This window comes from Vibrio sp. R12-SW3-ISO1 (assembly GCF_059834005.1).
This window is the reverse complement of the sequence record NZ_JCBDGK010000042.1, coordinates 1-54,994: the sequence shown is the minus strand read 5'-3', so window position 1 is coordinate 54,994 and position 54,994 is coordinate 1. Positions and strand designations below refer to the sequence as shown.

General features: G+C 49.3%; 47 protein-coding genes. 20 read left to right on the top strand and 27 right to left on the bottom strand.

The window, feature by feature from the left end:
- Positions 1 to 1,525: BCCT family transporter (locus AC6R0R_RS12725; RefSeq protein ID WP_500626968.1), on the top strand; the 1,525-nt coding region annotated here is incomplete at its 5' end.
- 96 nt (positions 1,526 to 1,621) lie between these two features.
- Here the strand turns inward: AC6R0R_RS12725 and tdh are convergent.
- Both tdh and AC6R0R_RS12715 read right to left on the bottom strand, forming a co-directional pair.
- A complete protein-coding gene (gene tdh, locus AC6R0R_RS12720) occupies positions 1,622 to 2,653 on the bottom strand; it encodes an L-threonine 3-dehydrogenase (RefSeq protein WP_500626967.1) in 1,032 nt (343 codons plus the stop codon).
- Entirely contained in the window at positions 2,653 to 3,849 is a 1,197-nt protein-coding gene (locus tag AC6R0R_RS12715) for a glycine C-acetyltransferase (RefSeq protein ID WP_500626966.1), read from the bottom strand. The genes tdh and AC6R0R_RS12715 overlap by 1 nt, the downstream gene beginning before the upstream one ends.
- A 189-nt stretch (positions 3,850 to 4,038) precedes the next feature.
- On the opposite strand from AC6R0R_RS12715, the gene AC6R0R_RS12710 reads away from it, so the two are divergent.
- On the top strand, positions 4,039 to 4,962 hold the full coding sequence (locus AC6R0R_RS12710) for a LysR family transcriptional regulator (RefSeq protein ID WP_500626965.1): 924 nt from the start codon (positions 4,039 to 4,041) through the stop codon (positions 4,960 to 4,962).
- Here the strand turns inward: AC6R0R_RS12710 and AC6R0R_RS12705 are convergent.
- Positions 4,959 to 5,342 carry a cytochrome b562 gene (locus tag AC6R0R_RS12705; RefSeq protein WP_500626964.1) on the bottom strand — a complete coding sequence of 128 codons (384 nt, stop codon included), beginning with the start codon at positions 5,340 to 5,342 and terminating at the stop codon, positions 4,959 to 4,961. The two genes, AC6R0R_RS12710 and AC6R0R_RS12705, sit on opposite strands and share 4 nt — an antisense overlap.
- A gap of 159 nt (positions 5,343 to 5,501) precedes the next feature.
- Between AC6R0R_RS12705 and AC6R0R_RS12700 the strand changes: the two genes are divergently transcribed.
- Together AC6R0R_RS12700 and AC6R0R_RS12695 are read left to right on the top strand one after the other, a co-directional pair.
- A complete protein-coding gene (locus AC6R0R_RS12700; protein ID WP_500626963.1) occupies positions 5,502 to 8,393 on the top strand; it encodes an HD domain-containing phosphohydrolase in 2,892 nt (963 codons plus the stop codon).
- Between the two features lie 139 nt (positions 8,394 to 8,532).
- Positions 8,533 to 11,421 carry an HD domain-containing phosphohydrolase gene (locus tag AC6R0R_RS12695; protein WP_500626962.1) on the top strand — a complete coding sequence of 963 codons (2,889 nt, stop codon included), beginning with the start codon at positions 8,533 to 8,535 and terminating at the stop codon, positions 11,419 to 11,421.
- On the opposite strand, the gene AC6R0R_RS12690 is transcribed toward AC6R0R_RS12695, so the two are convergent.
- From AC6R0R_RS12690 to AC6R0R_RS12680, 3 genes are all read right to left on the bottom strand, one after another.
- Entirely contained in the window at positions 11,418 to 12,179 is a 762-nt protein-coding gene (locus AC6R0R_RS12690) for a siderophore ferric iron reductase (RefSeq protein ID WP_500626961.1), read from the bottom strand. The genes AC6R0R_RS12695 and AC6R0R_RS12690 overlap by 4 nt on opposite strands.
- A gap of 82 nt (positions 12,180 to 12,261) precedes the next feature.
- Entirely contained in the window at positions 12,262 to 14,418 is a 2,157-nt protein-coding gene (locus tag AC6R0R_RS12685) for a TonB-dependent siderophore receptor (RefSeq protein ID WP_500626960.1), read from the bottom strand.
- A 196-nt stretch (positions 14,419 to 14,614) separates the two neighbouring features.
- Positions 14,615 to 15,544: a GyrI-like domain-containing protein gene (locus AC6R0R_RS12680; protein WP_500626959.1), complete on the bottom strand. Its 930-nt coding sequence runs from the start codon at positions 15,542 to 15,544 to the stop codon at positions 14,615 to 14,617.
- Between the two features lie 424 nt (positions 15,545 to 15,968).
- On the opposite strand from AC6R0R_RS12680, the gene zwf reads away from it, so the two are divergent.
- The 4 genes from zwf (at position 15,969) to AC6R0R_RS12660 (ending at position 20,002) form a co-directional block, all read left to right on the top strand.
- Positions 15,969 to 17,471: a glucose-6-phosphate dehydrogenase gene (gene zwf / locus AC6R0R_RS12675; protein WP_334552192.1), complete on the top strand. Its 1,503-nt coding sequence runs from the start codon at positions 15,969 to 15,971 to the stop codon at positions 17,469 to 17,471.
- Positions 17,468 to 18,184, top strand: coding sequence for a 6-phosphogluconolactonase (gene pgl, locus AC6R0R_RS12670; RefSeq protein ID WP_500626958.1), 717 nt, complete (start codon positions 17,468 to 17,470; stop codon positions 18,182 to 18,184). Before zwf ends, pgl begins: the two co-directional genes overlap by 4 nt.
- Before the next feature lie 40 nt (positions 18,185 to 18,224).
- On the top strand, positions 18,225 to 19,673 hold the full coding sequence (gene gnd, locus AC6R0R_RS12665) for a decarboxylating NADP(+)-dependent phosphogluconate dehydrogenase (RefSeq protein ID WP_500626957.1): 1,449 nt from the start codon (positions 18,225 to 18,227) through the stop codon (positions 19,671 to 19,673).
- A gap of 185 nt (positions 19,674 to 19,858) precedes the next feature.
- Entirely contained in the window at positions 19,859 to 20,002 is a 144-nt protein-coding gene (locus AC6R0R_RS12660; protein ID WP_334551638.1) for a hypothetical protein, read from the top strand.
- A 30-nt stretch (positions 20,003 to 20,032) separates the two neighbouring features.
- Here the strand turns inward: AC6R0R_RS12660 and AC6R0R_RS12655 are convergent, their stop codons facing one another.
- Entirely contained in the window at positions 20,033 to 21,799 is a 1,767-nt protein-coding gene (locus AC6R0R_RS12655; RefSeq protein WP_500626956.1) for a sigma-54-dependent Fis family transcriptional regulator, read from the bottom strand.
- Between the two features lie 322 nt (positions 21,800 to 22,121).
- Between AC6R0R_RS12655 and exaC the strand changes: the two genes are divergently transcribed.
- Complete coding sequence (gene exaC / locus AC6R0R_RS12650) at positions 22,122 to 23,642, top strand: acetaldehyde dehydrogenase ExaC (protein ID WP_500626955.1); 1,521 nt, start codon at positions 22,122 to 22,124, stop codon at positions 23,640 to 23,642.
- Between the two features lie 69 nt (positions 23,643 to 23,711).
- On the opposite strand, the gene AC6R0R_RS12645 is transcribed toward exaC, so the two are convergent.
- The 3 genes from AC6R0R_RS12645 to AC6R0R_RS12635 form a co-directional block, all read right to left on the bottom strand.
- Positions 23,712 to 23,906 carry a hypothetical protein gene (locus AC6R0R_RS12645; RefSeq protein ID WP_500626954.1) on the bottom strand — a complete coding sequence of 65 codons (195 nt, stop codon included), beginning with the start codon at positions 23,904 to 23,906 and terminating at the stop codon, positions 23,712 to 23,714.
- 166 nt (positions 23,907 to 24,072) lie between these two features.
- The gene (locus tag AC6R0R_RS12640; protein WP_500626953.1) at positions 24,073 to 24,852 is read right to left on the bottom strand and encodes a sulfite exporter TauE/SafE family protein; all 780 of its coding nucleotides are present in this window, start codon (positions 24,850 to 24,852) and stop codon (positions 24,073 to 24,075) included.
- Between the two features lie 124 nt (positions 24,853 to 24,976).
- Positions 24,977 to 25,807, bottom strand: coding sequence for a DUF6279 family lipoprotein (locus tag AC6R0R_RS12635; RefSeq protein ID WP_500626952.1), 831 nt, complete (start codon positions 25,805 to 25,807; stop codon positions 24,977 to 24,979).
- Between the two features lie 336 nt (positions 25,808 to 26,143).
- Here AC6R0R_RS12635 and AC6R0R_RS12630 point away from each other — a divergent pair, with 336 nt between their 5' ends.
- On the top strand, positions 26,144 to 26,488 hold the full coding sequence (locus AC6R0R_RS12630) for a DUF3316 domain-containing protein (protein ID WP_500626951.1): 345 nt from the start codon (positions 26,144 to 26,146) through the stop codon (positions 26,486 to 26,488).
- Positions 26,489 to 26,631: 143 nt separating this feature from the next.
- Here the strand turns inward: AC6R0R_RS12630 and rplT are convergent, their stop codons facing one another.
- The 8 genes from rplT to AC6R0R_RS12590 form a co-directional block, all read right to left on the bottom strand.
- A complete protein-coding gene (gene rplT, locus AC6R0R_RS12625) occupies positions 26,632 to 26,985 on the bottom strand; it encodes a 50S ribosomal protein L20 (RefSeq protein WP_009841742.1) in 354 nt (117 codons plus the stop codon).
- A gap of 41 nt (positions 26,986 to 27,026) precedes the next feature.
- Positions 27,027 to 27,221, bottom strand: a complete 195-nt coding sequence (gene rpmI, locus AC6R0R_RS12620) for a 50S ribosomal protein L35 (RefSeq protein WP_005462620.1) — start codon at positions 27,219 to 27,221, stop codon at positions 27,027 to 27,029.
- Between the two features lie 112 nt (positions 27,222 to 27,333).
- On the bottom strand, positions 27,334 to 27,885 hold the full coding sequence (gene infC, locus AC6R0R_RS12615) for a translation initiation factor IF-3 (protein ID WP_334552191.1): 552 nt from the start codon (positions 27,883 to 27,885) through the stop codon (positions 27,334 to 27,336).
- 3 nt (positions 27,886 to 27,888) lie between these two features.
- Positions 27,889 to 29,817 (bottom strand): threonine--tRNA ligase, encoded by a 1,929-nt coding sequence (gene thrS / locus AC6R0R_RS12610; RefSeq protein WP_334551616.1) that lies wholly within the window; start codon positions 29,815 to 29,817, stop codon positions 27,889 to 27,891.
- 203 nt (positions 29,818 to 30,020) lie between these two features.
- Positions 30,021 to 31,559: an NAD(P)H-hydrate dehydratase gene (locus AC6R0R_RS12605; protein ID WP_500626950.1), complete on the bottom strand. Its 1,539-nt coding sequence runs from the start codon at positions 31,557 to 31,559 to the stop codon at positions 30,021 to 30,023.
- 69 nt (positions 31,560 to 31,628) lie between these two features.
- The gene (locus AC6R0R_RS12600; protein ID WP_334551613.1) at positions 31,629 to 32,063 is read right to left on the bottom strand and encodes a PAS domain-containing protein; all 435 of its coding nucleotides are present in this window, start codon (positions 32,061 to 32,063) and stop codon (positions 31,629 to 31,631) included.
- A complete protein-coding gene (locus AC6R0R_RS12595; protein ID WP_500626949.1) occupies positions 32,063 to 33,067 on the bottom strand; it encodes a response regulator in 1,005 nt (334 codons plus the stop codon). The genes AC6R0R_RS12600 and AC6R0R_RS12595 overlap by 1 nt, the downstream gene beginning before the upstream one ends.
- A 293-nt stretch (positions 33,068 to 33,360) precedes the next feature.
- Complete coding sequence (locus AC6R0R_RS12590; protein WP_334551601.1) at positions 33,361 to 33,822, bottom strand: TetR/AcrR family transcriptional regulator; 462 nt, start codon at positions 33,820 to 33,822, stop codon at positions 33,361 to 33,363.
- Between the two features lie 498 nt (positions 33,823 to 34,320).
- Between AC6R0R_RS12590 and AC6R0R_RS12585 the strand changes: the two genes are divergently transcribed.
- Positions 34,321 to 34,614 carry a YfcZ/YiiS family protein gene (locus AC6R0R_RS12585; RefSeq protein ID WP_500626948.1) on the top strand — a complete coding sequence of 98 codons (294 nt, stop codon included), beginning with the start codon at positions 34,321 to 34,323 and terminating at the stop codon, positions 34,612 to 34,614.
- 124 nt (positions 34,615 to 34,738) lie between these two features.
- The gene (locus AC6R0R_RS12580; RefSeq protein WP_500626947.1) at positions 34,739 to 35,344 is read left to right on the top strand and encodes a leucine-rich repeat domain-containing protein; all 606 of its coding nucleotides are present in this window, start codon (positions 34,739 to 34,741) and stop codon (positions 35,342 to 35,344) included.
- 77 nt (positions 35,345 to 35,421) lie between these two features.
- Here AC6R0R_RS12580 and AC6R0R_RS12575 read toward each other — a convergent pair whose 3' ends face one another.
- On the bottom strand, positions 35,422 to 36,519 hold the full coding sequence (locus AC6R0R_RS12575; RefSeq protein ID WP_500626946.1) for a 1-acyl-sn-glycerol-3-phosphate acyltransferase: 1,098 nt from the start codon (positions 36,517 to 36,519) through the stop codon (positions 35,422 to 35,424).
- A 230-nt stretch (positions 36,520 to 36,749) separates the two neighbouring features.
- On the opposite strand from AC6R0R_RS12575, the gene AC6R0R_RS12570 reads away from it, so the two are divergent.
- Positions 36,750 to 37,358 carry an AraC family transcriptional regulator gene (locus AC6R0R_RS12570; RefSeq protein WP_500626945.1) on the top strand — a complete coding sequence of 203 codons (609 nt, stop codon included), beginning with the start codon at positions 36,750 to 36,752 and terminating at the stop codon, positions 37,356 to 37,358.
- Between the two features lie 77 nt (positions 37,359 to 37,435).
- Here the strand turns inward: AC6R0R_RS12570 and AC6R0R_RS12565 are convergent, their stop codons facing one another.
- Entirely contained in the window at positions 37,436 to 38,797 is a 1,362-nt protein-coding gene (locus AC6R0R_RS12565; RefSeq protein WP_500626944.1) for an alpha-amylase family glycosyl hydrolase, read from the bottom strand.
- A gap of 424 nt (positions 38,798 to 39,221) precedes the next feature.
- Here AC6R0R_RS12565 and AC6R0R_RS12560 point away from each other — a divergent pair, with 424 nt between their 5' ends.
- A complete protein-coding gene (locus AC6R0R_RS12560; protein ID WP_500626943.1) occupies positions 39,222 to 40,145 on the top strand; it encodes a M14 family metallopeptidase in 924 nt (307 codons plus the stop codon).
- 84 nt (positions 40,146 to 40,229) lie between these two features.
- Here AC6R0R_RS12560 and AC6R0R_RS12555 read toward each other — a convergent pair whose 3' ends face one another.
- Both AC6R0R_RS12555 and AC6R0R_RS12550 read right to left on the bottom strand, forming a co-directional pair.
- Complete coding sequence (locus AC6R0R_RS12555; protein ID WP_334551586.1) at positions 40,230 to 40,424, bottom strand: hypothetical protein; 195 nt, start codon at positions 40,422 to 40,424, stop codon at positions 40,230 to 40,232.
- A 158-nt stretch (positions 40,425 to 40,582) separates the two neighbouring features.
- Entirely contained in the window at positions 40,583 to 42,163 is a 1,581-nt protein-coding gene (locus AC6R0R_RS12550; RefSeq protein WP_500626942.1) for a BCCT family transporter, read from the bottom strand.
- Positions 42,164 to 42,587: 424 nt separating this feature from the next.
- On the opposite strand from AC6R0R_RS12550, the gene AC6R0R_RS12545 reads away from it, so the two are divergent.
- The gene (locus AC6R0R_RS12545) at positions 42,588 to 44,366 is read left to right on the top strand and encodes an alpha-amylase family protein (protein ID WP_500626941.1); all 1,779 of its coding nucleotides are present in this window, start codon (positions 42,588 to 42,590) and stop codon (positions 44,364 to 44,366) included.
- Positions 44,363 to 46,207, top strand: coding sequence for a maltodextrin glucosidase (gene malZ, locus AC6R0R_RS12540; RefSeq protein WP_500626940.1), 1,845 nt, complete (start codon positions 44,363 to 44,365; stop codon positions 46,205 to 46,207). The genes AC6R0R_RS12545 and malZ overlap by 4 nt, the downstream gene beginning before the upstream one ends.
- Here the strand turns inward: malZ and AC6R0R_RS12535 are convergent.
- The 3 genes from AC6R0R_RS12535 to ygiD all read right to left on the bottom strand — a co-directional run bounded on the left by AC6R0R_RS12535 (position 46,167) and on the right by ygiD (position 48,907).
- On the bottom strand, positions 46,167 to 47,999 hold the full coding sequence (locus tag AC6R0R_RS12535; RefSeq protein ID WP_500626939.1) for an ABC transporter ATP-binding protein/permease: 1,833 nt from the start codon (positions 47,997 to 47,999) through the stop codon (positions 46,167 to 46,169). The genes malZ and AC6R0R_RS12535 overlap by 41 nt on opposite strands.
- 92 nt (positions 48,000 to 48,091) lie before the next feature.
- Positions 48,092 to 48,265 carry a hypothetical protein gene (locus tag AC6R0R_RS12530; protein ID WP_500626938.1) on the bottom strand — a complete coding sequence of 58 codons (174 nt, stop codon included), beginning with the start codon at positions 48,263 to 48,265 and terminating at the stop codon, positions 48,092 to 48,094.
- 18 nt (positions 48,266 to 48,283) lie between these two features.
- Complete coding sequence (ygiD, locus tag AC6R0R_RS12525) at positions 48,284 to 48,907, bottom strand: 4,5-DOPA-extradiol-dioxygenase (protein WP_500626937.1); 624 nt, start codon at positions 48,905 to 48,907, stop codon at positions 48,284 to 48,286.
- A 187-nt stretch (positions 48,908 to 49,094) separates the two neighbouring features.
- Between ygiD and AC6R0R_RS12520 the strand changes: the two genes are divergently transcribed.
- Positions 49,095 to 49,976: a LysR family transcriptional regulator gene (locus tag AC6R0R_RS12520; RefSeq protein WP_500626969.1), complete on the top strand. Its 882-nt coding sequence runs from the start codon at positions 49,095 to 49,097 to the stop codon at positions 49,974 to 49,976.
- Between the two features lie 93 nt (positions 49,977 to 50,069).
- Positions 50,070 to 50,993, top strand: coding sequence for a DMT family transporter (locus AC6R0R_RS12515; RefSeq protein ID WP_500626936.1), 924 nt, complete (start codon positions 50,070 to 50,072; stop codon positions 50,991 to 50,993).
- A gap of 62 nt (positions 50,994 to 51,055) precedes the next feature.
- Here AC6R0R_RS12515 and AC6R0R_RS12510 read toward each other — a convergent pair whose 3' ends face one another.
- A complete protein-coding gene (locus tag AC6R0R_RS12510) occupies positions 51,056 to 52,243 on the bottom strand; it encodes a sugar efflux transporter (protein ID WP_500626935.1) in 1,188 nt (395 codons plus the stop codon).
- 195 nt (positions 52,244 to 52,438) lie between these two features.
- Here AC6R0R_RS12510 and AC6R0R_RS12505 point away from each other — a divergent pair, with 195 nt between their 5' ends.
- Positions 52,439 to 53,353, top strand: coding sequence for a helix-turn-helix domain-containing protein (locus AC6R0R_RS12505; RefSeq protein WP_500626934.1), 915 nt, complete (start codon positions 52,439 to 52,441; stop codon positions 53,351 to 53,353).
- 182 nt (positions 53,354 to 53,535) lie between these two features.
- Positions 53,536 to 54,543 carry a transporter gene (locus tag AC6R0R_RS12500; RefSeq protein WP_500626933.1) on the top strand — a complete coding sequence of 336 codons (1,008 nt, stop codon included), beginning with the start codon at positions 53,536 to 53,538 and terminating at the stop codon, positions 54,541 to 54,543.
- Here AC6R0R_RS12500 and AC6R0R_RS12495 read toward each other — a convergent pair.
- Positions 54,540 to 54,994: hypothetical protein (locus AC6R0R_RS12495; RefSeq protein ID WP_500626932.1), on the bottom strand; the 455-nt coding region annotated here is incomplete at its 5' end. The two genes, AC6R0R_RS12500 and AC6R0R_RS12495, sit on opposite strands and share 4 nt — an antisense overlap.

Below are 54,994 nucleotides of genomic sequence, written 5' to 3'. Positions count from 1 at the left end.
AAACGGAGCACCGACGCTCTTTCAACAACTTCAACTGACGAATCCAACATTTCAAATGAGTAGCGCCTTTTTCATAGCCTTTGTGTTCTTAGCGCTAACGAATACCTCTTTACTCTCAAATTGGGTCAATCAAGGTTTTGCACTAGCGACCGAATACTTTGGAGCATTTTGGCAAGTTCTTCTGCTTGCAAACTTCATTGTTGGACTCTATTTGGCCGTATCTCGCAGCGGGAGTGTGCGATTGGGTGGACTGCTCACCCCAGAGATAAGCACATTTAAGTGGATCTCTATCATTTTATGTACACTACTGGCTGGTGGTGGCGTGTTCTGGGCTGCTGCTGAGCCAATCGCCCACTTCGTAACTGCCCCCCCTTTGTATGGCGAAGCGCCCCCTATCGAAGCCGCCATCAATGCTTTGTCTCAGTCGTTTCTGCATTGGGGCTTTTTGGCCTGGGCTATTCTTGGTTGCCTGTCTTCCGTTGTGTTGATGCACCTGCATTACGACAAAGGCCTACCACTCAAACCGCGAACCTTGCTCTACCCGATATTTGGACAACGAGCCATAACTGGTTCACTAGGAAACATCATTGATACTGCCTGCATCATTGCAGTGGCTGCTGGTACCATCGGCCCGATCGGTTTTTTAGGGCTGCAAATCAGTTACGCGTTGAATGCTTTGTTTGGTATCTCGGATGGATTTACGACTCAGACCATGGTGATCCTATTCGCCGTCGCTATGTACACGCTTTCTGCGCTTAGTGGCGTTAGTAAAGGCATTCAAATTGTGAGTCGATACAATATCATTCTCTCAGTAGTTTTGATCGGCTTCATTCTGCTGTTTGGCCCCACTCAATTTATTATTGATGGTTACTTACAAGGGGTAGGAGGTATGCTCGATAACTTTGTCGTGATGGCCCTCTATCGAGCAGACACAGACTGGCTTAGTTGGTGGACCGTTTTCTTTTGGGGTTGGTTTATCGGCTACGGGCCAATGATGGCCATATTTATCACTCGTATTTCACGTGGTCGAAGTATCCGACAACTCGTTCTCTCAGTCAGCATTGTCGCGCCGTTAGTGACGTGTTTTTGGTTTACCGCAATTGGCGGCAGTGGACTCGCATTTGAAATTGCCAACCCAGGCGTCATCTCACAAGCGTTTGAGGGCTTTAATTTACCTGCAGTACTGCTTGCTATCACAGATCAACTGCCGCTTTCGACACCGATTGCATTGCTATTTCTAATACTGACTACCACGTTTATTATCACCACCGGAGATTCCATGACGTACACCATCAGTATGGTCATCAGCGGAAAGAAAGAGCCCAACGCGATATTACGAGCATTCTGGGGCATCACTATGGGCTTAGTTGCAATCGCCCTAATCGCCATGGGTAAGGGCGGCATCAACGCACTGCAATCGTTTATCGTTGTGACTGCGGTACCCGTCTCTTTTGTTCTTCTCCCTAGCATCTGGTTCGGAAGAAAATACGCTCAAACCATGATGTATGAGCAAGGCATAAAATAAAACGCCTAAACGCTTTTATCCAGTGACACTAATCCGTTGTCATATAAAGATAAACTGAAAGCGCTCCAATCGGAGCGCTTTGTTTAATTGATGTATTTATTCCCAATCAAGGATAACCTTCCCAGAAGCCCCGCTACGCATTGCGTCAAAGCCTTTTTGGAAGTCATCGACCTTGAAGTGGTGAGTGATGATTGGCGTCAGATCTAGGCCTGATTGAATCAGGCTTGCCATCTTGTACCAAGTCTCAAACATTTCTCGGCCGTAGATGCCTTTGATGACAAGGCCCTTGAAGATCACTTGGTTCCAGTCGATGCCCATGTCCGATGGTGGAATACCGAGTAATGCGATACGTCCACCGTGGTTCATGGTTTTAAGCATTGAGTTGAAGGCGGATGGATTGCCAGACATCTCAAGACCGACGTCAAAACCTTCAGTCATGCCAAGCTCTGACATAACGTCTTCCAGTTTTTGTTCGGCAACGTTCACCGCGCGGGTAACGCCCATTTTGCGCGCCAGTTCTAAGCGGTATTCGTTAACATCTGTGATCACGACATGACGAGCACCAACGTGACGCGCGACGGCCGCCGCCATAATGCCAATTGGGCCAGCGCCGGTGATAAGCACATCTTCACCGACGAGATCAAAAGAGAGCGCCGTGTGAACCGCGTTACCAAACGGGTCAAAGATTGAAGCAAGATCATCAGAAATGCCTTCAGGGATCTTGAATGCATTGAACGCAGGGATCACTAGGTATTCAGCAAACGCACCTTCGCGGTTCACACCCACACCAATCGTGTTGCGGCACAGGTGCGTGCGGCCACCACGACAGTTGCGACAGTGACCACAGGTGATATGGCCTTCGCCCGACACGCGGTCACCAATTTCAAAGCCGCGAACTTCTTGGCCAATCGCCACCACTTCACCCACATACTCGTGACCAACGACCATAGGTACGGGAATGGTATTTTGTGACCACTCATCCCAGTTGTAGATATGGACATCAGTTCCGCAGATGGCGGTCTTTTTAATTTTGATCAAGATATCGTTGTGGCCAACCTCAGGTTTGTCCACTTCCGTCATCCAAATGCCTTCTTCAGGCTTAAGTTTAGAGAGTGCTTTGATTTTCATTATTGGATGATCTCCATCTCACGGCCCACTTCAATGAAGGCGTCGATCGCACGATCCAGTTGCTCACGAGAATGCCCCGCAGACATTTGCGTACGGATGCGAGCTTGACCTTTAGGTACCACAGGGAACGAGAAACCAATGACGTAAATGCCCTTCACCAAGGCGCGTTCAGCGAACTCTGCCGCTACTTTGGCATCGCCTAACATGATTGGGATGATCGCATGATCCGCGCCGCCCATCGTAAAGCCAGCCGCTTCCATACGCGCACGGAAATGTGCGGCGTTGTCCCACAAACGCTCGCGCAGATCACCGCTCTCTTTTAACAGGTCAAGCACACGAAGTGATGCACTGACAATCGCTGGTGCGACAGAGTTTGAGAACAAGTATGGGCGTGAGCGCTGACGCAGCCATTCAATCACTTCTTTCTTACCAGAGGTGTAACCACCTGACGCGCCGCCCATCGCTTTGCCCAGTGTACCTGTGATGATATCTATGCGATCCACAACGTCGTGATACTCATGAGTACCAGCGCCGGTTTTGCCCATAAAGCCAACGGCGTGAGAGTCGTCGACCATCGTCAATGCGCCGTATTTATCCGCCAGATCACAGATAGCCGGAAGGTTGGCGACCACGCCATCCATCGAGAACACACCGTCGGTCACGATCAAGATGTGGCGAGCGCCCGCTTCTTTTGCCGCAATCAGCTGCTCTTCAAGCTCTTGCATGTTGTTGTTGGAGTAACGGAAACGCATCGCTTTACACAAACGAACACCATCAATGATCGAGGCATGGTTCAGCGCGTCAGAGATGATCGCATCTTCTTTACCCAGAATGGTTTCAAACAGGCCCGCATTCGCATCAAAACATGAGGTGTACAGAATGGCGTCTTCTTTACCTAAAAACTGAGACAGTTTTTGCTCCAGTTGTTTGTGGGTGTCTTGCGTACCACAGATGAAGCGTACCGATGCCATACCAAAGCCGTGCTCATCCATACCGGCTTTGCCCGCCTCGATGAGATCTGGGTGGTTGGCGAGTCCTAAGTAGTTGTTTGCACAGAAGTTAAGCACTTCTTCGCCCGTTGAGATTTTAACGGCGGCTTGCTGCTGAGACGTAATGATTCGCTCCGCTTTGTAAAGGCCTTCCGCCTTTACTTCTTCGATTTGATCTTGAATTTGTTGATAGAATGCAGAAGACATTGCTGTTTCCTTTCGCGTTATGGTTAGCCTAAGTGTAATCCATCGTCTTCACTTCCATTATCCATAGGCACGGAAAAACATTTTTGCCTCTGGGGCACAGATAAGGCGGTTTTGTGAACTCTGTTGGTTTAGCGCCCAATCACGCTCTGATACACTAGTCGTCATCGCTGCTACACCGAGTTCTTGATCTTGTTTGATACCCGACTACTGACATTACTGCCCGATTTAGCCTCGTTTATTCTTGTTGTCGAGGAGGGCAGCTTCACCGCGGCCGCCAAGCAACTTGGCGTCACCCCTTCTGCGCTCAGTAAATTGGTGACTAGGCTAGAAAAATCACTCTCGACCAAGCTGTTTGAGAGAACCACACGCTCATTGATCATCACACCTACAGGGCAACAGGTTTATGACCAAGCGATTGTGATGGTCAATGCCGCTCGCCAGGCGGTGGACTTGTCGAGCTCTGATCACAGTGAGCCCACAGGGCCACTTGTGGTCGCGGCACCAGAGGCGTTTCTTAACTCGGTCTTACAACCCTTTGTGGCGCCCTTTTTAAAAGCCTACCCCGATATTCAGCTCAAACTGCGCGCCGCCGATGGCGAAATAGACCTATTGCGCGATCGCATTGACATCGCTTTCAAACTGACCGATAAACCGGATGAGAACTTAGTCCTCAAAGAGATGGGGAAAACACACCTGCAATTGTGCGCGAGCCCGGACTATCTCAGCGCACATGGCGTGCCGACGCACCCAACTGAGCTCGCGAACCACAGCTGTCTCTATTTGGCTGAAACCGACAAAGACCACGTTTGGGATTTCTTCAAAGAAGACGAATACCACTCCGTTGCCGTGAGCGGACGCTACGCCGTCAATCATTCACAAATGCGTTTAAATGGGGTCAAACAAGGAATTGGAATCGGGATTTTTCACGATTTCGTCATCGCGGATGCGATTGAATGTGGTGAGGTCATCGCGGTGCTGCCCGAGTGGACGATAAAGAGTAACTACCATGGCTCGGTGGCGATGCAATACCCGCAAACCAAGTATATGCCCGCGAGATTGCGGGCATTCATCGATTACGTCAGCGACGCACTGAAAGAGAAATTAGCGCGTTAGCCAAACAACTTACTCCAGATGCTTGGATTGCGTTTGTCGTGATATTCGATGCGAAGCTCGTCAACGCGTTTCAACTGCGTCTTAGCGCGGGCAAGATCGCCACCTTCCAATGACTGCTGTATCTCTCCAAGCGCTTGAGATAGCGCTTGAAAACCTTCTTGGTACACCTCCACTTTCTCGGGTGGGTACTCGCCTTGCTTAGCTTGCTCCACCAGCGAAGTGAGCGCCCCAACCGCAGTTTGCATCTCGACTACATCACTGGCTTGCGCCGCGTGACGAAACTCCACTTTCATCTGCTTCATCACGGCCTTAAGGTCGCCGCCCGAGGCCCAAACTTGGCACGCGACCAGCAAACTCATCGCTGCTATTAACTTTCTCATTTTATTCTACTTATTGGATTCAAAACGCCATTGTAAGCGATGGATTAAGGGGTGAAATAGGAAAAGTGTTGCGAGTTATAAATGAGTAAACTCACGACGTTTTTTTGCATGTTTCGCAGATTGGCTAATACTTAAGAGAATTCTTATAGAGGGAACTTCATGAGTCGACGCCGCTATTCACTGTCCATCCACATTACGAGTCTGTTTTTGGTGTTGACCACGCTCGTGGGCGCGGTACTTATCGGTATCAGCTACAAGCACTCTCAAGACTTGTTAACCGAGAGCGCCAAGGAGCTCAGCAGTGAAAATGGCGCCAAATTGGAAACCACCTTCCAAAATCGCGCAGGGCCTATCCTGACCACGTTAGATTTCATGTCGATGAGTGACGTAATTGAGTCGGCCGACGCACCGGTTGACCAAACCCGCTTCATCGCTTCCCTCGCGATCATCTTTCAGCGCAACCCAGAATTGGTCGCCTTGTATTACGCCAGCGAACAGGGAGATCTCAATGTCCTTCGTCCACTTCGCACCATCGCGGACCGTGAGCGTTTTGATGCCCCTGATAAAGCAACATTGATGATTAACTCGATGGCCGTTAGCGGTAAAAACGATGTCCATTTCTTAAACGGTCGCCATGTGCTACTCCAATCGATTGAAAACAATGACAACGATTTTGATCCTCGAGTGAGGCCCTGGTTTGTCAATGCAAGCTCAGATGGTGACATTCGCTTAACGGAGCCATATTTTTTTTACTTTCTTAAAACCAGCGGCGTGACGTTGTCACGAAGATCACCCGACGGCCAATTTGTTGTCGGCGCGGATTTCACTCTAGACTCCCTCTCCCAACAAGTCAGTACCATGGGGTATTCTGAACAAACACGCTTGCTGTTACTCGATAGCCAATTCAATGTCTTAGCGCACCATCAGTTAGAAGTGACGTTGCCTGAATTGAGTGACTCCGTCACTCAATCTGATATCAACGACGTACTGGAACAGAGTGTGTTTGCGCCAGTGCTAGGCCGAGTGTCATCGCAAATCATCTATGAGGCGCTCGAAAGTGACGGTATTGATTGGTCCGTGACCTTAACTCCCGTCGAGTTAAACAACCAGACACGACTGCTGCTTGCCGAAGCAATCCCACAACATGATATTCTGGCTTCGCTGCTTTCGATGCGAGACAGACAAGTACAAGTGGCGATCTTTATGCTGATTGTCAGTTTTGTGGTCATCTGGCTCGTGTCTAAACGCATTACCAATCCATTATTGACGCTGGTCACTCTGACTAGCAACATCGCACGCTTCGACTTTAAAAAGACCCGCTACCCTAAGAGTGTGATCAAAGAGGTATCCAATCTCACCAAATCCATTGAGCTGATGGAACATACTCTGCATGACTTACTTCGTCTACTGCGTGAAACGGCCAGTAACCGAGATTTTTCCTTGCTGGCAAAGACTATTACTCACCAAAGCTATATGGTCACCAAAGCGGAAACCATCGTGCTCTACACACTGGACAACAAGGACGCTTCCTTCTCGATTGCCGCCAATCACGCGATTATCCCGTTCAAAGTCGATATCAACGAGTTCCTCTCTAACACCCCGTGGATGCAGAAAGACTTAGAGAAAGGCGAAACTATCCATCTCACCCGTGGGGACAACGCCATCGCAAAGTACAGCGAATCACTGTTTAACACCGATATCTATTTCTTCCCAATGCACAACAAAAACAAGAAATTGGTCGGCATTTTGTTGTTGGGGTACGAACGCCCCATCCCCCCTGAACAGAGTGATAAACATGCGTTTTTAAAAGAGCTGTTAAGCTTTGCCGAAATTGCCAAAGAAAACATCACGCAGATGGAGCAACAAAAAGAGATGCTCAATGCGTTTGTCGCCCTGATTGCATCGGCTATCGATACAAAGTCGCCTTATACAGGCGGACACTGTCAGCGTATCCCGACACTGGCAAACTTGTTGACCAAAGTGGCAGACAAAGACAAACGCTATTTTGCCGATTTTTCAATGGGCAAAGATCAATGGGAAGCGCTTAATCTCGCCGCTTGGTTGCATGATTGTGGCAAAGTGACCACGCCAGAATATGTGGTCGATAAAGCCACCAAGCTCGAAACCATCTATGACCGTATCCATGAAGTGAGAATGCGTTTTGAGCTATTGAAAGTGCAGGCTAAAGTTGACTGCTTGCAATCGATTCTCGATGGTGAGGAGAAAGAAAAGGCAGAACAAATATTGGCTCAGCGCCACCAGCAGTTGGATGACGACTTCTACTTCGTCGCAGAGTGCAACTTAGGTGGAGAATCCATGACCGACGAAGCCATTGAACGCTTGGAGCAGATCGCGGAAATCGAATGGGTACGTACCTTAGATGATCAAGCCGGTACCTCCTGGATAGAACGCGAACGCGCGGGAGATCCTACGCCACTGCCCATCAAAGAGAAACTGCTCGCCGATAAGCCCGTACATGAGGTGGGCTGGGGGGTGGGTGTCAACCCGAAAGATCAGTGGGCACAAGCGTTCATTCTTGATCCCGGCGAGCTCAAATACAATCGTGGCGAGCTATTCAACTTATCCATTCGCCGAGGCACGCTCAACGATGAAGAGCGCTTCATCATCAACGATCACATCATACAAACCATCACTATGCTGAACCGTCTGCCCTACCCAGAACACTTGCAACAAGTGCCTGAAATTGCCGGTGGACACCATGAGCGAATGGACGGTAAAGGCTATCCACTTGGCTTGACGGGCGAGCAGCTCTCCGTGCCTGCTCGGGTGATGGCAATTGCCGATGTCTTCGAGGCGTTGACCTCATCAGACCGACCTTATAAAAAAGGCAAAACGCTGGACGAGTCGATCAATATCATGACCTCGATGGCCACCAGCGGTCATATCGATCCTAAGCTTTATCTGCTGTTTTTAGAGCACCAGATCGATCAAGAATACGCCAGCGCCTACCTACACCCTTCACAAATCAGTGAGTTTGATCGTGAGGCGCATATTCAGAAGGTGAAAGCCTACATCAAAGCGTCTCTCTGATAGGGCACGGCGTACTTCACTACAAAATGAGATCTGGCACGACGAATCATTACCTACAAAACGCAGTTTTGAAGCAGAAACTCCAATATAGGTCTACGCTAGAGCTATATAAGGTATTGTATTTAAGCGGATAAATTGAATGAAGAAACGCCGATATTCTCTGACCATTCACATCACCAGTCTCTTTTTGGCACTGACGTCAATCGCTGCGGTCATCCTGGTGTTCACCAGTTACCAACATTCACAAGGGCTGCTCAACAAGAGCGCCGAAGAGCTGTCCAACGAAAACAGCGCAAAGCTCGAAATCACATTTGAAAGTGCCACTGCACCGATTTTTACTTCGTTAGATTTTATTGCCAATGGCGATAGCCTCAATCGAGGTATGGCGTTGCACCAAAATCGCGGCTTGATTGCCTCTCTGGTGACGACGTTCGAGAAAAACCCTGAGATGGTGGGGATGTACTATGCCAGTCAAGAGGGTGATATGAACGTCATCCGCCTTTTTAAGGACGCAGCAGACGCAGAGCGCTTTGGCGCACCAAGCCATGCGAAAGTGATGGTTCATGAGATGGGTGTCGATGGAAAAAACAACCTCTACTTCCTTGATTCATCCCTCAAGATACTGACTGAGCGTCTTAAACAGGATAACCAATTTGATCCACGCGTTCGTCCTTGGTTTAAAAACACCCGCCAAGATGGCGCGATTCAGTTGACTGAGCCGTACTTTTTCTATGAACTCAAAACCAACGGTGTGACGCTTTCAAGGCGATCCGCTAATGGCCAGTTTGTCATCGGTGCCGACTTTACCCTAGATTCACTGTCGCGAAAGTTGCATTCAATGGCGCTCTCTGAACATACTAAACTCATACTATTTGATCGAAAGTTCAACGTGCTTGCTCATCACAATCTCGGTACCGTATTCCCAGAACAATCCAGCCGGTACGAGGAGGTTCACGACACTATCCGAGAAACCGTGTTTGACCCAATATTCAACCGCTTCTCCGATGGCGTGGTGTATAAAACAGTAGAGAGTGAGGGCCTTGAATGGTCGATAACACTTGTCCCTGTGATGCTTAATAAAGACATCAAACTTCGATTAGCGGAAGCGACCCCGCACGATGACCTGCTAGGTTCATTGATTTCGATGCGAGACAAGCAAATTCAAGTGGCGATCATGATGCTGGTCATGAGCCTGTGTATCATCTGGTTTGTCTCGCAAAAAATTTCGACACCACTCAAAACGCTCATTACCCTGACCAGTAATATCACCCGTTTTGAGTTTAAAAAAACGCGCTATCCCTCCAGCATCATCAAAGAGGTCTCGAACTTAACGGCCTCTATCCAATTGATGGAGCACACGCTACATGACATGTTGACCTTACTGCGTGACACGGCCAGTAACCGAGATTTCGCGCTTCTATCAAAAACTCTGTGTAAACAGAGCTATCAGCTGACTAAAGCCGAAAGCGTTGTGCTCTTTACCAGTAAAAGTAACAGTGAAGACGATTTCGAACTGGCAACCAGCACATCCATCATCCCGTTTAAATTGGAGATCAACGCCTTTATTCATGCGATTGACGGGCTAAAAGCCAAGCTAGATCAAGGCCAGATCGTCCACTTACAGCGCCACCAAGCAGCGCTGCAGGGCATCGCCAATCGTCTCTACACTTCGGACCTTTATCTATTCCCCATTCACAACAAAAATAAAAAACTGGTCGGGCTGTTACTGCTCGGTTACGAACGATGCATCACCGCCGAGCAGAGCGACAAACACGCCTTCTTAAAAGAACTGCTCAGTTTTGCTGAAATTGCCAAAGAAAACATCACCCAAATTGAGCAGCAAAAAGAGATGCTCAATGGCTTTATCTCTTTGATTGCCTCGGCGATTGATACCAAATCCCCTTACACGGGCAGTCACTGCCAACGCATTCCTGAACTGGCGAATGTCCTGACGCAGGTGGCCCACAATGACGGCCGCTATTTCCCCGAATTTAAGATGGAAGACGACCAATGGGAAGCGCTTCATCTTGCGGCTTGGCTGCACGATTGTGGGAAAGTCACCACCCCAGAATACGTGGTCGACAAAGCCACAAAACTTGAAACCATTTACGACCGCATCCACGAGATTCGCATGCGCTTTGAGCTGCTCAAATCCGACGCCAACACCGAATATTGGCAGAGCATTGCGAACGGCGTTGAGATTTCTGAGGCGCAAGCGCAGCTAGAGCGGACCCATCGCGAGCTTGATGATGACTTTGAGTTTGTCGCACAGTGCAATTTAGGCAGTGAGTTTATGACCGACGACGCGGTAGCGAGACTAGGGCACATCGCCGATAAGGAGTGGACTCGCACGCTCGATGATCAATTGGGTATCTCGTGGATTGAGAAAGATCGCGCGGGCCCAAAAACGCCACTGCCCACCAAAGAAAAACTGCTCGCAGACAAGCAAGTACATCAAGTGAGTTGGGGTGAAGGCGTCAATCCAAAGCAGCATTGGTCAAAAGACTTTGTCCTTGAGCCTGGGGAGCTGAAGTTTAATCAGGGTGAGCTGTACAACCTGTCTATCAAGCGCGGCACCTTGAATGACGATGAGCGCTTTTTGATCAACGACCACGTGATTCAAACCATCAACATGCTCAATCGTCTCCCCTATCCCGATCATTTGAAACAGGTGCCAGAGATTGCCGGGGGACACCACGAGAGAATGGATGGCAAAGGTTATCCATTGGGGCTTAAAGGTGAGGAGTTGTCGATACCAGCTCGCGTAATGGCCATTGCGGACGTATTCGAAGCGCTCACCTCCTCAGACAGACCTTACAAAAAAGGCAAAACACTCGATGAGTCGATCAAGATAATGACATCGATGGCGACTAGCGGGCATATTGACCCCCAGCTGTACTTGCTGTTTTTGGAGCACGAAGTGGACCAGTACTACGCAAATCACTACCTTCCTGCCTCGCAACATAGCGAGTTTGACAGAGAGGGGCACATTCAAAAAGTCAAAGCGTACCTTAGCGAACTCGCTTAGCGGGATCGCGCGCGCTTGGGGCAGTTATCGCAATAGCTGCCGCTTTCACATTTATAGACCTGGCAACAACTGATGCGATGCATGTTCAGTGCCCCATCATCATCCAAATAGAGTTGTTGCGCCGCTCTAGGGCGTAATTGAAACGCCGACAACCATAACTCAGCGTGTGTTTTGGCTTCTTCTAAGGTTAAAGTCGGCTCAAAATGTGACAATTTAACCAGACAGTTGAGCAGTGCGTCACTCATCAGCGATTGGGTAAACCCCGGTCTAATTCGGGTAAATGACTCAATGTCTTGGCGGTAAACCTCAAACAACGCCGACAAGGTGCGCCCCGCAAGCGAAATCAATTTAGGTAACTCGCCATGTTGATGCGCTTGGGTCTGAAATGAAAATCCCGCGACCCAATACCCATCAACGGTTTGTGCCATCGAGTCAAATCTAGGTACCCCTCGACACGCGTAGACGGCAACAAATGCCACAAACATTGGCTGCCAACACACCAAGTCCCAGGTTCGGGTTATCCAGTAGCCATTTCCAGCGCTTGTGTGTTGCTCACTCAGCCTTTGATATAGCGCACTGAGCAGGCGTCGATTCTGCTCTGTTTGTTGGGGTAACAGTTGCTCGCACTCAGGTACACTCACCTTGCCATCTAACAAGGGAGTGACGTGTTTGCAGTTCTCAAAAAGCGCATGGAAAAAGGGATCGAGCGATTCAATATCCACCGCGCTGCTGCCTAAGGCATTCAATTTTACATTCATCTCTTGGTTCAAAAGCAGCCCAATTGGGCTGCTTGATACTGTTGAATTTAACTCACCGTTAGCCAGAACGTGGAATAACTCGTCAGAACTCGTAATTCACATTGAGTTCAATCGAGCGCTCTTCACCGTACCAGCAGTTCGCGTCGTCATAGCAGGTGTAACTCTCTTCATCAAAGAGGTTGTTCACAACTAGATTGGCCACGGCGCCGTTAAGTGAGTCACTCATTGCGCCAAGATCATATCCTAAAGAGAGATCCACCAAGGTATAAGCAGGCACTTTTTCGCCGGTGTTATACGCGTCTCTTTGCATCGCACCGACATAACGAACACCACCGCCAACACGCGCGCCGGCCAACGGGCCATCGTACAAATAGTAATTTGTCCATAGATTGGCCGTGTGCTCTGGCACGTAAATCGGCGTCGTTCCCACTAAGGCACTGTCGACATCCTCTGTCACTTCCATATCCATGTAGGTGTAGCTCGCATTAAGATCCCAAGCGCTTGTGACCAACCAGCGGCCTTCTAGCTCAAGGCCCTGAGAGCGCACTTCACCTAGCTGAATCTTCGCGCGGTAGCTAGGGTCATTGGGGTCATAAGAGACCGCATCTTGCTTAGTGATGTGGAAGTAAGACGCCGTCATGCTCTGCGCGCCATCGTGTGATTGGTACTTAACCCCGACCTCAACTTGCTCACCGAGTTGAGGTTCAAGCGCATTACCGTCGATGTCTGTGCCTGAGGCAGGCTCAAAACTGGTCGCAAAACTCGCAAACGGGGAAAGGCCATTGTCAAACTCATACAACGCCCCAACGCGATAAGAAAGTTGGTGGTGGTCAGCCGTATCGACGGTGTCACTCCCAGTGGTGCTGGTTTTGCGGTCACTCGATTCGAAGCGGTCATAGCGTCCACCCGCCAGCAGTACCCAATCGCCCAATCGAACTTGGTCTTGAAGGTAGAAGCCCAGTTGTTCGGTCTCAATCTTGTGGGTTTCGTCATACACCTCTGTCAACGCGTTTCTGTCTAACAGCGCGTTGTTGGGGCGAAAAACATTGAATCCATAGAACTCGGCGTTTGCAGCGTATTCACGATAGACGGAGTCCCCTTTGAGCTTGAGGTAATCGATGCCAAACAGCAGGTTGTGCTGAGCCTGCCCGACCGTCACTAAGCCAGACAATTGGTTGTCAATCACAAATGACTGAGATGATTCGTCCGTATCGTAAATGTTTCGGCTCATAGCGCCAGTGGACACATCGAAGCTCGTTGCTCTGTGGTAAGTGTTTTCCTGATATAGGGAGGCATCGGCGTAGCGTGCGTTTTGTAGGAAGGTCCATTGATGGTTAATGTCGTGATTGACTTTATAACCGAGCATAAACACTTCACGCTCAAACTGACTCCAACTGACATCGCCTGCCGAGGTGGACGGTGACGTTGAACCGTTGGCGTTGCTGTCAATCATTCCCGACGCGGGCAGCGCTGAGTTGATCCCCATGTTCGGATCTTTTTGGTAGTACATGTTGAGGTTAATTAACGTCCGCTCGCTAGCTTGCCAATCAATCGACGGTGCAATCACGTAGCGCTCTTCCTCTGCATTGTCGACTTGACTGTCTCGTTTACGAGCAAGGGCAACCAAGCGATAAGAGACATCACTCTCACCGATTTGCCCCGTCGTATCGAGCGAGGTTTCCATCAGATTTCTGGTTCCTGTCGCGACACTCAAACGCGTTTGGCTCTGCTGCTGCGGCGATTTAGCAATCATATTCACCATCCCGCCCGGCGGCATAGAACCGTACAACACAGAGGTGGGACCTTTGAAAATCTCCACCTGTTGCAGCGCAATAGGATCGATTTGTGGTTGCAAGTTCCATCCCGTTAGATAAGGGAGCTTAAGCCCATCATAATAGCTCTCACTGTTGGTAAAACCACGAATCGAGAAGGTGTCGTACATAGTGACCGACGCCCCTTTTTTCTCTGTCACGACGCCAGGGGCGTATCGGAGCGCCTGATTCAAGGATTTGACACCGCGTTGCTCCAACTGCTCTGATTCAATCGTGGTGATCCCTTGCGGGGTTTCCTCTGGTTCTAACGCAGTTTTAGTGGCCGTGTTACGATACGCTTCGCCCAGAACGGTGATGGTGTCCATCGTTGAAGCGTCTCCGTCTTCGGCAGCGTAAAGGGGCGAAGAAAAGGCTGAAATGAGCGCCAACGTCAATGTCGAGCGCTGAAAGTGAGTGATAGATTGCATATTGTCCTCAATTACCCATGCTTTATCTTAATAAGAATTAATATCATTTGCATTCTAAATTTTTTAAATTGGCAAAAGTTAACAATTTGGTGCAAAGTCACCGACTTTTGTTTAGCAGTGTTTTATTCGCTGCGAGCGCGTAATTCAGTAGGAGGAGGGAAAAGAGAAAAAGGAGTGGGAATCAGCGGACTGCGCCTTATCGCAACTCGATTGGCAACCAATACTCCATTTCTGCACTTGGCGATTCAGAATGATAGTGAGCTGGATACACTTCCAGTTCAAAGCCATCAACGCCGCAGTAGTTTGAGCTAGGTAACCAATTGAGAATAAACCACTCTAGGGTGTCCGGTAGCCCACGAATCGGACCTTTATGTGTGACCACCGCATAAGTTTGAGCCGGAACTGACAGAGTACTCAACGTAGATGAGTGCGCCCAATCTAGAATTTGCCGCGCATCGCAAAGCTCAACCCCTGCCCAATACGTCAGTGGCGTGGCATCAAATTGAGCGTGCTGAGTATCGACCACCCCTACCCTCTGCCATTGGTCAGTGGAGTCTGGCAGCGCCTGTTCAAACTGCTGCCACAACAGTGGAACTTGCGTGGCGAAGTTGGGCTGAGGTGAAAACAACCCATTGATGTAACCGTGACTACCACTAACAAAAAATGCGGGCTTAGATTCGACTCGAATATGGACAAACGCAGCCTGATTGCCAAGCCGATACGCTGTATCTCTGTCCGAGGAAAACTGAAGAGGCTTTCTTAACCCTGTGCGTTGCCCTGCCTGCCGATACGCTCTTGGACTGACTCCAAACTTGTGTTTAAACGCGCGGCTAAAGCTGACTTCCGAGCCAAAACCGAGCGCATAGCCGATATCAATGACCTTATCCGCGCCATCGAGCAAACGTTCAGCCGCTTCGCTGAGCTTTAGCTCTCGTACATAATTGGCCACTGTCGTGCCCGTTTCGTTTTGAAAAACGCGTTGCAACTGCCAACGTGACCAGCAACTCTGCTGAGCCAACTCATCCAGCGTCATCGGATCTTCGATGTGGTGGTGAATGTAATCCAACACCTTGCTGATCCGATGAAATACGGCCATCGATTTATCTTGCTTGCTGTCGCTGCTCATCGCTCATCTTTTCAATGCGTGGGTCGCGAAGTGTCTCACATTCTATGAGCGCTGCAAATATGTGCTCAAGCTAGCCCAAATGACCATAGTCAACCTGACTCTTAATCTCATCACCTCTTAGTCCGCTCTGTTTGGTTTTTGCGCAATCGTTTTCGAGCTCATAGCGAACGCCGCCTTACCGGTTACTGTTCTTTTTTCTGCTTATTCAATTATTTAATAAATTAGTCTGACAAATATTAATCGATTGCCTTCTCAATAGTTGATGTATGTCAAATTGTCGTAGACAATACCCTGCCGTTTCAAACGCCTAGAAAGTAAGTGGCACTCCCTATTGAGATGATAGGTAGCACCGATTTTCTATTTATTCGCTGCGCTGATAATTTGGCGCAACAGATTTAAGACCCTTGTTTCTAAAGGAAAGATGATGGTAATACCAGAAAACAGCAGCATCGTGATTTTTGGTGCTTCGGGAGATTTAACATACCGTAAGCTGATCCCCGCGTTATACCACCTGTATGCGAACAAGCAGCTTCCAGAGAACTTTGCCATTTTGGGTGTAAGTCGTACTGAATACAGTGATGAATCGTACCGTGATAAACTGAAGCGCTCTCTACAAGAGATGGAAAAGACGGTTCCTGAGACGCTCGATGCCTTCATCAACCATCTTCATTACCAAGCGATCAATACCTCAGACAGCACCGATTACAGCAAATTGGTCTCCCGTCTGGATGACCTTTCCAATCAGTACCAGTTCGAGCAACGCAATACGCTCTTCTACCTTGCGACACCGCCAAGTTTATACAGTGTCATCCCAGCCAGCCTTGCTGAACATGGGTTGAACAATGAAGAAGACGGCTGGAAACGCTTGATCATCGAAAAGCCATTCGGTTATGACCTAGAGTCTGCGCAAAAGCTGGACAAAGAGATCCACGAGCATTTTCAAGAGCACCAGATTTACCGCATCGACCACTACCTAGGAAAAGAGACGGTACAAAACCTACTGGTGTTCCGCTTCTCTAATGCGATGTTTGAACCCTTGTGGAACCGCAACTTTATTGACTACGTCGAGATCACTGGCGCCGAGTTCCTCGGTGTTGAAGAACGTGGTGGCTATTACGATGGCTCTGGCGCTGTTCGTGATATGTTCCAAAACCACCTGCTGCAAGTGTTAGCGATGGTAGGAATGGAGCCGCCAGCACAAATCAACGCTGATTCCATGCGTGATGAAGTGGTGAAAGTTCTGCAGTGCCTCAAACCGTTAGACGAAGACGCGCTGCGCAATGATTTGGTGTTGGGTCAGTACACAGCATCTGAAGTCCGTGGCCAGCACCTATTGGGTTACCGCGAAGAAAATGGCGTTGCCGACGACTCGCGCACGGAAACCTACATTGGTCTAAAAGCTTACATCAATAACTGGCGCTGGAATGGTGTGCCTTTTTACGTACGTACGGGCAAACGTCTTCCTACTCGCGTGACTGAAGTGGTCATCCACTTTAAACAGACGCCGCATCCAGTATTTGGTCAAAATGCACCAGAAAACAAACTCATCATTCGAATTCAGCCTGACGAAGGCATTCAGATGAGCTTTGGTCTCAAAGAGCCAGGCGCAGGCTTTAAAGCGAAAGAAGTGAAAATGAACTTCCACTACGCCGACCTGCAAGAGACCCAAATGCTGACGGCTTATGAGCGTCTTCTGCTTGATGCCTTAAACGGAGATGCTACTCTATTTGCCCGTAGCGATGCGGTTGAAGCGTGTTGGAAGTACGTTCAACCGATTCTCGACTTCAAACAAGATCCACAAGCACTGTTTGGTTACGCTTGTGGTACTTGGGGGCCAAAAGAGTCTGATGACTTGTTAGCACGAAACAACCGTGCATGGCGCTTCCCATGTAAAAACCTGACAGATACGGACTACTGCGAACTATGATCAATCACAAGATCCACTCAACCGCGCAGCAGGTGGTAGAAAGCCTTGCCAACGATATGAAATCGTACAGCGAGCTTGGCCGACCTGTTCACATTTCACTTTCCGGCGGCAGCACCCCTAAGATGCTGTTTAACCTGTTGGCCCAGGCCCCATACGCGGATACCATCGCTTGGCAAAACCTCCACTTCTGGTGGGGAGACGAACGCTGCGTTGCACCGGATGACGCGGAAAGCAACTACGGCGAAGCAAACGCTTTGCTATTTAGCAAAGTGAACCTACCTGCTGAAAACATCCACCGTATTCGCGGCGAAAATGACGCCGAGCAGGAAGCGCTGCGCTTTGCCAACGAAATGGCAGAGGTTATCCCGTGTGAAAACGGTACACCCGTGTTTGATTGGATTCTATTGGGTGTTGGCGCCGACGGCCACACTGCCTCTTTATTCCCGGGTCAAACCAACTATGCGGATGAGAACTTGTCTGTTGTCGCTTCTCATCCTGAATCTGGCCAACTACGCGTGTCAAAAACCGCTAAAGTGCTAGAAGCAGCAAAACGAATCAGCTACCTCGTTCTTGGCTCAGGTAAAGTTGATATCGTGTACGAAATTCACACCACTCCAGCAAGCGAACTGCCTTACCCCGCGGCGAAAATTCTGTCGAAAGCGGGTGAGACGGAGTGGTACTTAGATTCTGACGCAGCGGCGAAAATCGCATAACGCGGTTGCTCGTCCAACGAGAACATATTGGAGAGAAATAATGAAAGGTGATATCGGTGTTATTGGCCTAGCGGTAATGGGTCAAAACCTTATCCTCAACATGAACGACCACGGCTTTAAAGTGGTGGCTCACAACCGTACTGCTGCGAAAGTAGACGAGTTTCTAGAAGGCCCAGCGAAGGGTACAAACATTATTGGTGCTTACTCACTTGAAGAGTTGGTTGAGAAACTCGAAACGCCACGTAAAGTGATGCTGATGGTTCGTGCTGGTGACGTTGTTGACACTTTCATCGACAACCTAATCCCACTTCTAGACGAAGGTGACATCATCATCGATGGTGGTAACACTAACTACCCAGACACTAACCGCCGCGTAGCGCACTGCCGTGAGCAAGGCATTCACTTCATCGGTACTGGTGTATCTGGCGGTGAAGAAGGCGCACGTTTCGGTCCTTCAATCATGCCTGGTGGCGCTGTGGAAGCTTGGGAAGCGGTTAAGCCTATCTTCCAAGGTATCTCAGCAAAAACTGACGCTGGTGAACCTTGTTGTGATTGGGTTGGTAACGACGGTGCTGGTCACTTTGTTAAGATGGTACACAACGGTATCGAATACGGCGACATGCAGCTAATCACTGAAGCTTACCAGTTCATGAAAGACGGTCTTGGTATGTCTGCTGACGAGATGCAAGCTGTATTCGCTGATTGGAACAAGAGTGAGCTCGACAGTTACCTGGTTGAAATCACGGCTGACATCCTTGGCTATAAAGATGAAGACGGTGAGCCTCTCGTTGAGAAGATCCTAGACACAGCAGGCCAAAAAGGTACGGGTAAGTGGACAGGTATCAATGCCCTAGACCTAGGTATTCCACTGACACTTATCTCTGAGTCAGTATTCTCTCGCTGTCTATCTGCACTAAAAGAGCAGCGTGTTGAAGCTGAGAAGCTATTCGGCAAGACAATCACTCCGGTTGAAGGTGATAAGCAAGAGTGGGTTGACGCACTTCGTCAAGCGCTACTAGCGTCTAAGATCATCTCTTACGCTCAAGGCTTCATGCTAATGCGCGAAGCATCAAACGAAAACGGCTGGGATCTTAACTACGGTAACGTAGCACTCATGTGGCGCGGTGGTTGTATCATCCGCTCGGCATTCCTAGGCAACATCCGAGATGCGTACGAAGCGAACCCAGATATTGCATTCCTAGGTTCTGACGAGTACTTCAAAAACATCCTACAAAGCAGCCTAACGGCATGGCGTAAAGTGGCAGCGAAATCTCTAGAGTCAGGCATCCCAATGCCATGTACGATTTCTGCGCTATCTTTCCTAGACGGTTACACAACGGCTCGTCTACCAGCGAACCTGCTGCAAGCTCAGCGTGATTACTTCGGTGCGCACACTTACGAGCGTATCGACCGTGAACGTGGTGAATTCTTCCACACTAACTGGACAGGTACAGGCGGTGATACCGCATCGACCACTTACGATGTGTAACCTGTAGCGCAACCATTGAATCGGGCGCGAAAGCGCCCTTTTTTTGTTGGCTCATCCCGTTGATAGATGAGGTTGGGTGATCTCATCCCCTCATCTACGCCTATAATTAAAAAAGTGTGGATGATGTCACACCTTGACCACTCACCTAAATTGGAGTGGCAATATTTACTTAGTAGGGCTCAATTATGACTATTAACAAACACTTTGTATTTGTTCCATCGGATGTTGAACAAGCAAATAACAAGGATAATAGAGTAATTTCTGATAAAGAGACTGAGCGTCAGGCACTAGTAAAACAAGCCCAACAACAAGGCGGGCTACAAGGCTAAAAAAAAACGTAAGAGCGCCATTCGGCGCTCTTATTTTTTTAACTCTAATAATCCCAACAACTTCAGCTTACGATAAACGGTATTTCGACTCACACCTAAACTGCGCGCCACTTGGCTGATGTTACCTTTTGACGCTTGATAAGCATTAAGCAATGCGCTATTCACAGTGGTTTGCAAATCTTGTCTCTCGTCATCACAACTCTCAGACTCAGACACCATTGCATGAGCTAAGTGGCTAGGCAGATGCTCAATACTCAGCCACTCTTCATCCGGATTAAGAAGCGCGGTCACCTTGAGTAGGTTGTCTAACTCTCGTAAATTTCCCGGCCACGAATAACCATCCAGTGTGTCAAGTAGCCTTGCGCTTAGCTGCTGGTTATCCCGTTGGGCATGCTTCTGGTGCAGTGTTTGAATTAAATCACGTCGGTCGTGTCGAGATCGAAGCGGCGGTAAAGTGATGATTAACCCATTAAGTCGATAGTACAGATCTTGCCGAAACTGCCCTTGCTCAACGAGCTTGGCTAAATCTTGATGGGTAGCGGCGATAATTTGGACATCGACTTTGTGACTCTCTCCACTGCCAACAGGTGTAACCACCTTGTCTTGCAATACCGTTAACAGGCGGCTTTGAGCTTCATAAGGCATCTCGCCAATTTCATCTAAAAACAGACAGCCTTTGTCCGCTTGCCGAACCTTGCCGATGTAGCCCTTGCTGTTCGCCCCTGTAAAAGCGCCCGACGCGTGACCAAACAGCTCAGACTCGATGAGCTCCTTTGCGAGGGCACCGCAATTTACAGTGACCAAAGGTGCTGTACGCCGAACGCTGCTAGCATGCAACGCTTTGACAAACTCCCCCTTTCCCACGCCAGTCTCACCAAGCACTAGCAAACTGATGTCTTTGCCATATAAACGACTCGCTTGCTGCCAAGCCTGCTCAACCAAAGAGTCGCCATAATGAAGTAAATTGTCCGTGTTGAAGCGCTTCCTACGCCGAGTTTGGCGGCCAAGCGCCGTCTGTTGCACAATTAAGCCTTGCTGGCGTTGTGATTGCTCAAGTACTTGCTCAACCGACATGCCAATTAAACCAGAGTGACGTATTAGCTGTGAAGCCACTGGGTTGTGGGCCAAGACCTTACCTCGCTCATCAGCAATCACTATGCCTTGCCAGCCAGAACTGAGGAAGGAAGAGTCTGTAGCTAAGTTGAGTTGCACAGCGCCGTCAGGTACAGAGGCTAACAATCGGTTTTCCACCATCTGAACCATATTTTGCACCAGTAACTGCTCGGTGGCATCGTGGGTTTTCTGCTCACTAGTGACATCCAAGATACCAACCAAGGTACCTTGATGATTGAAGAGTGGGCTCGCCGAACAACTGATGAATCGGTGATGTTTGATGTAATGTTGCTCCCCAACGATGGTGAGCGCGCGACGTTCATGGATCGCAGTACCGATGGCGTTGGTTCCCTTAACATGCTCCAACCAACACGAACCTGTACCGAGTGAAATGGCCGCTAATTTATCGCGAAATTTATCTTGTCCCCAAGTCGCTAGAATCACGCCCTGTGGATCAGTAAAGATCAAGCGACTGTCTGTGCGAGCCATCACTTGATTGAACAGAGGAAGCGCACTGGTTTCCACCGCCTCAATGACCTCACGACATTGAAAGCGACGTTCATCCAATTTCGCTTTGCTTAACGTAATGTCTTCTGGCTTCCTCACTTCTCTTAGACCCGCATGGCTACTGCGTGTCCAAGAAGAAGCCAACCAGTCTTGCGTGTTCATCGATCGCAGCTGCATACCTGCTCCAATAGTCAACAATCAGATGTGTCAATTTGGAACAGCTGAACATTCCTGCCCGCTTTCCAAAGCGCAAAAAACTCGCACCCATAACACCGTTACATTATTGGAAACTCTAGCTCGACAACATATTTACAACAAGTTTTTAACACTTGGTCTGTGATTTGCCTAAGTATTTCTTGTCCATGTGTTTAAAACACCGTGCGATAGATTCGAAGATCAGTACCTTCGCCGATTTGATACACATGAACAATCTACCCAGAAGAATAACGATAGCGCCCAGCGCTACCAGTAATCTGAACGAGAAACAAAAGGACTTCACATGATCTATGCTCAACCCGGAACTCAAGGCTCACTTATGAACTTCAAGTCTCACTACGACAACTACATCGGAGGAGAATGGGTGAAACCAGTCAGCGGCGAATACTTTGACAACGTCTCTCCCGTCAATGGCAAAGTGTATTGCCAAGTCGCACGTTCATCAGCCGAAGATATCGAACTCGCACTCGACGCGGCGCACCACGTTCGCTCGGCATGGGCATCCACGAGCGTCACTGAACGCGCCAACATCCTGCTGAAAATCGCAGATCGCATCGAGGCCAACCTTGAAGAACTGGCCGTGGCCGAGACTTGGGAGAACGGAAAACCGGTACGTGAAACGCTGGCCGCTGATCTACCGTTAGTTGTCGACCACTTCCGCTATTTCGCTGGCTGTATCCGAGCACAAGAAGGCAGCGCCGCCGAACTGGATGCCACAACCGCAAGCTATCACTTTCCTGAGCCGATTGGAGTTGTTGGTCAAATCATCCCATGGAACTTCCCCATGCTCATGGCGGCGTGGAAACTTGCGCCAGCGCTTGCCGCAGGCTGCTGTGTGGTATTAAAGCCGGCCGAACAAACACCCACGTCCATCTTACTCTTGATGGAAAAAATTGGTGACTTAATCCCGGCGGGAGTCATTAATGTTGTCAACGGCTTCGGCAATGAAGCAGGTCAAGCACTTGCTACCAGTAACCGAATCGCCAAACTGGCCTTTACGGGCTCAACAGAAGTCGGTAACCACATCCTCAAATGCGCCGCGGATAACTTGATACCGTCCACCGTTGAGCTGGGCGGTAAATCACCCAATATTTATTTCCCTGACATCTTTGAACACGAAGATGAGTACCTAAATAAATGTATAGAAGGCACGTTGCTCGCTTTCTTCAACCAGGGCGAAGTCTGTACTTGCCCTTCTCGTGTCTTGGTGCACGAAGCCGTGTATGACCAGTTCATTGCCAAAGTCGCAGAGCGAGCGAAGAGCATTCAACAAGGCAACCCGCTTGATACGGACACACAAGTCGGAGCGCAGGCCTCTCAAGAGCAATTTGACAAGATTCTGAGCTATTTGGAAATTGGCCGCCAAGAGGGGGCAAATGTGGTGTTTGGCGGAGAAGTGGCCCCGCAAAGTGACGACATTGCCTCTGGCTACTATATCCAACCAACACTCCTTGAAGGCAACAATAAAATGCGTGTCTTCCAAGAGGAAATTTTCGGTCCTGTCATTGCGATCACCAAGTTCAAGGATGAATCAGAAGCGCTCGCGATAGCCAACGATACGGACTACGGCTTGGGGGCTGGCGTGTGGACACGTGATGCCAACCTTGCCTATCGTATGGGGCGTCACATCGAAGCTGGCCGAGTGTGGATAAACTGCTACCATGCCTACCCTGCCCACGCCGCCTTTGGAGGCTACAAGAAATCAGGCATCGGGCGAGAGACACACAAAATGATGTTGGATCACTATCAAAACACCAAAAACTTACTCATCAGCTATGACGTGAATCCACTTGGGTTCTTCTAGGTAAGGCCATCCGACGTTACACTGGGCACACTCGCATGTGCCCATTTTCATCTGGCCACTTGAGCAATGCTAGAGTGATCTTTTTGAGGATTGATGCGCTTTCTTCACGTCATCCCAATACAGTACTCCACTAGCCACCAGCGCTAAAAGTGACACCGTAAACAGCGCCGGCATACTCAAAATCCATGCAAATACCGCTGCGAGAAAAACCACAAAACAGATCATACGGCTGCTCGACATCACGCGACCTAGTTTTCTACTCATAACGCCTCCTATCACTGGAAAGAAATGGGAAAACTGGGTGATATTGGTGACAGATGCTCCGTCATGAGTACAGTTAGAGAGTGGCAGAAAAGGAGATAAATTAACCTAAAACAAGCTCAAAATAGCTTTAGATGTGATCATGGCAGTCAGCACAGCACAAAGCGCATCACCACTCGTCGATAGGCCAATATACATCAATAAAGAAGTACACCGTCATGATCAAGCTAGACAACGCAACGAAACGCTTCACTGTTTGCTGCGCTACTCGCCTAGACACACGTGCCGCCAAATACCCGCCGCTTAGTGTACCCATCATGACCGCTATACCACGTGGCCAGTCTATTGCCCCTTCAGCGACAAAAATAACGATCGCCACCAAAGAGACCGCCGAGGAGATCAGCAGTTTAAGACCGTTCATTTGATTAATATTTTGATAGCCTGCTAACACAAGGTAGCTTAATACAATCACGCCAAGCCCTGCATTGAAGAAACCGCCATACGCCGCGACGAAAACCAAAAACAGTGTCAAGATGACGCTTTTAAGTCGAACTTCTCGAGTCGGATGTGTCGCCAGACGTGACGCCCATGCGCTAATGTGATGACCATAAATAAACAGCAAGGTAGCAAACAGCAGCAGCCACGGAATTGCACCAAGAAACTGTTGCTCTGAGACACTCAATAACAACCAAGCACCTAACGCTCCGCCGAGTAAACTGCCCAGAACAATTCGAATAATTTGTTTTTTTTCAGAAGCGATGTCTTCACGAAATCCATAGGCGCCACTGAGGTAACCCGCGCAAGCGGCAAAGGTATTGGTGGCGTTTGCAACAATTGGCGGCACGCCAACAAACATCAGCGCAGGAAAAGTGATAAAACTGCCACCCCCAGCGACGCTATTGAGTATTCCCCCCAACACGCCAGCGACGAACAACACTGCCCAATCCATACCACTCCAACCTTCGCTGCAAAACCCATAATCTAACCAGTTTTCGAGGCGAGCCCAAGTAAAGAGCAACGAAACTGTGCGTTGGCTAACTTAGACCAAGGTATTGATTTCTCGCTGTTAATGTTCATCGAATTGACAGTGCAATCTCCTTCCACTCCTGGATTTCTTGTCGATAGTGCGCAGTCTGATCAGGGGTCATGCTGTTGATAATGGTCACCAGGTAACGTCTCGACAGCTGCTGGTTGTATGCAATTTTTTGCTCTAAATCGGCGCTATAGAGCTTGTCTGGCGTATCCATCAACGATTGCAGTTTAGGTTGGAAGAGTGAAGGATCGACACGGACAGCAAGTAAGGCATTGAGCTCAACACGCATACGCGTCTGATGCGCGACCCAATCTTGGTTGGTCAGTGTCATGTCCGCAACCCATTGATCAACCATCAGTTGCTGTTCATCGGTTAAGTCACCGACCCAAGTTTCGATATTCTCTTCTATACGCGTTTTGTATCGTTGCCGAATCGCTTCTTCAGAAAGGTCTTGGTAACGTTTTTTGTACTGGGTGTGCTTTACTCGGATATTGTCCATGAGCTCTTCAACTTGCTCATCAGACAGTTGGCTGGCCAGTTCGTAGAGTTCTGGCGTCACTTTTGCGACCAGACGAGTCGTGTGCGCCTCGAGCTTCTGCTGCTCAGAGATCAGATCATCGACAGTAAACGTGGTTGGCTCAATCGCCATCAACTCATCCAAATGTTCAATATAATGTGGGATCTCTTGCTCACGGTGCCACTGGCTCAAGGTGGCGATCTTCTCGCTTGCGAGGGACTCTTGGTCATCATCCAGTTCAACGTAGTCTTGTAAGTAACGTACCAACAACCAATCCATATTGTTGTACACAAACTTAGTACTGCACCCCACTAAACCGATCGCGATCAAAAGCACCAGTCCAAATTTCTTCATTGCGGTTTCCTTTGCAACACACTGCTGATGTCCATTCTGTTTATCACGACTGCGCACCGGCAGTGGTGATAAACCAAGCAATATTAATACCAAACTTGAAAGTTGCTATTGGTCGGTCAAGGCCTTCACCTCTATTCAACACTCCATGACCGACTTCTGTAATACGACCACAAAAACCCATAGAAGTTTGACATTGTTAGCGTTAGGTTGCGCAAACGTCAGTATCGTATCCAAACTCTTTACACAAGCTGTAATAAGAATTACTTACCTTGACAGACGCAAAATCGATCACTCGCTAGCATAGACATCAACGGTAACCAATAAGGAGTCTCCGTGATGAAAAAACTCATTCTACTTTCAACGTTAATCCTAAGTTCTTCTGTGTTGGCGTCAACGCAAACCACCCAATCACATCGCTCACTGACGACGGGTGATTATCAGAGTAAGCAGATGGCTTACGAGGCGGGCTTTAAACTGATGAAAGAAGTGCGCGCCATGGATGCATCGGAGTTAAAACGTACACTTCCTATCCATCAAAGTAACGTTCTACTACCTTCTATCAAAGTGGAAGATATGACGGTCACCGTCGAAGAGTTCGCTTCTGAACGCGGCCAAGTTGCCTATAAAGCGCTAGTGAACGTCGACTATGAATATCAGTACCGCGAAAGCAATAATAGCTAGTAGCGCCCTTTCTCTGAAACAACAAAACGCAGGCATTTGCCTGCGTTTTGTTTTGCCTTGTTCGAAAAATCGCATCCGATAGACAGGCAATAAAAAAGGAGAGCCTAAGCTCTCCTTTTCCTAATCCTAACAGCGAACTCTAATTAAAGAGCTGCTTTCGCTTTTTCAACAAGCACTGCGAATGCAGATTTGTCGAATACCGCGATGTCAGCAAGGATCTTACGGTCGATCTCGATAGATGCTTTCTTAAGACCGTTGATGAAACGGCTGTAAGATAGACCATTTTGACGAGATGCAGCGTTGATACGCGCGATCCATAGTTGACGGAACTGACGCTTCTTAGCGCGACGGTCACGGTAAGCGTATTGACCAGCTTTAGTAACTGCTTGGAAAGCTACGCGGTAAACACGTGAACGTGCTCCGTAGTAACCTTTAGCTTGTTTTAGAACTTTCTTATGACGTGCACGAGCTTGTACACCACGTTTTACGCGAGGCATTATGCTTCTCCTAAACTAAACGATAAATAAACTAAAAAGAATTAAGCGTATGGCAACATACGGATAACAGCAGCCACTTCACAACGTGGAAGGATTGCGTTAGGACGTAGTTGACGCTTGTTCTTAGTAGTACGCTTAGTCAGGATGTGACGTTTTGTAGCGTGCTTGTACTTAATACCACCAGCAGTTTTCTTGAAACGCTTAGCAGCACCTTTGTTGGTTTTCATCTTAGGCATGATGAATAACTCCGCATTGTAGTAGTTTAATAAACACGTAATCAGGGCGAATAAAACCCCGCCATTTAACCGTAAGGTAAACGGCGGGGTTAAATTACTTGTAAGCCGTTAATTACTTCTTCTTAGGGGCAAGAACCATGATCATCTGACGCCCTTCAATTCTGCTTGGGAAAGATTCCACAACAGCAAATTCTACTGTGTCTTCTTTCAAGCGCTTGAGAACATCAACACCGATGTCTTGGTGTGCCATTTCTCGGCCACGGAAGCGAATTGTTACCTTCACTTTGTTGCCTTCTTCAAGGAAACGCGTCAGGTTGCGTAGTTTTACCTGATAGTCTCCAATATCAGTTCCAGGACGGAATTTTACTTCTTTAATCTGGACCTGTTTTTGCTTTTTCTTCTGCTCTTTAGCAGATTTGCTCTTCTCAAAGAGGAATTTACCGTAGTCCATTACACGACATACTGGTGGCTCAGCGTTTGGACTGATTTCAACCAAATCCATACCTGCTTCTTCAGCAGCTGCGACTGCTTCTTGGATAGAAACAACACCCACTGATTCGCCATCAGCACCCGTCAAACGAACTTCACGAACGCCACGAATTTCACCGTTTAAACGATGAGCATTTTGTTTGGCCGGTACTTGGCCGCGTCTTCCGCCTTTAATAGTTTATTCCTCCAGATTGAGCTTACGGGTAGAGATCTCGTCTTGGATGTATGCAATAAAGTCATCCACTTTAAATTTACCGAGGTCTTTACCTTTACGAGTACGTACTGCGATTTCGCCGGCTTCCATCTCTTGGTCACCACAAACCAGCATGTATGGTACACGCTTTAAAGTATGTTCGCGGATTTTAAAGCCAATCTTCTCATTTCTCAAGTCTGCTTTTGCTCTAATTCCAACTTTTTGTAGTTTTTGAGCCACTTCCTTCGCGTAATCAGACTGCTTATCAGTAATATTCATGACAACAGCTTGCTCAGGAGATAGCCAAGTTGGGAAGAAGCCAAAGTACTCTTCGATGAGAATACCGATAAAGCGCTCAAGCGAGCCCAAAATCGCACGGTGGATCATAACAGGAACTTGACGTTCGTTGTTCTCATCCACATAAGAGGCACCTAGACGGCCAGGTAGGTTGAAGTCTAGCTGCACCGTACCACATTGCCATGCACGATCGAGACAGTCATACAGAGTGAATTCGATCTTAGGACCGTAAAATGCGCCTTCGCCCTCTTGAATTTCGTATGGAATGTCCATCGATTGCAAAGATTGCTTCAACGCTTCTTCCGACTGATCCCAGATCTCATCCGATCCCACTCGCTTTTCAGGACGAGTGGAGAGTTTAACGACGATGTTCTCGAAGCCAAACGTCTGGTATGTGTCGTAGACCATCTTAATACAGCCCGTCACTTCCTCTTGGATTTGACTCTCTGTACAGAAGATGTGCGCGTCATCTTGCGTAAAACCCCGCACACGCATGATACCGTGCAGGGCACCTGACGGTTCATTACGGTGACAAGAACCAAACTCCGCCATACGCAGAGGCAAGTCACGGTAAGATTTCAGACCTTGGTTAAAGATCTGTACGTGACCTGGACAGTTCATTGGTTTGATGGCGTATTCACGGTTCTCTGACGACGTGGTAAACATCGCATCGGCGTATTTATCCCAGTGACCCGAACGCTCCCAAAGCACGCGATCCATCATCAATGGACCTTTCACTTCTTGGTAGTCGTACTCTGTCAGTTTTTCACGAACAAACACTTCCAAATCACGGAAAATAGACCAACCATTGTGGTGCCAGAACACCATACCCGGTGCTTCTTGCTGCATGTGGAACAAGTCCAACTGCTTACCGATTTTACGGTGGTCACGCTTGGCGGCTTCTTCTAAGCGCGTTAGATGCGCTTTCAGCGCTTTCTTGTCGTGGAAAGCCGTACCATAAATACGCTGCAACATTTTGTTGTCGCTGTTACCACGCCAGTAAGCACCCGCTACATTCAGTAGCGTAAAGTGCTGACAAAAACCCATATGTGGTACGTGAGGACCACGACACATATCGATGTATTCTTCATGATGGTAAAGGCCTGGACGGTCATCGCGTGCGACGTTCTCATCCAAGATTTCCATCTTGTAAGTTTCACCACGTGATTCAAACGCATCACGTGCTTCCTGCCAACTGACTTTCTTCTTAATGACTGGGTACTTGGTTTTCGCCAGTTCTTTCATGCGCTTTTCGATCTTTTCAAGATCTTCTTGCGTCAATGACTCTTCTAAGTCGATGTCGTAGTAGAAGCCACTATCGATGGTCGGACCGATCGCCATCTTCGCGTTCGGATAAAGCTGCTTGATCGCGTGACCTAACAAGTGCGCACATGAGTGACGCACGATTTCAAGACCATCGACTTCATCTTTCACTGTGATGATTTCAAGGCTTGCATCCGCTTCGATGAGATCACAAGCATCGACACGTTGACCATCAACACGACCCGCAATAGTAGCTTTCGCCAGACCAGGGCCGATAGATTGCGCGACATCAAGAGTAGAAACAGGGTTGTCAAATTGACGCTGACTGCCGTCAGGAAGAGTAATAATAGGCATTTAACTGTCCTTTACAGTGGTGTTGCACACCAAGCAACACTTGCAATTCATACGTATCTTTCACGGCCGGGATAATGGCCGTCAAAGGCGAGAATTCAGCTCCTTTTATATGCAAATACGGATGCACAACTCAGGAGCGAACGAGCATTCTAACGTAACTGACTCAAATAACAATCAATGTCACAAAAAAGTGATGATTTGGCTTATTGATTGAGCTGGCAACGCACCTCAGCAATAAGATCACTGGCGAGCAAACCAATCTGGCCTTCGCGCCGTGCTAACTCATCCGCCGCAAGGCTGTGAAGATAGACGCCAAGCTTTGCCGCGTTGCTGAGTGATAATCCTTGAGCCAATAACGCCGCGATAATTCCGGTCAATACGTCGCCCACACCACCACTCGCCATGCCCGGGTTGCCCGCAAGACACACAGAGGTCACCTCACCATCATAAATGAGTGTCCCAGCTCCTTTGAGAACAACGGTGCCGCCGTATCGTTGCTGCAAAGCCTTGATTGCGGCAAAGCGATCCACTTCCACCTCTGCCACCGAGCAAGCCAGTAATCTAGCCGCTTCGCCGGGATGTGGGGTAATGACACGCCGTTCATCGTAGTTGGGTTGAGTGGCAAGTCGATTTAAACCGTCGGCGTCGACGACTTTAACTTGTTCATATTGCGCGGCGTGATCATACAATGCGTGAGACCAAGCGTCTTGACCCAAGCCAGGTCCAATAGCCAACACTTTTTGCCCTGCAAAACGGCAACTGATCATGGCTAAGTCTTCTCGCCATCCTTCACTCATCACTTCAGGACACGCGACTTGAAGCGCGGTGACATTCTGTGGGTGGCACAGAACGCGAACAAGACCAGCACCGCTTCGCGCCGCAGCCTGGGCGCACAGACGAATCGCACCGCCATAGCCTTGGTTGCCGCCCACACATAGCAATCGCCCGTGATCGCCTTTATGTGCTAAGGCATGCCGCTCTGGCTTGAGTGCTTGCATCTCAGTTTGTGACAACCGCTCCGTGTTACTGCTGATCAGAGACGAAAAATACTCATCTACCTCCAAACCATCGAAGTGGAGTTGACCCACCACGGCCCTCGCCTCCCCTGTCACCAGTCCGCGCTTAATACCAATAAAGGTTAACGTGTGGTCGGCCGCTATACATGGTGACTTGCCCTTAATTCCTAGTCGAGTGCCAGAGTCGGCGCATAGCCCAGACGGCACATCGACACTGATGACTGGACATGGAATGAGAGAGAGAGTCTCAGAGACCGTGTCGATAATAGCTTGCGTCGGCTGACGAACCGACCCTTTTAATCCGGTGCCGAGTAATGCATCGACAATCAGCGCAGAGCGCAAAAGATCCCGCTTGAGCGCTTCGGCGTGATACTCAGTTTTAAAATAACGGATCTCGCCTCCCGAACGCACAAAGGCGAGCTTAGCGGTCTCAGCGTCTCCTTGCAGTTTAGATTCATCGCCACTGAGCCACAGAGTGACGTCATACCCCGCTTGACGAGCAAGACGAGCGACCACAAATCCATCACCGCCGTTATTGCCCGTTCCACACAATATCGTGAGCGACTTGTCGTCAGGATATAAGCGCTGAATAAGCGTCAAAATCGCGCGTCCTGCGCGCTCCATCAATTGATAACGCGTGATATTGGCTCGCTTGGCAGCCAGCACTTCACCTTGTTTGACTTGATCGGCAGTGTAAAGCCACCGTGGTAGGGTTGTGGAATCCATAGGTCACTCACTGGCTAGAATCGTGCTCTCACTGTCGCACAATCCCAGCCTAGATCGCGACCTTATCGATCACTTTTTTGAGACAAGGGCTTCCGCCGTGGCGTCTTGAATCGAGAGAAACAGCGAGCGAATCTCACCGGTTGGCGTGCGCATTGGGTTTAGGGTGATATTCTGATACATGAAATCGGCTTGTTGCGTAACCGGACGCACGTTACGACACTTAAATAAATAAGGACGTTGCTGCCACGTAATAAAGCTGCGACAGCCTAAGTCGTAGACCGGCTTGGTTTTGAGTTTAAACCAGTCTTGAGGGATCTCTGGGAACAGCTCAAACAAAGACTTGCCGATCGCATCATGAGATTGCACGCCGCTGTGATGGGTCATAAAGCCATTCCACACTTGGACCTTATGCTCACGGTCGATGACGATTAAGCCCAAATCGACGTTTTGTACCATATCCACCATCCAGTGGAATTGCTCAAATTCAGCAGGAAGATTCAACATCAAAAGTCCTCCATCAAGTACGCCAGCTTATTGTCGAGTAGCGGCAGAGATTCATCGACAAACATAAACAGTAAATCACAACGAATCGATGTACCGTCGATGTTATAACTCACCTCAAAGGTCATGGTTTTGCTAAAAGATCCCGTCGTTGACTCGATCACGGAGTCAATCGAAATATGCTGCCCGAGTAACACCGGAGAGCTTTGGAAAAAGCGGACTTCAGCTTGTTGACCTAAACCATTTAAAAACGATCCAACGAGAATGTTAGAGACGTCCATTAGGAGTTCGAGTTCTTCCAACTCCTCACTGTCCGCGGGCACTTTCATCAGTTTTTTCAAATCGGAGACACTGGAGTCACTGAGCAAGACCAGCGCTTCTCCCGCAATCCCCTCGCCACTGAACCCTTGACACACGCCGGAGACTTGATCATTTTCCGCCAAGTCTCTGAGCGCCATGTGCAACTCGCTCACTTCAAAAATATTGACGTTCGGCAGCGGCAAATGGACAAACACATCAAAGTGGCGCGCAAGCGCATCTGCGGCGCGACCAATCGACACGTTCGCCACTTCCATGTAGATGTCACGGCGGCGAAGAACCGGCAACTCCAGAGACACGGGAGTCACGATTTTTGGCTTGGCCTGAGGTTCCACCAGATCGCGTAGAACCGCTTTCAACGCGTCTTGATTGATGGGTTTTTGGATGAAAGCTTTCGCCCCCAAAGACATCACACGCTCTTTCGCTTTGGGCTGAATGTCCCCTGACACAACCACAACCGGGATGTCTATGTTGCGTTTCTGGATCTCATCTAAGGTGCCAAACCCGTCCAGCTCAGGCATGGTCAAATCAAGGAACATCAGTTTGAATGAGTTCTCTTCAAGCTGTTTTAATGCATCAAGGCCATGAACCGCAAAACTGATGTCGGCATTCAGCGAAGCAGGTAGTGAACGCGCCATTTGTTTGCGGGCTAAAGCAGAATCATCACAAATAAGAACAGGTAAAGACATTCATGCACCTACTGCTAGTTATTGGTTTAATACTTTCAGTGTAACAGATAGTTAGCAAAGCGAGCATTATGAAACACTAATATAGAGAGAATTCCTATGTCTCATCAGAGGAGTGTTTGTCAATCAATGCTTCGCAGCTATCAAACTAATCGGAGACTACCGTTTCTAACTCGCAACAATAATAGTCGTAGAAACGATTCTACACGAGCGTCACTTCGCGTTTAACATACTAAAAAAGAAAAACCGCGCCCTGTCTTCACAGGGCGCGGTTTAAGATTTTTCCGATTTGATGATTAAGCGGTCATGCTGACAAGGGATTTACCCATCAACCACTCGAGCTCTTTCGCACTCTCATCACCAAACTGAGTTTCTACGGTTTTGTATAGACGCTCAATCCCATTTGACGCAAATTCAGGTGCGTTGTGCGACGTCACCACATGGTGGAATAGCAGGCGTAAAATCGCTTTAAATTCTGGATTTTCTAGCGCCGTTAACCAGCTGGCCGAAAACTCATTTAATGAGTGATCAAAATCCAAGTGTTCAACAAACATTTTGAAAATACGGCCATCCAAAGCGGCGGTAAAATCGGTTTTTTTCGGGAAGTGATGACTGATCCCAGTTCGCGACACGCCGGTTTGTTGGCTCAATGTGGTGTATGACATTTTGTCATATCCGAGGCGTAACAGTTGGTCTACGACGGCATCCATTATTTTCTGAATGGTGATTTCAGTATCTTCTTTACTACGCTTAGGCATGTTTAGGCTCTTCTCTTTGTATATCCATCTAAATCAAAGTGAATCAAACATGACACCTCTACGAGTTAGCTTTACGGTGCATAACACCCTGGCAATGAAAAGCGCGCGAGCGCATTTCGTGTCGTGGCTAATGCAGAGCAACGCAAAATCTAACGATCTGGCGTAAGCTAAGTTTTCATAAAAGGCCATAGGGCATTTTTATGAAATGCAAAGACATCATTACTTCTGTATATAATAAGACCGCCGATAATCTTACAAATCCCCCCGACTGACAACCGAGAGCGCACATTCGGCGTGAGTAATTATCATTAATTTTCTCAATTAATTGACAAAGATCACACTGATAATAGGATTCATTCACAATCAATCAAGCGCCCCACTGACATCTTACAGCGTAGCACAGTAAATGGTATGTCATGCTGCATCATGGGTTTTTGTGTGGATTCACTTCAAATAAACCGATAAAATGACCACAAACTTTGTAAGAGGATAGTGACTATGAGCACTGAACAAGAACAAGTATGCGAAGCGTGTGGCTGTGCAGGCGAAATGGGCTTCATCATCAAAGAAGGAGACGATGTTGCACAAGTGACCATCTTCGCTGAGAACAAAACGTTGCTTGAAGCTGAGTTGGCCAAATATCTTGAACTGGCGAAACAAGTGTCTGAGAACGTGGAGTATCAAGTACCTCCTATCGCCGATGACGCAAAAGAGCTGACCGCACACTTCAAATTTGAAGTGAGCGCTGAAAAACTGATTTTTGAACTCAAAACACGTTCACTGGCGCGCTAATCACACGTATAGAGTGTGTTGATGTGTTAAAAGCGGGGTCCATCCCCGTTTTTTATTGGCTTAAAATTGACCCTAAGCCCGCTCTCTCTGATACTAAACACACGTCTGTTCATCGTGAGTGTACATGAAGTATCTCGTTAAATTTGTTGCGCTTTGGCTCAGTGCCGCCTCCTGTGTCGCTGTCGGGGAGCCACTCGACACCTACCGTATTTTGAATCATCTTGATAATTACGGAAACTTGGATCTGCGCAACAAGCCCTACACCTCTTTGCCTGATGGCCTTGTGATCAAGGGCAATCTCAATATTGCCAAAACTCAAATGACACAAATCCCGAAAGGGATAGAGATTGAAGGCAGTTTGGATGCCTCAAACAGCGGGCTGAAAAAAATCGCCCCTGGGGTCAAAATACGCGGCTATGCCAACCTCCTCGGGTCACAAGTGACTCGTTGGCCTCCCGGTATTCAGGTGGGTGGTTTTCTCAATTTTACTGACACACCTCTAGCAAGCTTGCCACCTAGGTTTCGCGTTAAAGGGGATTTGAGTGTGATGCGCACACCACTGACCGAACTGCCGGAAGGACTGACCGTTGATGGGAACCTCTATATTGGCGGCTCCGCCATCACCACATTCCCAGACACCATGACCGTCAATGGCAACATCTTCCTTGGTGGAAATCGCATTAGCCGTTGGCCGACCAATCTGACCCTCGGCGGTGCGGTCGCTCCCTAGAGTGAGCACTAACCGGCCGAAAAAAGAGCACAGTCGTCAAACGACTGCGCTCTTTTTAATTGAGCCGCGAATACCGCTTACTGGTTTTTCACCGGATTGGCATAGCTGGCGATCAGGTGTCGCTGCGCACCCTCTGGTAACGCTTGCAATTTGTCGGCTAAGCGCTGCTTAACCCCTTCTTCGACACTTTCATCGCCAGAGGCCAGCAAGTTAATTGGGAATAACTTGTAGTGACGGTGAATTTGCTCATCGATAGTACTCGCCAACTCATCAGGACTATCACAGCCCGATTGAATTACGTCGCCAAATGCCACATGGACGCGGCCTTTATAGCCCACAATACCCTGAATGATACTTTCAATATCTTCAAACTCACCTTTTTGATAAACACCTTGAGTCTCTTTTTGATGCAGTTCCAGAGCCTTAGCACTATCACAGGGATCATATTCGTAAGAGATCGAGACCGGGACAATATTGAGTGAGCGGATGTAATCTGCAAAGTCGATTTTCTGTTTACGTCCTTCGACATGAAACATCTTTAAAATCGCAGGATCCGTAAAATCATTCCCATCTTTCGCTCGGCCCTCTTTTTGTGCAATCCAAATCGAGTGACCAGTGTCGAGAGAGTGTTTTATGTACGCAGACAAGGTGCCCAACGCTTTCATCATCTCACGCGGACCTTTGGCTGAACGTTTAACAATAAAGCTCTTATTGAGCTTCATAAGCTCCGTCGCGCACGGTTTTTTCAACAAATTGTCGCCAATCGCAATGCGCACAGTTTTGTGGTTATTCACGTGCAAACCATAGTTAACCAACGCCGGGTCCATAGCAATGTCACGGTGGTTAGAGACAAACAAATAGGCTTGATTAGGATCTAGCTGGTCTAAACCGCTGTAGGTGACGCCGTCTGTTGTCGTGTTAAGCGTACGCTCAAGGTAGGATTTCACTTCCAACTGAATGGTTTCAACAGAGTTGAGCTTAGACCATTTCATTTTTAGCGCGATTTTCACCAACGGAGACATCAACGCAGCAAACCAGCGTCCACGGTGTGAGAAGCGATGTTTTATGATGGCGCTGATAAACTCTTCATCATTAATTAAGCGTTCAATCGCAGCAGGAATTTCGTCGTCGTTGTAAGGGCGGATGTCTACAAATGGGTCTGTGGTTGTGGTCATGGTCTACTACATCAAATTTAAAGCTGGCCTATTCTACGCGGAGTTTGTGCGCTTAGCAGCTATCGTTGTCGCACAATTAGTAAGGTCAGACCAGAACGTCGGCCCATTTTTGCGCAAACCGTCACCACTTGAGGCCGAAAAGCGTGATTTGATTGTGTAGGTCACCGGCAAGATTGGCATTTCAATTAGAAAACGGTACTCTTGTCGCCCCATAAAGAGTGAGTTTTTCCATGCATTACGCCATTTCCTATCAAGCGCAATCCCACGAGTATCTGACGACAACACCACGTCGTCACACCATCAAGCACGGTTTGCTGCGCGTCACTCAAGGATTCGTCTTTATCCGTTTGGGCAAAAAAGAGTACGTCGTCGAGCCTGGCGATACCTTTTGGCTGCCATTTGATACCCTCGCGGCCGTCACCTATACGCCGAACACTCAACTGGATCGCATCGAGGTATCGGTACGCACCCAACTGCCACTCGTAAGGCAAGCCGGCTACATCCAGCCCACCCCTCTGCTAACCGCGCTGCTTGATCGCTTAAGCACGGTTGATGACAGACAAAAACAGCTTCCGCTACTGACGGTCGTGCGTGATGAATTGCCCTCGCTTACGCCTAAGCTGAGCGAATCCACATTCACTAAACAGCTCAATCAGTGGTTAAGCGACAACACCCTGCGAGCGCAAAGCCCGTTGCCAAGTGAAGTGCAACTTTTACTCAGAGTACGTGAAGCGCGTAAGCAGATGCTGTCAGGTCAAGCGCGCAGCCAGGTAATTAAACGATGGTTTGATGGTAACGACGCCCTGTTCGACAATCTGGAACAAGCACTGGTTGGCTAGGTGATGCACGCCTAGCCAACCAGTGCAGTTCAAACTCTCCCACTAAACATCGTTGGACCTACGGAGCGTCAACGTGCCTAAAGAGCTTCATTGGATTTGCGTACCAACATCATGGCGCTTTTAGGGGCCACAGTCAGCGCATTTTCAGTGCCAAATACTCTCTTTCCTGTCAGCACATCCGTCATCGCCGTCCCCTCTTTTCGCTCTATGGTTTGACTGCGTGTCGATTTGTTGATCACCACAAGACCATCATTGCCGCGAGCAAACACCAAGAGATCGTCACCGGCTTCAATGATGCGCATCGGTTTGCCATGCATTTGATTGTGAAAGGCAATGGCGGCGCACATTTTTTTGTCCTTCCAAGCGGATTGCCAGCGAGGCTGACCCGAACGGTCTTGAATGCCACTGGTATCGAGATCGGTATAGATCAGCGGTACACCGCCATCTCGGCCCAAAATGTAGCAGTAAGCTAACCACTCCAACGTCTCATCCATCACCAAATTCGCAAAGACATCGTTATTGGGAATGTCATGGGTAATGGCGAACGTAATCGCTCGACTTTCCGATAGCGCTTGGCCAAAGCAATAAGGATCCACCAAGCTTTTCAAGCTTCCTTTCGGTTGTAGCGCGTCGAACAGTGTTTGAAACAGGGGAAAGTCGTAGGCTCCAAGATCGGTTTGAGCAAGAAAGGGCTCTAAGAAGAGATCATACTCAGGTTTGGACGCACCGCCACTGGTGATGATCTCACCAAAAATATGCACGTCGTGACAAATCTCATCCGTCCACACTTTTTGCAGATGCTCCAGCGTCATGTGTTTTGCGGCATCAATGCGAAACCCTTTGACCCCTAGTGACTTTAGGGCTTTGAGATATTGCTGCTGCATGCTCACCACATGCGCGTTATCACGCAGAGTAGGCAGCCCCGGATCGCTTGGCCCACCAGTAATTCGGCCATTTTGCACTTGCCACTTGTCCTGCCAATCGGAGATGCCGAACGCTTCGACAAAATCATCGTGATCGAACAGTGGCTCACTCAAATCACCAAACAAACGTTGACGCTCGTAATACGCCTTGTCCTTCTGGTAGGTCGCTATGTCCGCAGCACTGGGGTAGTGTAAATCATCACGTAGCGATGATTCATTCGCCATATGGTTAAACACTACGTCGGCGTAGATCTCAACCTTGTGCGCTTTCAGCGTGGCAATCATCGCAGTAAATTGCTCAGTGTTACCCAATTGATTGTCTATCACTCGATAATCTTGCGGTTGATAGCGCTGCCACCACTGTGTGCCTTGTTCGCGCTTAAGCGATTTCATCGGTGGCGAAACCAACACGGATTTATATCCCGCGTTAGCAATATCTGTTGCTCTCGCTTTGACCATCTCATAAGGCCAATCGAAAGCATGCAAAATGACGTCGGTTGCATTCGAGATTAACATCACGATTTCCTTTACCTTTTTGTCAAGCGGCTACGTCGGTAGCCCGATTGTCTGCCATTTTACCAAAGCGAGATCCGCTTGCGATTCCCCCTTTATCCGCTTCTTGCCGTAGTAGGTGCGAGGCGTAGAGAGGTGTTGTTCGATGGTAAATGGGCGTCAACTCACATAAGCTTGCTCAATAATCGTCAGCCTGATTGATTCATTGGCCAAGCCACATCGTCGTGAGAAGCGACGGATAAGGGTGCAGATATACCATGAGTATAGTTCGAATTTATATGGTTTCCGATTTGGTGTGTCTATGGTGCATTATCGGCTATCAGTGTTTACGAGCCGCACTAAATTCCAGCAGCCGCCCATCAATGATTGCCTCTTGCGCAAGCTATCACTATGCTGTGTGCCCATCACCAATGACAAGGGGTCACCAATGAATCAAACACACGCTTACCCTATCGGAACACGCGGGGAGAAATGGACGGACACAGAGAGAGCGGCTTGGCGAGCGAGCGTGACAAAACAGCGCGATTATCAGCAGCAAGTCGTGAGTAAGATTGAAGCTCTTCGTGGTCGATTCGACGTTGAACAATACGGCTCACTTGACTACGACGAGCAGCACTACGCACTTTACTGCATCAAAACGCGCCAATGGGACACAAGTAAAAAAGTGGTGTTGATCACTGGCGGCGTGCACGGTTATGAGACCAGTGGTGTCCACGGTGCGCTGGCGTTTGCCGAAGAAAAAATGGCCCATTACAGCCAATATTTCAATGTGATCGTCGCACCGTGTGTTAGCCCTTGGGGCTATGAAACCATCAATCGCTGGAACCCCAATGCCATTGACCCCAATCGCTCTTTTTACGCCAACTCCCCTGCCAAAGAATCCGCGCAATTAATGAGGCTAGTTGAAAGCATCAACGAAGAGATTTTGGTGCACATCGACCTGCATGAAACCACCGATACCGATGAAAGTGAGTTTCGCCCGGCATTGGCCGCTCGTGATGGCCTTGAGTACATAGAAGGCATGATTCCCGACGGATTTTACACTGTTGGTGATAGCGACAATCCGCAATTAGACTTTCAAGCCGCCGTGATTAACGCGGTAAGCAAAGTCACGCACATCGCCCCAGCGGACGAAAAAGGCGAAATCATTGGTTCTCCTGTCGTAAGCCACGGTGTCATTCTCTATCCAATGAAACAACTCGGCCTATGTGGTGGTGTCAGTACCTGCCTGTATGGCACCACCACTGAAGTGTATCCAGACAGCGCAAGTGTGATCGACGAGGCGTGCAATGCGGCTCAAGTCGCGGCGATTGTCGGTGGGCTGGAGTACGTGCTCGGCCAGAATCAGTAACCGAAAAGCGTCATACCACAGACAATAGAACACAGGTAAAAGAAGAGGCAGCCAACAGGCTGCCTCTTTAGTCGATGTGAGTGATTATTTGTCTAACGACAACCCCACCTGACTGATTTTACTTTTGAATTCTTCGATGCTGTCTGCTTGATAAGTAGGACTGCCGTTAAAGTAACGTGGCTTTTCTGGCTTCATTGCCTCTTTTAGCGCTTTCTCTTGCTCAAGGTCATCATGATAAACCGTCACGCGGTGCGGGATGTCCTGCTTAAACGTAGCCATCATTGTCTCCTTTTTGACGTTGCTGTTGTGTTTTCTTACTAAAGCGTAGACGCGATGCCAGGCAAGCCCTGCCCCTTAATTTCGATTTGTGAGCATCACTACAAAAAAATGAGCACATCGCTGTGCTCATTTTCATTCTTCCATTACCACTTAATCACTTACTGATAAGCGGGCAGCTCAGACTTCAAGCCTTTCAATAAGCTGACACACATCACCAGCAGCACCAGCGTGAAAGGCAGGCCGGTCGCGACCACGCCCGACTGCAACGCTTGCAGGGCCTCTTTGCCTCCGACCCAGAGCATCACCGCCGCGATCGAACCCTCAATACACGCCCAGAAAATGCGCTGAGGGACAGGTGCATCAATTTTACCCCCCGCCGTAATGCTGTCGATCACCAATGAACCCGAGTCCGACGACGTCACAAAGAACACCAAGATTAAGGCAATAGAAAGCACAGAGATAATGGAGCTGTAAGGCAGCTGTTCATAGACATGGAACAGAGTCAGTGAAATATCCGTTAAGCCATTGGTGCCTAGCTCTCCGACTTTATTAACCACTTGATCCAGTGCAATACCACCGAACACCGCCATCCAGATCAGCGTCACCACGGTTGGAATCACGATCACGGCAAAAATAAACTCACGAACGGTACGACCTTTCGAAACTCGAGCGATAAACATCCCCACAAACGGTGACCAAGATACCCACCATGCCCAGTAGAAGACTGTCCAACCATGCATCCAGTCGATGTCTTCACGGCCATGAGGGTTACTCAGCGGCAAGATGTTTTGTACGTAGGCAACCGTGGAGTCCCAGATTGAAGTGGTCGCGATATCAAAACTGACGAATAACACAAACACCAACAGTGCAAACGCGACAATCATGTTGACGTTTGACAACACTTTCACGCCGCCATCGATACCACGAATGACAGAAATGACCGCAATAAAGGTTACGAAAGCGATGACCGCCATCTGTAAGCCGGTACCACCATCAAGACCAAACACATGGTTAATCCCACTGGTCGCCTGCTGTGCCCCTAGCCCCAGAGACGTTGCCAAGCCAAACAGCGTCGACAACACCGCAAGAATATCGACCACATGACCTAACCAACCCCACGCTCTGTCACCAAAAATGGGATAAAACGCTGCGCGTAGCGACAGAGGTAGCCCTTTGTTATACGCAAAAAACGCCAGCGAAAGCGCGACGATTGCGTAAATCGCCCAGCCATGAATACCCCAGTGGAACAGCGTCGCCCCCATCGCCAGGGACTTCGCCTGATCGGAATACGGTTCAGCGTTTAACGGCATGCCCCACCAATCGGTGAAGTAGGCCGTCGGCTCAGCTACACTCCAAAAAAGCAGGCCGATACCCATGCCCGCGGCAAATAGCATAGAAAGCCAAGAGACGGTGGAATACTCTTTCTTCGCATCGATACCGCCGATGCGAATTTTACCTAGAGGCGAGAAGAGGAGCGCTATCGCAAACACGACAAAGAAGTTTGTCGCCCACATGAAAAAGACATCAAAATCGGCAATGATACCGTTACGTAAACCATTTAGTGCGTCGCGCGCTGTTGCTGGTTCAACCACCAACAAAGAGACCAAACAGAGGATGACGAGTCCTGCGCTGATACCAAAAACGGGGTTGTGGATATCAAATCCCCACTTTTGAACGTTGTCTTGACCAACTTGATAATCCGTCGTGTCGATACTGTATTTTTTAAATTCATTATCCATAAATTAGTTTTTAGCTCGCGCAGTATTTGTTTTGGTTCAACAGCACAAAGCGCAAAGCCGTCTCCTGATAATTTGAACACTAATTATAACTTACCGAAAGAAATTGTATCATTTACTAAAAAAACGAGCAATGATCACATAAAATCTATCAATTCCGGCTCAATATATGCATGTTTTATTTAGACAGCGAATCATTTTTCTCCATCAAACTTAGCCCTCATTCAGTGTGGATATGTGACAAAACAATATGTCTCATAAATACACTCGCGCGCAATATATAGTGAGATCACAGAAAAACATAGCAAGATCACAAAAAAACAGATCTACGCCCCTCATATTTTTACTTTGGATGAGGGATGGCCCAATTGACTGTTCTACACTTTGCCTTCATCCGATCAACATTCCACACCACAATTCGTGAAGCATGAACAAAATTACCCTTTACCAAGTCTTTACTCGCCTTTTTGGCAATATCTGTACCGCCAACGTTCCTTGGGGAACTCGCGAGCAAAATGGTGTTGGCAAATTCAGCGATTTTACGCCTCGCGCACTAGAGGCGATTCGAGATCTCGGCATCTCCCATATTTGGTATACCGGTGTGCCGCACCATGCGCGGGTCACCGACGATTCGCAATGTGGAATACGCAGTGATCACCCCAGTATCGTTAAAGGCAGAGCAGGGTCACCCTATGCCGTGAAGGACTATTACAGCGTCAATCCCGACCTTGCTGACAATCCGGAACACAGAAATCAAGAGTTTGAGGCGCTGATTGCGCGCACTCATAAAGCGGGGCTTAAAGTGATCATCGACATCGTACCGAACCATGTCGCGCGGGTTTACCAAGGACACAATAACCCGCCTGGCGTGCGCGACTTTGGCGCCGACGATGACACCTCAGTAATCTATCATCGTGACAATAATTTCTATTACTTGCCCGGCGAACACTTCTCTGTGCCTGACGAATTGACGACGAATCCCCCGCTCGGGGGAGAGGCTCATCCCGCATTAGAAGAAGCGTACGTTGAGTACCCAGCCAAATGGACCGGCAACGGTTCACGCTTGGCTCAGCCCAACGCCGACGACTGGTATGAAACGGTAAAAATCAATTATGGGGTAAGGCCCGACGGTAGCCACGATTTTGCCTCTCTGCCTCCGCACTATCGCCATTTAGATTGCGGCGAACACCTGCATTTTTGGCAATCGCAAAATGTGCCGGACTCTTGGACGAAATTTCGTGATATCGCGCTTTACTGGCTAGACAAAGGCGTCGACGGATTTCGATTTGATATGGCCGAGATGGTGCCGGTCGAGTTTTGGAGCTACCTCAACGCACACATTAAGCACACCAACGCCGACGCGATCGTGATTGCCGAGGTATATCAACCCGACCGTTATCGTGATTACATCCAACTGGGCAAGATGGACTACCTCTACGACAAGGTGGATCTGTATGACCACCTGGTTAAGGTCATCAAAGGCTGCGCTTCCACCAGCGAGATAGGCCGCATTGAATACCAACTGCGCGATATTGAGCATCATATGCTCAAATTTATGGAGAACCATGACGAGCAACGTCTCGCTTCACCCGCGTGTTGCGCTTCGGGTGAAAACGCCATACCGGCCATGTTAGTCTCGGCGTGCCTATCGAGCGCGCCGACCATGATCTATTTCGGCCAAGAAGTTGCAGAACCCGGCGCTGAAATGGCCGGCTATGGCCAGCCGTCTCGAACCTCTATTTTTGACTACATTGGTGTCCCTCATCACCAACGCTGGATGAATAACGGTCAGTTTGATGGCGGCCAACTCACCGAGCAAGAACGCACACTGCGTCACTTCTACCAAAGGCTGCTTAACTTAACGTTAAACAGCCCTGCGCTGTGTGGCGACTACCATGATCTCTATGCCGACAACCACCAAGCCTTTGGTGATGGCGAAGATTACCTGTACGCCTTCGCGCGCTCTTGCTCGACGCAAACCTTGATCATCGCCACCAATTTTAGCCAAACGCAGTCTCATGAGGTGACGTTAACGTTAAACGAAGCGCTCATCGCCCAATGGCAACTCACTGAGGGGACCTACGCCTTGACCAACTGCCTGAGCGGCGACACACACCAACTGCAGGTCAAAAATGGGATTGGCCAAGCCACCCTGAATTTTACGCCACTGTGCGCTTTTTACTTGGAACTAGGGGAAACACTATGACGCTGCCATATCTTTTCCATGGCCAATCTCGCGATTGGGTTACGCTAGATGAGACCAAACCTATCCTCACCGTGCGTTTAGCGACGGAAAAAGGCATTCACTTCGATAAGGTTCTCGTGCGCCATGAACCCGACAACGAAGAGTATTTGGTGGCCATGACCCGCGTCGACGAGACGCCCTATTTGGATATCTGGTCGGCCAGTTTCCCACTCAATCAAGATCGCGCCATCACGCACTATGTCTTCAAGCTGCTGAGCAACCAGCGTCAATACTGGCTCGATGGCCGGCAAGTGAGCACCCGCATGCCGGGTAAAGAGACGCACTTTAAGTACAATCGCGAACATCAGCCACCTAAGTCGGTCAGCCAACAAGTGTTTTACCAAATTTTCCCTGACCGCTTTTGCAACGGCAAGCCAGAGTTAAGCGTGAAAGAGGGCGAGTATTTGGTATCTTGTGGTACTAAGCCAGTCACCCGTAAACGCTGGGGCGAACCCGTCGATTTGGAGGGCAATGGCGGCTGCGAATTTTATGGCGGCGATCTCTACGGCGTTGAAAGTAAACTCGATTACTTACAATCACTGGGTGTGACGGCGCTCTACCTCAATCCGATTTTTACCGCACCCAGCAACCATAAGTATGACACCGCGGATTATCGCAACGTCGATGACCACCTTGGCAGCAACGCCCATTTTGCTCAATTATGTGAGCAATTACGTGCGCGAAACATGCGCATCATGTTGGACGCCGTCTTCAATCATACCTCCACCGAGCACCCGTGGTTTAACTTGCAAGGCTGGCATGACACCCTAGGTGCGTATCAATCGGTGAACTCACCTTACCGTGATTACTACTTGTTTAAAGATGAGGGCCAAGATTACATCGGTTGGAAGGGCATACAATCTTTGCCTGTGCTCAATTTTGACAACCCAGAGGTAAGAGAATACCTCTATCAAGGGGACGATGCGGTGATCAAGCATTGGCTAAAACCGCCCTACTCCATTGATGCTTGGCGATTTGATGTGATTCATATGCTGGGCGAAGGAGAAGGGGCAAAGAACAACGCGCACTACGTTAAAGCTTTTCGTGACGCTGCCAAGCAAGTCAACCCGGATTGCTACGTACTGGGCGAGCACTTCTTTGAAGCAACTCAATGGCTGCAAGGCGATCAAGAAGATGGCGCAATGAACTACTATGGGTTTGCACACCCACTCAGAGCGCTACTGACAGGCTTAGACATCGCGTTTGACCCAATCGACATCAATGTGAGCGAGTTTTTGGATTGGCAAGCCGAGGCGAGAGCGAAACTGCCGTGGGCCAATCAATTAGCGCAGTTGAATCAGCTCGACAGCCACGATACTGCGCGCTTTATTGAGCTAGTTAAAGAGGAACCCGAAAAATACGCCTTGGCTGCCACGCTGCTATTTAGCTATGTCGGCGTACCCTGCGTCTATTACGGCAGTGAATTGGCACTCGAAGGCAGTCATGACCCCGATAATCGCCGCTGCATGCCGTGGGATAAGGTGGACGCTAACCCCACTCTGGCTCTGTTTCAGGCATTGATCGCCTTGCGCAAACAACACCCGGCGCTGCAATACGGTGACTACGTCCCTCTGGTACACGACGACAACAGCTTTGTGTTTGCGCGTACCCTAGGCGATGAAGTGATTGTTGCCGCCTTTAACGTCAGCAACCAAAACCAAATCGTCTCTATTCCACTGTGGAAGCTCACCAAGCCGGTGTTTGTGTTGACCGACTTACTCGACAAGCACGCCCTCCCCGTCGAAGGAGAATCCATGCAGACTACCCTACCAGCGATGGGCGCGCGCTTGCTTGGTGGCTAAATTGTAATTCAACCAGGCGCTGATAGAGCTCACATGACTCGAGCAGCGCCGCATGGCTGCCTTGGTCAACTAACCGGCCCCCGTCGAGTACGGCAATACTGTCCGCGTGTTGAATGGTCGATAGACGATGCGCAATGATCAACGTCGTGCGACCTTGCATCAGTTGCTCAAGCGCCTGCTGAACGTGATGTTCACTTTCACTGTCGAGTGCACTGGTGGCCTCATCGAGCAGTAATATCGCGGGATCTTTCAGAATCGCTCGCGCAATCGCAATGCGCTGCCTTTGACCACCGGACAAACGCACACCGCGCTCGCCGAGAAAACTGTGGTAACCGTCAGGCAGCGCCATAATGAACTCGTGCGCATGGGCTTTTTTCGCCGCCAGCATCACCTCTTCATCACTCGCGTCTGGACGACCATAACGAATATTGTGCATCACATCTTGGCTAAACAGGGTTGGCTGTTGGGGAACCAGCGCCATATACTCGCGCAGTTGACTCGGTTCAAACTGCTTCACATCACGCCCTGCGATGCGCACCTGACCAGATTGCGGGTCATAAAAGCGTTGTAGCAGTTCAAACAGCGTGGTTTTTCCTGCGCCTGACGGACCAACAAGCGCCAGCACTTGACCATCTGCGACCTTAAGCGAGAGGTTATCGATTGCCGCCACATCTGGCCGCGATGGGTAGTGAAACGTCACCTGCTCCAGTTGCACGCTCGCTCCTTGGATTGGGCTGTCGCTCGTGGTCTCACTCGGCCCCACAATATCACTTTGCACTTGAAGAATGTCGACCAAACGCTCTGTTGCCCCCGCCGCGCGTTGCAGCTCGCCCATGACCTCAGACAATGTGCCTAACGAGGAGGCGACCATAATGGCGTAGAACACGAACGCGCCCAAATCGCCAGCCGACATGGAGCCATGAATCACATCTCTTCCGCCGACCCAAAGCATCCCTGCAATCGCAGTAAAGACGATCACAATCACTCCGGAAATCAATATGGCGCGCTGCTTCACTCGCTGACGGCCAACGTCGTAGGCTTTTTCAACCTCAATGGCAAACGCCGCACGCTCAAACCCCTCACGGGAATAACTTTGCACCGTTTTAATCTGTTCGACCGCTTCGCCGGCGTAGCTGCCGACATCCGCCATCGAATCTTGGCTACGTCGTGATAAAGCGCGAACTTTACGGCCATAAAAAAGAATCGGGACCAACACAAACGGCACGGACGCCAGCACCACCAAAGTTAATTTCACATTGGTGGCAAACAGCATCACTATCGCGCCTAAACACATGAGTGAGCTGCGCATCGCCATGGAGAAAGAGGATCCAATGATACTTTGCAACAAAGTAGTATCGGTGGTGAGGCGTGACATGATCTCGCCGCTGCTGTTGGTTTCAAAGTAACTGGGGTGCAAAGAAATCACATGATTAAACACCGCGAGGCGTATATCCGCACTGACGCGCTCCCCCACCGATGAAACCAAATAAAAGCGAAAGAAGGTGCCCACCGCAATCATGATGGTGACCGCCACGATATAAAGGATCGCTTGCTCAAGCTCCGCCAATGACTGCTGTGAAAAACCATTGTCGATAAGCATGCGTACCCCTTGACCCACCGAAAGCGTCAACGAGGCAGTCGCCACCAACGCAATCAACGCGCCGATGACCTGCCAGCGATAAGGACGCACAAAAGCCAGTAACTCGAATAAAATCGCTAAGCTTTTACGTGATTGGGCACTTGGTGTTGCCGAAGATGTCTGATTTTGCTGATTGGTGGATGCTCGTCCCATCAAATGGTCTCTTTTCCCGTCATGATGACGCTAGGCTATTGAACAGCTTCGAGACTACCACCTCACACATTAGGATGCACCCATTGGCTTTATCAATAAAAGAGGAATGAACGCATCGACACCGCGCCCAGTTCAATGCCACCTGTGATTGAGAAAAGCCGATCTTGTTCATCCGACGCTCCCGCAACCGTTAGCGCAGGCACATAGTGCTCAAGCGTTGGATTCGCTTGATAAAGCAGAGAACCCAGCTCACGCGTATCCGCCAACGATGAAAAGCGTCGTGTTTACAGCGCCTGACCGACTTTATCATCGAACTCTAGCGCCCAATCATGAACATGACCGTCTAAATCCAGAGCGCGTAGGTTGTGCACCACGTTGCCAGAGCCGAGAATTAAGACGCCACGGTGGCGAAGTTGACGCAATGTTTTACCGAGATTGAGATGCCAGTCGAGCGGCTTCGTAACATCAATCGACATCTGGAACACAGGAACGTTGGCCTCTGGGTAAAGAGATTTCAGCAGCGCCCACGCGCCGTGATCAAGCCCCCACGTCTCATCTTCATGGGCGTTGATGTGGTCAAGCAACTGCACCACTTCTCGCGCGAGCCTTGGTGCCCCGGGGGCCGGATATTGCTCTTCATACAGGGCCTTGGGAAAGCCGTAAAAATCATGAATGGTGCGAGGCTGCGCAGAAACATCGACCAGGGTCGAGCCTTGACTCATCCAATGAGCAGACAGCACCAAGATCGCTTGAGGAGTAGGTAAACTGGCGCCCAGTTCCATCCACGAACGACTGTAGCGGTTGTCTTCAATGATATTCATCGGTGAGCCATGACCCAGGAAGATCACCGGCATACGTTCGGATGCGCTCAATGAGCGTTTTAGTTGTTGATAAGTCACGTTGGTCATTGTTGTGCCTCATAGTATTCGCTGGAGATGCTCCCTTGTAAGTAGGAGCGGATGAACTCAGTATGCGCAAAATAAATAATGAACACTATGTAGATTATGTGGAATAATTATCTATATTTTGTTCGCAATTTCATTCGCAAGAATGTTCCCCATTTCGATTGTTCTTAGGAGGATACCCGTGGATAAAATGGATGGACTTAGAGCCTTTGTCGCCACCGCGCAAACGGGATCGTTTACCGCAGCGGCGCAAAGGCTTGGCATCTCTAACCGACTTACCTCCAAATATGTGGCTCAATTGGAAGCGCAGGTCGGCGCCCGCCTGTTGCAACGCACGACACGCAATGTCAGTGTCACCAGTGCGGGGTTGCGCTTACTCGAGCAAGCGCCACGTCTTCTCGCCGAATTTGACGAACTGTTCGAGCAAGTCGGTCGCAGTCATCAACAACTCTCTGGGCCACTCAAAATCTCTGCCCCCATCACCTTTGGTGAACTCTACCTGCAAGATCTACTGCGCCGCTTTGCCTTGCTTCATCCAGAGATTGAACTCGACCTGCGCTTAACCGATGATTTCGTTGATCTAGCGATGGAGGGATTTGATCTTGCTTTTCGCATCGGCCTGCCCGACAACGCTTCCGTTCGTGGCCGTAAGTTAGGCATTATTCACAGCCAGTTAGTGGCCTCTGCGGAGTATTTGGCCGCCCACGGCACGCCGATTAGCATCGACGATTTAGCACAACATAGGTTGATTATTGACACCAATCGCCAAGGTTACCAACGCTGGACATTTACGCGAGAGGGCGTCCAGAGTGACTTCAAACCACGCAGCCAACTTAAAGTCAACAGTGCGCGCGTGGCAAAAGAGTGGGCAGAGCAAGGGATGGGTATCGCTTTGTGCCCCGATTTTGTCACTCACGATGGCATCAAAAGAGGGCGTTTAGTTCGGGTACTGGACGATTACGATCTCGGCACACGTTCGATGTACGCCATCTATCTAGCCGGACATGAAATTCCACGTAAAGTCCGCGCGCTGATCGATTTTGCCCATCAAGAACTGTCATCCACAATCTAACCTATCTACCCAGCAAGGCTTGGCGTATGATGCGAGACTATTGCGAATAATAATGAGAAGTCAGCTCAAGCTCCCCTTGAGCCATTTACTGCTATGAACGTCACTACGCCAACCCAACTTATCCCCGTTGGGGTTCGATTTATGCTCTTGTCTGCACTGGGCTTTGCTCTGATGTCGGCAAGTGTCAAGTACGTCAGTGAGCACGGTATTCCTGTGTTTGAGATTGTTGCAGCGAGGGCCTTGGTGTCTCTCATCATCAGCTATCTGGATGTGAAGCGTAAGCGCCTCTCGGTATGGGGACACAATCGTAAATTGCTCCTCGTTCGCGGCGCCGTGGGCACCTTCGCGTTGATGTGTGTCTACTATTCGGTCACCACGCTGCCCCTTGCGGAAGCGACCATCTTGCAATACGTGCACCCGGTGTTCACCGCGCTGCTTGGCGTGCTGTTTTTAAAGGAGCGCATTCAAAGCGCCACCTTAGTGTGCATCGTTTTCTGTTTAACTGGGCTTGCCGTGATGATGCAACCCAACTTCAGTGACAGTGTTCACCATGAACTGCCTCCACTTAGTGTGATGCTCGCGCTCGGCGGCGCGTTTGGCAGTTCGATTGCTTACGTCATCGTTCGTAAATTGAGCCAAACCGAAGACAGTTCAGTGATCATTTTCTATTTCCCGTTGGTTGCCCTACCTACCTCTTTGCTACTGATGAGCGATAATGTTGTTTGGCCAAGCTTGCCAATGCTGTGCATGTTGGTCCTGGTGGGCATCTTCACCCAAATTGGCCAATACGGTTTAACGAAAGCGATGCAAACCCAAGAAGCAGGCAAAGCCTCGGCGTACTCTTACGTGCAAATCGTCTTTTCTACCCTAATTGGTGTTTGGGTCTTTAATGAAGTGCCATCGCTATGGACCTACCTAGGCGGCACATTGATCATTACCGGCGCTTTGATCAATGTGTTTGGACGGAAAATGCTGCCACCTCTTCGTAAAAGAAATGGGGCAACACGAGCGAAATAGCCGATTCATCGAGGCGAACCTTAAGGTCAACGGTGACAGCGCCGTTGACCCAGCGCCCCCCATCACACGCTCGGCGCGTGACACTCGGGTTCTGCTTTGTGACTCATCATTTCAAACACCACCAGTAATAAGGCGGCGGTGATGGCCCCCGCTAAACAGAGATATAGCGCGCTGTAATAGTTATACAGCTCGGCCACCACACCCACCGCGAGGCTCGAAACAAGGGTACTGATGTTCAGCATATTGGAAAACAGCGTCGATGCGGTGCCGAGGCGATCCTTCATCATGTCTTGCAATGCCACCATACCTAAGGTCGCGCATATACCAATAAAGAAACCATTCAGCAATTGAGCAAACAGCATCACGCTAAATTGGGTTTCTACGAGCATCACCAAATAGAACAGCGCACCAGAGACAACCGCGGTCGTCATCACCCTCGTGGTGCCAAACTTGTCCGCCATACGGCCGGCGGCCAGCATCACCGGAATCTCAAAGGCGGCGGCAGCCCCAAATAACAGCCCAAGCCAACTGGCATCGACCACCAACTCTTGAGAGAGGTAAAGCGGAATACTGATGATGTAGAGGTTATTCGCTGAAAAAGCGCACACCACGATCACGCAGTACAACAGCACACGTTTATCCAGAGGTTTATTGACGCGACTTGCTGAGCGCTCCTCTTGCGTCACCACATTCGAGGGGATCTGCTTGACGACCACCCAAATACCCAAGGCCACGATCACAGCCGAGACCGCAAACGAGGCGCTAAAGCCAAACTGAGCTTTGAGCATAAACGCTGCGGGTGGACCAAACACCCACGCAATCGCTAGACCCGCTCGCATGGTTGCAACAAAACGCGTGCTGTTGTCGACATGACGGTCACCATACTCTCGGCCGAGAGCGAACAATTGACCAAACGAAGCGCCACTGACGCTGCCGAACAGTGTGACCACAGCAACCGCCAACCAGTAGTCACGAATCACTGTAAAGCTTGCCACGGTAATGAGGTAGCTGCTTAACGAGACGACTAAAATGGTTTTGCGATTCCAATGGCTGTCTGACCGTTTGGCGATCGCCGACGAGACCCATACCGAACTGCTGACCGCCACCACCATGTAGAGGCTCAACATCAATGGTGAAGCACCCAGTTCTTGCACAATGAAGAGACTCGATAATGGATAGAAAAACGCGCCGCACAAGCCGGTGACAAAAGTGGTAAATATAAAATAGAGTGCGGTTTTATCCCGGTACATGGCGGACTCCCCATCCAGACACATTGAGAACGAACACGGCGAATACGCCGCAAGCAATGTCTGTCAGTCTACGCCAATCCCCCGCCAACAATGGTAGTATTCGAGCCAGGTTTGATACTATTCCTTCAACTTTACACTCATCTTTGACAGAAAAGCGTCATGTAGCTAGGCTAGTGACCAACCAAGGAGAACATTGTGAAGCCATTTAAAGAGCATGTACTGACAACCCCTAGCTTTGACTGGCTGGTGCGTGAATTTCGTTGCCGAGAGCACAACGATCAGTACGTCTGCTCATGGCACTATCACAGTGAGTATGAGTTGGTGCTCTATCTCGATCCGCACTCGGTGTTTCAGGGTAACTATTACGCGGGTGATGCGATTGGCGAGATTGTGGATCATACTCTGCTGCTTTATGGTCCTGGGCTGCCCCACATGCTCGCAGGCAAAAGTGTTGCCTCAGAGAACAGTGAGCAACACACGGTGATCATTTGGTTCTCACAGCACTGGGTGGATCAACTGCAACACTTAGTGCCCGAAGCGAGACACCTCTCTCGCTTGCTGAGCCAAGCTGCGCACGGGCTGCATTTTAGCCCTGAGATTGCGCAGAAAGTGGCCAACATCATGGAAGGGTGTATCCATCTGCCGCGCCATCACCAGGTGGTCAAAGTCATTGACGTGCTGCTCACGCTTGCCGACGATCTTAAGGCGACCAAACTCTGTACCTCACCATATCGTATACAGCCTTTTTCCTCCCAGCACGACACGGATCGCCGCATTGAACTGGCCACGCATTACATTGAACAGCACTACGCACAAAGCATCACAATGGCCGCGTTGTGTCAAACACTGCACATGAGTGAAAGCTCCGCCTATCGATTGTTTGAAAAACACTATGGGGTAAGTTTCTCTGAACATCTCAAGCAGTATCGCGTGGGCAAAGCCTGCGAGCTGCTGGCCAGTACTCGTTTGCCGATCGCCCTTGTTGCAGAGCGTACCGGCTTTAAAAACCTCTCCAACTTTAACCGTCAATTCAAAGGGGTTAAGGCGATGACGCCGAGCGAATTTCGCCAACAGTTTATCTCTCCCTTAACGGTAAAATCCTCTCCCTAGCATGTTGTTGGCCTTAACCGCAGACGAAAAAGTATGAACACTCTCTCCTCCTTTTGCCTGCAACACGACACGTCTAACCGTCTCAGGGCTTAGAAGAGACACAACACAAACTTTCGTTCATAGCGGAGCGTCTCACCCTGTTCTATCTAATCAAGTACCTATGGATAGAAGAGGCTTACCCGATGTCCTTTCCCTTGACGAAATTCTCCCTAACAACCTTGACCCTACCCTGCTTAAGCGCATTGCTCTTGTCCGACACGACATTCGCGCAAGAAGAGGCGGCTCGACCGTTAACCGTGGGCGATGTGATCGCACGACCTGGCGTACTGACACCGAAAGGAAAACTCACTTTTGACGCCTCACTCAGTTACACGCAAAACTCATCCAATAAAGTCTCTGTGGTTGGGTATACCGTGTTACCGACGCTGATTGTTGGACGTATCGAGGTGAGTGATTCAGACAGAACCACCATTACCGCAGGGATGAGTGCGCGTTATGGACTCACCAACACAACAGAGTTGGAACTGCGCTTACCGTTTGTGTATCGAAACGATCAAATCTCTACCCGCCCAATCCAAGACGGTGCGCAAGACAACACGGTCAATATCACGCTAGATGGAGGAGGATTAGGCGATGTGGAGTTAGCGCTGCGCCATCAATTCAATGTCAACTCGACGCCATACTGGATTGGCGGCCTAAGCGTCAAATCAGACAGCGGAAAGTCGCCCTATGACATCGAGATCGACGACACCACCAACACCTACAAAGAGGTCCCAACCGGATCCGGTTTTTGGAGCATTGAGCCCAGCCTTTCGATGATCTATCCGACCGACCCTGCCGTTCTCTTCACCAGTTTAAGCTACATTTACAATTTTGAAGATGACGTCAATGTTGGAGACAGCAGCAGTGCCGTAAAATTGGGCGATACCCTTTCATTAGGCGCGGGGATTGGCTTTTCAGTCAATCCTGATCTGTCGTTTTCGCTCGGCTTGAGCCACAAAACGATATTGAAAAGCACACTGGATGGCGAAGAAGCGGACGATGCAAAACTACTGCAACTGGATTCGATTAACTTTGGTGTCAACTACGCGTTTTCAAAGACATCGTCATTGAACGTCAACGCTCAGGCAGGATTAACCGAAGACACCCCCGACTTCCAACTGACAGTGAGGGTGCCGTTCAGTTTCTAATATCCTCCGATCAATAAGGCATCTTGAAGCTTGGTGCGACTGCGAATCTGTTGCACTAAGCCGCTGACTTGAGCGTCAATATTGACAATCGTATCCACCCCCAACACACTGTGATCGAGTGTATTTTGAATCACATTAGTGATGCTTGCTGAGGTGATCGACGCCGATGTACTGTTGGTCACATCCAGTGAATTGACTAACGCCGCTGGGTTGACACTCACATCTCCTGCAATCTGATTGCCTTCGCCTACTTGAACAACATTCACCACATCGGTGACAGGCACCGCAGTCGTTGTAGTCGACGAGTCCGTTGAGTTGGCTTGCCGGACTTGATAATTCGCCGACTGCTTGAGCAGTTGACCGTTTTCAAACACCAAGTTGGCGATTTGCGTATTAAAGACCGACTGTCCATTAACACTGCTTCGTACACTCAAGCCTATATTGATGACGT

Bases quoted from the DNA above. Each gene is read 5' to 3' on its own strand.
- tdh (WP_500626967.1), bottom strand. From the start codon at position 2,653: ATGAAAATCAAAGCACTCTCTAAACTTAAGCCTGAAGAAGGCATTTGG.
- AC6R0R_RS12715 (WP_500626966.1), bottom strand. From the start codon at position 3,849: ATGTCTTCTGCATTCTATCAACAAATTCAAGATCAAATCGAAGAAGTA.
- AC6R0R_RS12705 (WP_500626964.1), bottom strand. From the start codon at position 5,342: ATGAGAAAGTTAATAGCAGCGATGAGTTTGCTGGTCGCGTGCCAAGTT.
- AC6R0R_RS12700 (WP_500626963.1), top strand. From the start codon at position 5,502: ATGAGTCGACGCCGCTATTCACTGTCCATCCACATTACGAGTCTGTTT.
- AC6R0R_RS12695 (WP_500626962.1), top strand. From the start codon at position 8,533: ATGAAGAAACGCCGATATTCTCTGACCATTCACATCACCAGTCTCTTT.
- AC6R0R_RS12690 (WP_500626961.1), bottom strand. From the start codon at position 12,179: ATGAATGTAAAATTGAATGCCTTAGGCAGCAGCGCGGTGGATATTGAA.
- AC6R0R_RS12685 (WP_500626960.1), bottom strand. From the start codon at position 14,418: ATGCAATCTATCACTCACTTTCAGCGCTCGACATTGACGTTGGCGCTC.
- AC6R0R_RS12680 (WP_500626959.1), bottom strand. From the start codon at position 15,544: ATGAGCAGCGACAGCAAGCAAGATAAATCGATGGCCGTATTTCATCGG.
- zwf (WP_334552192.1), top strand. From the start codon at position 15,969: ATGGTAATACCAGAAAACAGCAGCATCGTGATTTTTGGTGCTTCGGGA.
- pgl (WP_500626958.1), top strand. From the start codon at position 17,468: ATGATCAATCACAAGATCCACTCAACCGCGCAGCAGGTGGTAGAAAGC.
- gnd (WP_500626957.1), top strand. From the start codon at position 18,225: ATGAAAGGTGATATCGGTGTTATTGGCCTAGCGGTAATGGGTCAAAAC.
- AC6R0R_RS12660 (WP_334551638.1), top strand. From the start codon at position 19,859: ATGACTATTAACAAACACTTTGTATTTGTTCCATCGGATGTTGAACAA.
- AC6R0R_RS12655 (WP_500626956.1), bottom strand. From the start codon at position 21,799: ATGCAGCTGCGATCGATGAACACGCAAGACTGGTTGGCTTCTTCTTGG.
- exaC (WP_500626955.1), top strand. From the start codon at position 22,122: ATGATCTATGCTCAACCCGGAACTCAAGGCTCACTTATGAACTTCAAG.
- AC6R0R_RS12645 (WP_500626954.1), bottom strand. From the start codon at position 23,906: ATGAGTAGAAAACTAGGTCGCGTGATGTCGAGCAGCCGTATGATCTGT.
- AC6R0R_RS12640 (WP_500626953.1), bottom strand. From the start codon at position 24,852: ATGGATTGGGCAGTGTTGTTCGTCGCTGGCGTGTTGGGGGGAATACTC.
- AC6R0R_RS12635 (WP_500626952.1), bottom strand. From the start codon at position 25,807: ATGAAGAAATTTGGACTGGTGCTTTTGATCGCGATCGGTTTAGTGGGG.
- AC6R0R_RS12630 (WP_500626951.1), top strand. From the start codon at position 26,144: ATGAAAAAACTCATTCTACTTTCAACGTTAATCCTAAGTTCTTCTGTG.
- rplT (WP_009841742.1), bottom strand. From the start codon at position 26,985: ATGCCTCGCGTAAAACGTGGTGTACAAGCTCGTGCACGTCATAAGAAA.
- rpmI (WP_005462620.1), bottom strand. From the start codon at position 27,221: ATGCCTAAGATGAAAACCAACAAAGGTGCTGCTAAGCGTTTCAAGAAA.
- thrS (WP_334551616.1), bottom strand. From the start codon at position 29,817: ATGCCTATTATTACTCTTCCTGACGGCAGTCAGCGTCAATTTGACAAC.
- AC6R0R_RS12605 (WP_500626950.1), bottom strand. From the start codon at position 31,559: ATGGATTCCACAACCCTACCACGGTGGCTTTACACTGCCGATCAAGTC.
- AC6R0R_RS12600 (WP_334551613.1), bottom strand. From the start codon at position 32,063: ATGTTGAATCTTCCTGCTGAATTTGAGCAATTCCACTGGATGGTGGAT.
- AC6R0R_RS12595 (WP_500626949.1), bottom strand. From the start codon at position 33,067: ATGTCTTTACCTGTTCTTATTTGTGATGATTCTGCTTTAGCCCGCAAA.
- AC6R0R_RS12590 (WP_334551601.1), bottom strand. From the start codon at position 33,822: ATGCCTAAGCGTAGTAAAGAAGATACTGAAATCACCATTCAGAAAATA.
- AC6R0R_RS12585 (WP_500626948.1), top strand. From the start codon at position 34,321: ATGAGCACTGAACAAGAACAAGTATGCGAAGCGTGTGGCTGTGCAGGC.
- AC6R0R_RS12580 (WP_500626947.1), top strand. From the start codon at position 34,739: ATGAAGTATCTCGTTAAATTTGTTGCGCTTTGGCTCAGTGCCGCCTCC.
- AC6R0R_RS12575 (WP_500626946.1), bottom strand. From the start codon at position 36,519: ATGACCACAACCACAGACCCATTTGTAGACATCCGCCCTTACAACGAC.
- AC6R0R_RS12570 (WP_500626945.1), top strand. From the start codon at position 36,750: ATGCATTACGCCATTTCCTATCAAGCGCAATCCCACGAGTATCTGACG.
- AC6R0R_RS12565 (WP_500626944.1), bottom strand. From the start codon at position 38,797: ATGTTAATCTCGAATGCAACCGACGTCATTTTGCATGCTTTCGATTGG.
- AC6R0R_RS12560 (WP_500626943.1), top strand. From the start codon at position 39,222: ATGAATCAAACACACGCTTACCCTATCGGAACACGCGGGGAGAAATGG.
- AC6R0R_RS12555 (WP_334551586.1), bottom strand. From the start codon at position 40,424: ATGGCTACGTTTAAGCAGGACATCCCGCACCGCGTGACGGTTTATCAT.
- AC6R0R_RS12550 (WP_500626942.1), bottom strand. From the start codon at position 42,163: ATGGATAATGAATTTAAAAAATACAGTATCGACACGACGGATTATCAA.
- AC6R0R_RS12545 (WP_500626941.1), top strand. From the start codon at position 42,588: ATGAACAAAATTACCCTTTACCAAGTCTTTACTCGCCTTTTTGGCAAT.
- malZ (WP_500626940.1), top strand. From the start codon at position 44,363: ATGACGCTGCCATATCTTTTCCATGGCCAATCTCGCGATTGGGTTACG.
- AC6R0R_RS12535 (WP_500626939.1), bottom strand. From the start codon at position 47,999: ATGGGACGAGCATCCACCAATCAGCAAAATCAGACATCTTCGGCAACA.
- ygiD (WP_500626937.1), bottom strand. From the start codon at position 48,907: ATGACCAACGTGACTTATCAACAACTAAAACGCTCATTGAGCGCATCC.
- AC6R0R_RS12520 (WP_500626969.1), top strand. From the start codon at position 49,095: ATGGATGGACTTAGAGCCTTTGTCGCCACCGCGCAAACGGGATCGTTT.
- AC6R0R_RS12515 (WP_500626936.1), top strand. From the start codon at position 50,070: ATGAACGTCACTACGCCAACCCAACTTATCCCCGTTGGGGTTCGATTT.
- AC6R0R_RS12510 (WP_500626935.1), bottom strand. From the start codon at position 52,243: ATGTACCGGGATAAAACCGCACTCTATTTTATATTTACCACTTTTGTC.
- AC6R0R_RS12500 (WP_500626933.1), top strand. From the start codon at position 53,536: ATGTCCTTTCCCTTGACGAAATTCTCCCTAACAACCTTGACCCTACCC.